This window comes from Nostoc parmelioides FACHB-3921, from assembly GCF_014696625.1.
Classification (GTDB): domain Bacteria; phylum Cyanobacteriota; class Cyanobacteriia; order Cyanobacteriales; family Nostocaceae; genus Trichormus; species Trichormus parmelioides.
In genome coordinates, this window is the sequence record NZ_JACJQL010000043.1 from 1 (window position 1) to 56,422 (window position 56,422).

At 41.1% G+C, this 56,422-nt stretch carries 62 protein-coding genes and 2 pseudogenes; 40 read left to right on the forward strand and 24 right to left on the reverse strand.

Annotated features, from left to right (window positions below; genetic code table 11):
• Positions 1–89: 89 nt before the first annotated feature.
• From H6G14_RS22620 to H6G14_RS22645, 7 genes are all read right to left on the reverse strand, one after another.
• The gene (locus H6G14_RS22620) at positions 90–395 is read right to left on the reverse strand and encodes a DUF2513 domain-containing protein (protein ID WP_190569842.1); all 306 of its coding nucleotides are present in this window, start codon (positions 393–395) and stop codon (positions 90–92) included.
• Between the two features lie 425 nt (positions 396–820).
• Entirely contained in the window at positions 821–1,237 is a 417-nt protein-coding gene (locus H6G14_RS22625) for a hypothetical protein (protein WP_190569844.1), read from the reverse strand.
• Positions 1,238–1,243: 6 nt separating this feature from the next.
• Positions 1,244–1,456, reverse strand: coding sequence for a hypothetical protein (locus H6G14_RS22630; RefSeq protein ID WP_190569846.1), 213 nt, complete (start codon positions 1,454–1,456; stop codon positions 1,244–1,246).
• 235 nt (positions 1,457–1,691) lie between these two features.
• Positions 1,692–2,270: a hypothetical protein gene (locus H6G14_RS22635; protein WP_190569848.1), complete on the reverse strand. Its 579-nt coding sequence runs from the start codon at positions 2,268–2,270 to the stop codon at positions 1,692–1,694.
• A gap of 335 nt (positions 2,271–2,605) precedes the next feature.
• The gene (locus H6G14_RS22640; protein WP_190569849.1) at positions 2,606–3,754 is read right to left on the reverse strand and encodes an alpha/beta hydrolase; all 1,149 of its coding nucleotides are present in this window, start codon (positions 3,752–3,754) and stop codon (positions 2,606–2,608) included.
• 142 nt (positions 3,755–3,896) lie between these two features.
• Positions 3,897–4,022, reverse strand: a complete 126-nt coding sequence (locus H6G14_RS34055) for a hypothetical protein (protein ID WP_277884322.1) — start codon at positions 4,020–4,022, stop codon at positions 3,897–3,899.
• Complete coding sequence (locus tag H6G14_RS22645; protein ID WP_190569851.1) at positions 4,019–4,684, reverse strand: hypothetical protein; 666 nt, start codon at positions 4,682–4,684, stop codon at positions 4,019–4,021. Before H6G14_RS22645 ends, H6G14_RS34055 begins: the two co-directional genes overlap by 4 nt.
• A gap of 279 nt (positions 4,685–4,963) precedes the next feature.
• Here H6G14_RS22645 and H6G14_RS22650 point away from each other — a divergent pair, with 279 nt between their 5' ends.
• The 3 genes from H6G14_RS22650 to H6G14_RS22660 all read left to right on the forward strand — a co-directional run bounded on the left by H6G14_RS22650 (position 4,964) and on the right by H6G14_RS22660 (position 6,579).
• Positions 4,964–5,164, forward strand: coding sequence for a type II toxin-antitoxin system VapB family antitoxin (locus tag H6G14_RS22650; protein WP_190569854.1), 201 nt, complete (start codon positions 4,964–4,966; stop codon positions 5,162–5,164).
• Positions 5,161–5,469, forward strand: a complete 309-nt coding sequence (locus tag H6G14_RS22655; protein WP_242053511.1) for a PIN domain-containing protein — start codon at positions 5,161–5,163, stop codon at positions 5,467–5,469. Before H6G14_RS22650 ends, H6G14_RS22655 begins: the two co-directional genes overlap by 4 nt.
• Positions 5,470–6,027: 558 nt before the next feature.
• Positions 6,028–6,579 (forward strand): REP-associated tyrosine transposase, encoded by a 552-nt coding sequence (locus tag H6G14_RS22660; RefSeq protein WP_190569855.1) that lies wholly within the window; start codon positions 6,028–6,030, stop codon positions 6,577–6,579.
• A 106-nt stretch (positions 6,580–6,685) separates the two neighbouring features.
• Here H6G14_RS22660 and H6G14_RS22665 read toward each other — a convergent pair whose 3' ends face one another.
• The 3 genes from H6G14_RS22665 to H6G14_RS22675 all read right to left on the reverse strand — a co-directional run bounded on the left by H6G14_RS22665 (position 6,686) and on the right by H6G14_RS22675 (position 9,244).
• Complete coding sequence (locus H6G14_RS22665) at positions 6,686–7,231, reverse strand: hypothetical protein (protein ID WP_190569857.1); 546 nt, start codon at positions 7,229–7,231, stop codon at positions 6,686–6,688.
• Positions 7,231–7,671, reverse strand: coding sequence for a DUF6173 family protein (locus tag H6G14_RS22670; protein WP_190569859.1), 441 nt, complete (start codon positions 7,669–7,671; stop codon positions 7,231–7,233). The genes H6G14_RS22665 and H6G14_RS22670 overlap by 1 nt, the downstream gene beginning before the upstream one ends.
• A 154-nt stretch (positions 7,672–7,825) precedes the next feature.
• A complete protein-coding gene (locus tag H6G14_RS22675) occupies positions 7,826–9,244 on the reverse strand; it encodes a site-specific integrase (RefSeq protein ID WP_190569939.1) in 1,419 nt (472 codons plus the stop codon).
• Between the two features lie 110 nt (positions 9,245–9,354).
• Here H6G14_RS22675 and H6G14_RS33680 point away from each other — a divergent pair.
• From H6G14_RS33680 to H6G14_RS22740, 13 genes and pseudogenes are all read left to right on the forward strand, one after another.
• Positions 9,355–9,504, forward strand: a pseudogene (locus H6G14_RS33680) (nitrogenase molybdenum-iron protein subunit alpha); the annotation flags it as partial.
• Positions 9,505–9,703: 199 nt separating this feature from the next.
• Positions 9,704–11,242, forward strand: a complete 1,539-nt coding sequence (gene nifK, locus H6G14_RS22685) for a nitrogenase molybdenum-iron protein subunit beta (protein WP_190569863.1) — start codon at positions 9,704–9,706, stop codon at positions 11,240–11,242.
• A 145-nt stretch (positions 11,243–11,387) separates the two neighbouring features.
• Positions 11,388–11,714 (forward strand): Mo-dependent nitrogenase C-terminal domain-containing protein, encoded by a 327-nt coding sequence (locus tag H6G14_RS22690; RefSeq protein WP_190569865.1) that lies wholly within the window; start codon positions 11,388–11,390, stop codon positions 11,712–11,714.
• Positions 11,715–12,023: 309 nt separating this feature from the next.
• Entirely contained in the window at positions 12,024–13,466 is a 1,443-nt protein-coding gene (gene nifE, locus H6G14_RS22695; protein WP_190569867.1) for a nitrogenase iron-molybdenum cofactor biosynthesis protein NifE, read from the forward strand.
• Positions 13,466–14,800, forward strand: a complete 1,335-nt coding sequence (gene nifN / locus H6G14_RS22700; RefSeq protein ID WP_190569869.1) for a nitrogenase iron-molybdenum cofactor biosynthesis protein NifN — start codon at positions 13,466–13,468, stop codon at positions 14,798–14,800. The genes nifE and nifN overlap by 1 nt, the downstream gene beginning before the upstream one ends.
• Before the next feature lie 177 nt (positions 14,801–14,977).
• Positions 14,978–15,391, forward strand: coding sequence for a nitrogen fixation protein NifX (gene nifX / locus H6G14_RS22705; protein WP_190569871.1), 414 nt, complete (start codon positions 14,978–14,980; stop codon positions 15,389–15,391).
• The gene (locus H6G14_RS22710; RefSeq protein WP_190569873.1) at positions 15,388–15,864 is read left to right on the forward strand and encodes a NifX-associated nitrogen fixation protein; all 477 of its coding nucleotides are present in this window, start codon (positions 15,388–15,390) and stop codon (positions 15,862–15,864) included. Before nifX ends, H6G14_RS22710 begins: the two co-directional genes overlap by 4 nt.
• Positions 15,865–15,986: 122 nt before the next feature.
• Positions 15,987–16,202 (forward strand): CCE_0567 family metalloprotein, encoded by a 216-nt coding sequence (locus H6G14_RS22715; protein ID WP_190569875.1) that lies wholly within the window; start codon positions 15,987–15,989, stop codon positions 16,200–16,202.
• Positions 16,199–16,516, forward strand: coding sequence for a nitrogenase-stabilizing/protective protein NifW (gene nifW / locus H6G14_RS22720; RefSeq protein WP_190569877.1), 318 nt, complete (start codon positions 16,199–16,201; stop codon positions 16,514–16,516). The genes H6G14_RS22715 and nifW overlap by 4 nt, the downstream gene beginning before the upstream one ends.
• Positions 16,517–16,526: 10 nt before the next feature.
• On the forward strand, positions 16,527–17,330 hold the full coding sequence (locus tag H6G14_RS22725) for a ThiF family adenylyltransferase (RefSeq protein WP_190569880.1): 804 nt from the start codon (positions 16,527–16,529) through the stop codon (positions 17,328–17,330).
• Between the two features lie 262 nt (positions 17,331–17,592).
• Positions 17,593–17,964 carry a HesB/IscA family protein gene (locus H6G14_RS22730; RefSeq protein WP_011320632.1) on the forward strand — a complete coding sequence of 124 codons (372 nt, stop codon included), beginning with the start codon at positions 17,593–17,595 and terminating at the stop codon, positions 17,962–17,964.
• Between the two features lie 191 nt (positions 17,965–18,155).
• Positions 18,156–18,455 carry a 2Fe-2S iron-sulfur cluster-binding protein gene (locus H6G14_RS22735; protein WP_190569881.1) on the forward strand — a complete coding sequence of 100 codons (300 nt, stop codon included), beginning with the start codon at positions 18,156–18,158 and terminating at the stop codon, positions 18,453–18,455.
• A gap of 226 nt (positions 18,456–18,681) precedes the next feature.
• Positions 18,682–18,933, forward strand: coding sequence for a FeoA family protein (locus H6G14_RS22740; RefSeq protein ID WP_190569883.1), 252 nt, complete (start codon positions 18,682–18,684; stop codon positions 18,931–18,933).
• A gap of 154 nt (positions 18,934–19,087) precedes the next feature.
• Here the strand turns inward: H6G14_RS22740 and H6G14_RS22745 are convergent, their stop codons facing one another.
• Positions 19,088–19,297: a TOBE domain-containing protein gene (locus H6G14_RS22745; RefSeq protein ID WP_010995600.1), complete on the reverse strand. Its 210-nt coding sequence runs from the start codon at positions 19,295–19,297 to the stop codon at positions 19,088–19,090.
• 652 nt (positions 19,298–19,949) lie between these two features.
• Between H6G14_RS22745 and H6G14_RS22750 the strand changes: the two genes are divergently transcribed.
• The 4 genes from H6G14_RS22750 to H6G14_RS22765 all read left to right on the forward strand — a co-directional run bounded on the left by H6G14_RS22750 (position 19,950) and on the right by H6G14_RS22765 (position 22,788).
• Complete coding sequence (locus tag H6G14_RS22750) at positions 19,950–20,543, forward strand: CBS domain-containing protein (RefSeq protein ID WP_010995599.1); 594 nt, start codon at positions 19,950–19,952, stop codon at positions 20,541–20,543.
• A gap of 115 nt (positions 20,544–20,658) precedes the next feature.
• Positions 20,659–21,123: an ankyrin repeat domain-containing protein gene (locus tag H6G14_RS22755; RefSeq protein WP_190569941.1), complete on the forward strand. Its 465-nt coding sequence runs from the start codon at positions 20,659–20,661 to the stop codon at positions 21,121–21,123.
• Positions 21,110–22,396, forward strand: coding sequence for a nitroreductase family protein (locus H6G14_RS22760; RefSeq protein ID WP_190569885.1), 1,287 nt, complete (start codon positions 21,110–21,112; stop codon positions 22,394–22,396). The genes H6G14_RS22755 and H6G14_RS22760 overlap by 14 nt, the downstream gene beginning before the upstream one ends.
• A gap of 17 nt (positions 22,397–22,413) precedes the next feature.
• Complete coding sequence (locus tag H6G14_RS22765) at positions 22,414–22,788, forward strand: hypothetical protein (RefSeq protein WP_190569887.1); 375 nt, start codon at positions 22,414–22,416, stop codon at positions 22,786–22,788.
• A gap of 175 nt (positions 22,789–22,963) precedes the next feature.
• On the opposite strand, the gene H6G14_RS22770 is transcribed toward H6G14_RS22765, so the two are convergent.
• The 4 genes and pseudogenes from H6G14_RS22770 to H6G14_RS22780 form a co-directional block, all read right to left on the reverse strand.
• The gene (locus tag H6G14_RS22770; protein WP_190569889.1) at positions 22,964–23,425 is read right to left on the reverse strand and encodes a hydrogenase maturation protease; all 462 of its coding nucleotides are present in this window, start codon (positions 23,423–23,425) and stop codon (positions 22,964–22,966) included.
• An 11-nt stretch (positions 23,426–23,436) separates the two neighbouring features.
• Positions 23,437–23,910, reverse strand: coding sequence for a C40 family peptidase (locus H6G14_RS22775; protein WP_190569890.1), 474 nt, complete (start codon positions 23,908–23,910; stop codon positions 23,437–23,439).
• Positions 23,911–23,935: 25 nt separating this feature from the next.
• Positions 23,936–24,058: a hypothetical protein gene (locus H6G14_RS34060; RefSeq protein WP_277884323.1), complete on the reverse strand. Its 123-nt coding sequence runs from the start codon at positions 24,056–24,058 to the stop codon at positions 23,936–23,938.
• Positions 24,059–24,631 (reverse strand): annotated as a pseudogene (locus H6G14_RS22780) (Uma2 family endonuclease).
• A gap of 321 nt (positions 24,632–24,952) precedes the next feature.
• Here H6G14_RS22780 and H6G14_RS22785 point away from each other — a divergent pair.
• Positions 24,953–25,945 carry a metallophosphoesterase gene (locus tag H6G14_RS22785; protein WP_190569892.1) on the forward strand — a complete coding sequence of 331 codons (993 nt, stop codon included), beginning with the start codon at positions 24,953–24,955 and terminating at the stop codon, positions 25,943–25,945.
• A gap of 57 nt (positions 25,946–26,002) precedes the next feature.
• On the opposite strand, the gene H6G14_RS22790 is transcribed toward H6G14_RS22785, so the two are convergent.
• The gene (locus H6G14_RS22790; protein WP_190569894.1) at positions 26,003–26,425 is read right to left on the reverse strand and encodes a hypothetical protein; all 423 of its coding nucleotides are present in this window, start codon (positions 26,423–26,425) and stop codon (positions 26,003–26,005) included.
• Between the two features lie 616 nt (positions 26,426–27,041).
• Between H6G14_RS22790 and gatB the strand changes: the two genes are divergently transcribed.
• The 15 genes from gatB to H6G14_RS22865 all read left to right on the forward strand — a co-directional run bounded on the left by gatB (position 27,042) and on the right by H6G14_RS22865 (position 42,565).
• The gene (gene gatB / locus H6G14_RS22795) at positions 27,042–28,517 is read left to right on the forward strand and encodes an Asp-tRNA(Asn)/Glu-tRNA(Gln) amidotransferase subunit GatB (RefSeq protein ID WP_190569896.1); all 1,476 of its coding nucleotides are present in this window, start codon (positions 27,042–27,044) and stop codon (positions 28,515–28,517) included.
• Between the two features lie 292 nt (positions 28,518–28,809).
• A complete protein-coding gene (locus H6G14_RS22800) occupies positions 28,810–31,476 on the forward strand; it encodes a two-partner secretion domain-containing protein (protein WP_190569898.1) in 2,667 nt (888 codons plus the stop codon).
• Between the two features lie 90 nt (positions 31,477–31,566).
• Positions 31,567–34,101, forward strand: a complete 2,535-nt coding sequence (locus H6G14_RS22805) for a CHAT domain-containing protein (protein WP_190569900.1) — start codon at positions 31,567–31,569, stop codon at positions 34,099–34,101.
• Positions 34,076–34,393, forward strand: a complete 318-nt coding sequence (locus tag H6G14_RS22810; protein ID WP_190569902.1) for a type I restriction enzyme HsdR N-terminal domain-containing protein — start codon at positions 34,076–34,078, stop codon at positions 34,391–34,393. Before H6G14_RS22805 ends, H6G14_RS22810 begins: the two co-directional genes overlap by 26 nt.
• Before the next feature lie 114 nt (positions 34,394–34,507).
• Positions 34,508–35,086: a Uma2 family endonuclease gene (locus H6G14_RS22815; protein WP_199326256.1), complete on the forward strand. Its 579-nt coding sequence runs from the start codon at positions 34,508–34,510 to the stop codon at positions 35,084–35,086.
• A 71-nt stretch (positions 35,087–35,157) separates the two neighbouring features.
• Positions 35,158–35,367, forward strand: a complete 210-nt coding sequence (locus H6G14_RS22820) for a hypothetical protein (RefSeq protein ID WP_086691464.1) — start codon at positions 35,158–35,160, stop codon at positions 35,365–35,367.
• On the forward strand, positions 35,364–35,630 hold the full coding sequence (locus H6G14_RS22825) for a type II toxin-antitoxin system mRNA interferase toxin, RelE/StbE family (protein ID WP_190569904.1): 267 nt from the start codon (positions 35,364–35,366) through the stop codon (positions 35,628–35,630). Before H6G14_RS22820 ends, H6G14_RS22825 begins: the two co-directional genes overlap by 4 nt.
• Before the next feature lie 288 nt (positions 35,631–35,918).
• On the forward strand, positions 35,919–38,009 hold the full coding sequence (locus H6G14_RS22830; RefSeq protein WP_190569907.1) for a calcium-binding protein: 2,091 nt from the start codon (positions 35,919–35,921) through the stop codon (positions 38,007–38,009).
• Between the two features lie 485 nt (positions 38,010–38,494).
• Positions 38,495–39,247: a serine O-acetyltransferase gene (cysE, locus tag H6G14_RS22835; protein WP_190569909.1), complete on the forward strand. Its 753-nt coding sequence runs from the start codon at positions 38,495–38,497 to the stop codon at positions 39,245–39,247.
• 2 nt (positions 39,248–39,249) lie between these two features.
• The gene (locus tag H6G14_RS22840) at positions 39,250–39,489 is read left to right on the forward strand and encodes an Asr1405/Asl0597 family protein (protein ID WP_190569911.1); all 240 of its coding nucleotides are present in this window, start codon (positions 39,250–39,252) and stop codon (positions 39,487–39,489) included.
• Positions 39,490–39,685: 196 nt separating this feature from the next.
• On the forward strand, positions 39,686–39,889 hold the full coding sequence (locus tag H6G14_RS22845) for a DUF2949 domain-containing protein (protein WP_190569913.1): 204 nt from the start codon (positions 39,686–39,688) through the stop codon (positions 39,887–39,889).
• Between the two features lie 414 nt (positions 39,890–40,303).
• Positions 40,304–41,437 carry a homocitrate synthase gene (gene nifV, locus H6G14_RS22850; RefSeq protein WP_190569915.1) on the forward strand — a complete coding sequence of 378 codons (1,134 nt, stop codon included), beginning with the start codon at positions 40,304–40,306 and terminating at the stop codon, positions 41,435–41,437.
• Positions 41,424–41,711, forward strand: a complete 288-nt coding sequence (locus H6G14_RS22855) for a nitrogen fixation protein NifZ (protein WP_010995580.1) — start codon at positions 41,424–41,426, stop codon at positions 41,709–41,711. The genes nifV and H6G14_RS22855 overlap by 14 nt, the downstream gene beginning before the upstream one ends.
• The gene (gene nifT / locus H6G14_RS22860) at positions 41,686–41,889 is read left to right on the forward strand and encodes a putative nitrogen fixation protein NifT (protein ID WP_010995581.1); all 204 of its coding nucleotides are present in this window, start codon (positions 41,686–41,688) and stop codon (positions 41,887–41,889) included. Before H6G14_RS22855 ends, nifT begins: the two co-directional genes overlap by 26 nt.
• Before the next feature lie 109 nt (positions 41,890–41,998).
• Positions 41,999–42,565: a (2Fe-2S) ferredoxin domain-containing protein gene (locus H6G14_RS22865; protein ID WP_190569917.1), complete on the forward strand. Its 567-nt coding sequence runs from the start codon at positions 41,999–42,001 to the stop codon at positions 42,563–42,565.
• 52 nt (positions 42,566–42,617) lie between these two features.
• Here the strand turns inward: H6G14_RS22865 and H6G14_RS22870 are convergent, their stop codons facing one another.
• The 3 genes from H6G14_RS22870 to H6G14_RS22880 form a co-directional block, all read right to left on the reverse strand.
• Positions 42,618–42,989 (reverse strand): hypothetical protein, encoded by a 372-nt coding sequence (locus H6G14_RS22870; RefSeq protein ID WP_190569919.1) that lies wholly within the window; start codon positions 42,987–42,989, stop codon positions 42,618–42,620.
• Between the two features lie 201 nt (positions 42,990–43,190).
• Positions 43,191–43,454, reverse strand: a complete 264-nt coding sequence (locus H6G14_RS22875) for a hypothetical protein (RefSeq protein ID WP_190569920.1) — start codon at positions 43,452–43,454, stop codon at positions 43,191–43,193.
• 184 nt (positions 43,455–43,638) lie between these two features.
• Positions 43,639–45,249: a mechanosensitive ion channel family protein gene (locus H6G14_RS22880; protein WP_190569922.1), complete on the reverse strand. Its 1,611-nt coding sequence runs from the start codon at positions 45,247–45,249 to the stop codon at positions 43,639–43,641.
• Between the two features lie 389 nt (positions 45,250–45,638).
• On the opposite strand from H6G14_RS22880, the gene ahcY reads away from it, so the two are divergent.
• Positions 45,639–46,916 (forward strand): adenosylhomocysteinase, encoded by a 1,278-nt coding sequence (gene ahcY / locus H6G14_RS22885; RefSeq protein WP_190569924.1) that lies wholly within the window; start codon positions 45,639–45,641, stop codon positions 46,914–46,916.
• A gap of 120 nt (positions 46,917–47,036) precedes the next feature.
• On the opposite strand, the gene H6G14_RS22890 is transcribed toward ahcY, so the two are convergent.
• The 4 genes from H6G14_RS22890 to H6G14_RS22905 all read right to left on the reverse strand — a co-directional run bounded on the left by H6G14_RS22890 (position 47,037) and on the right by H6G14_RS22905 (position 51,390).
• Entirely contained in the window at positions 47,037–47,768 is a 732-nt protein-coding gene (locus H6G14_RS22890; RefSeq protein WP_190569926.1) for a hypothetical protein, read from the reverse strand.
• Positions 47,769–48,005: 237 nt separating this feature from the next.
• A complete protein-coding gene (gene leuD / locus H6G14_RS22895) occupies positions 48,006–48,614 on the reverse strand; it encodes a 3-isopropylmalate dehydratase small subunit (RefSeq protein WP_190569928.1) in 609 nt (202 codons plus the stop codon).
• A 389-nt stretch (positions 48,615–49,003) separates the two neighbouring features.
• The gene (leuC, locus tag H6G14_RS22900; RefSeq protein ID WP_190569929.1) at positions 49,004–50,407 is read right to left on the reverse strand and encodes a 3-isopropylmalate dehydratase large subunit; all 1,404 of its coding nucleotides are present in this window, start codon (positions 50,405–50,407) and stop codon (positions 49,004–49,006) included.
• Positions 50,408–50,580: 173 nt separating this feature from the next.
• A complete protein-coding gene (locus H6G14_RS22905) occupies positions 50,581–51,390 on the reverse strand; it encodes an SDR family oxidoreductase (RefSeq protein WP_190569931.1) in 810 nt (269 codons plus the stop codon).
• 162 nt (positions 51,391–51,552) lie between these two features.
• Here H6G14_RS22905 and H6G14_RS22910 point away from each other — a divergent pair, with 162 nt between their 5' ends.
• Entirely contained in the window at positions 51,553–52,521 is a 969-nt protein-coding gene (locus H6G14_RS22910) for a 50S ribosomal protein L11 methyltransferase (RefSeq protein WP_190569933.1), read from the forward strand.
• Positions 52,522–52,940: 419 nt separating this feature from the next.
• On the opposite strand, the gene H6G14_RS22915 is transcribed toward H6G14_RS22910, so the two are convergent.
• Positions 52,941–53,351 (reverse strand): heavy metal-responsive transcriptional regulator, encoded by a 411-nt coding sequence (locus tag H6G14_RS22915; RefSeq protein ID WP_190569935.1) that lies wholly within the window; start codon positions 53,349–53,351, stop codon positions 52,941–52,943.
• A gap of 573 nt (positions 53,352–53,924) precedes the next feature.
• Here H6G14_RS22915 and H6G14_RS22920 point away from each other — a divergent pair.
• Both H6G14_RS22920 and H6G14_RS22925 read left to right on the forward strand, forming a co-directional pair.
• Positions 53,925–55,406 carry a calcium-binding protein gene (locus H6G14_RS22920; protein ID WP_190569937.1) on the forward strand — a complete coding sequence of 494 codons (1,482 nt, stop codon included), beginning with the start codon at positions 53,925–53,927 and terminating at the stop codon, positions 55,404–55,406.
• A 409-nt stretch (positions 55,407–55,815) separates the two neighbouring features.
• A complete protein-coding gene (locus H6G14_RS22925; RefSeq protein WP_242053512.1) occupies positions 55,816–56,352 on the forward strand; it encodes a hypothetical protein in 537 nt (178 codons plus the stop codon).
• The last annotated feature ends 70 nt before the right edge of the window (positions 56,353–56,422 follow it).

A 56,422-nucleotide genomic window follows, 5' to 3' on the forward strand; every position in this document is an offset into this window, starting at 1 on the left:
CTACTTATCCTCTATACCACCTACTTAGACAGAACCTTGCCGTTAGATATGCCTGCCTTTATCCCTTGCTTAGTATTCTTGTACTATATTTAGATGCGTTTGCCCTGATTTTCATCTCGTGCTACTTCTATAAAGCCATGACCTGAAATTGTTAGACGATCAATAGCAACCCCAGCTACACTCAAGTGATTGCCACCAAGAACTCTAACTTTAGCTAGACCAGCATCATCAAGTAGACGTATATGTTGACATACTTTAAAAAAATCTCTTTCACCAATATCAAGTTTGTGGTGAGAGCCGTTATAAATTCCTTGCGTAAGAATTATTGGATAGCCACTATCACATAATTCTGCTTCATTCAAAATCCAACGAAGTAAGTCCCAGTCTTCTTTCATGCTTTACTACCAAAAACGAATTATAGTACAGATAATAGTACACAAAACATAGAAACGCCACTCTTGGTATACCATTTGTGTCAATACGCGAATAAACGCAGATTTTAACAGGATTCTGAATTAGTAAGATTCTAGCAATGACACCAAGCAACTATCGTAGGCGATCACACTTAATACTCAAAATGTTAATAAAACTAATTTACGGGATAGAGCGATCGCATTCATAGCTAAAGTTAGTGATCGCTACAGTAAGCTACGCCAAGGCACAAAATACACGTTGTAGGCGATACCTGCGGTAAACTACGCTAACGCACCCCACAAATATGATTGAATTAGCTTAATAGGCTGGCGATACCTACAGTAAGCTCCGCTAACGCACTAATGGCTAAAGTTAGCGATCGCCATCACTTCAAAACAAAGCCTTATTAACTTGCTGTTGAGGATTTTGGTTTGACTTCAAACTCAAGCTGGGAACGATAAAAGCAAACATCGAACTCAAGAAAAAAGTTGGTTTGACCGAGAATTAGCGGTACATTTGGACTACGCACCCATACAAACACTAATTTGACTGCTGGAAAATCTGCAATTTCAGTAGATGCAGATAAAGGTATAGCTGTCTGGTTGCTAAGGTTTCCGGCTAATTGAATGATAGCTTGGCGATCTTCCCAAGCAAATCCCAATTGAAGACCCAACTCATAGGGTAAAACATTAACTGTAGCCCCACTATCTACTAACCCAATTGTTTCAACACTCTGATCGTCTCGCCGTAATACCAGTGGAATTCTTGGTAAACTATCAAACTCGTTTTGGGTCGGGCTAAGAGTTGAATACTTAAATCGCATATGTCATTAATGATCTACATTGGATTGCTTGAGTGCATCCATCAAAATTGCACCAGCCCCAAAGCTATTATATGGAGTTGCTAGGTCATAAGTTTTGAAAGGTTCTAATGGTGAGATATCCTCAGCTACCTCCAAATCTTCTGCTAAAATCCGAATCAATTTGAGTTTTTCTGTTGCGGAAAGTCTCCGAACAGCAGGAAGTATCTCAGATAGAGTCATAAGTTATTTCACCTCTATGCTCAATAATTAGTATTCTAAGGCTTAATCAATACTAACTTGATTAGCCTCAAAGCTTATGAATACGCCTGTCTAAATTTTAGTGATGCCTACAGGACACCACGAAGATCATGTTAAAACTGGTAGACATTGCAGATTACTTGCGTATTTACGCTTCAAGGTTTAATTTAAGTAGTTTCGTCTAACTGAGGAATATGGATAAAATTTTTGCTGTGGCTTAGTCGGGGAAAGCTAAACCAGTCCTTGGGTCACGGATGTATAAACCTAGTGTAAGACTACGCATGACTTCATCCCAAACAGGGGTCATTTGCGCTGCTTGATCTGCCCAAAACTCGAATGTAATCAAACATTGCACATTTGACCCCAAACCAATACAAATCCGCGAAAAGGCTTCCCGTGGTTCTTCCTGAGTATCGATAAATTTGAGTTCCGTCCAGACAATTTTGGCAGTTTGGCGCTTGAGGCTAATGATTTCTCCTTTCTCAATCACATCACGGCCGTCGTCTTCTACTACTTTCCTCAAGGTGGATTTGAGGGGAAACAGGCTCCAGTCGTTGGGTGGAAGTTGATTAAAAGACACTTCCAGCGCACAGTCATCTTTGGGTGGTTTTTTATCGCTGAACTTGAAGGATTTTTCTTGTGGCTCAAAAAACCAATCTTGGGGGACATTGAAGCGAACAGCACCGCGATTAGCTACAAATATTCTGTAGCCATCTGGCGCTTCCCAGCGATGGTCTGGTTTTAAGTCGAGAGTTTCTTTAATCCACTGGAGATTGCTTTTCTTGCGCTTTGCCATAGTGTTTTTGCAAATCTGCTATTCTGGCGATGGTCTCCGATCAGAGTTTATTGCCTAATTTGGATTGTAGGCAATTCTCGATTTTTTTTATAGTAGCAAATTGGATCTTTAGGCTTAGCTAAGTTTCTTGACGTGTTTGAAATGGCCAGTAAATGAAGGCGATCGCATAAAATAAAAACTCTATCCCCTTGTGGGTAGAGTTTTGTCAGTGGTCAGTTCTCAAACTTTACTCTACTATAGCTGTTGACTGCTGATTGTTGACTGTTGACAGACTTGAAAGGCTTTTATTGCCAGGGTTTTATCTTAGCTTGATGTCCTAATATATCTGGCTACAGCTATAAAGGGCGATCGCTGGACTCAGAAAAACTCCAGGGAATGTCAGGGATAATACTAGTATTTGCTTCAGCGATGATACTGGCAATCTGGTCTATGATGGCGGGAGCATCAAAATAGTCTCCGTGGTCGATTTGTCGATTAGTCAGTACAGTTGCATTATGACCGTAGACATTATTGGGGGCTAAGGCTGGTAAGGGATTTAGACCAAGGCTACTCTCCCAACGTTTTTGCAAGTCTGGGCCAGCAAATAACTCGAATCCTTTCTGCAATGACTCACGGATGGCATCTTTTTCCACTACGGAGGCTTTGAGAGCATTATCGTAGCGAGAGTAGAACACATGACTTTCTTGAACTAAATGCTCTAGACCAGAGTAAAACGGGCCTGTATATTCTGATCCTCCTAGATCGCACTTGGTCACTTCCCGACGTTCCACATCAGGAGCTAACATGAAATAGCGATCGACAAAAAAGGCATTTTCTCCACCTCTATCTTTTCGTTTTAATTCGTTTTTAATCTCCTCATTCAATTCGGTTGGCTCAAAGGCTTGGTTAACTAGCTGTTCCAACATATGGCAAACAAGGTAATTACCCATACTATGAGCAATAACATAAATTTTAATGTCTGCTTTCTTTTTGCGAATATAACTGATCAGGTTAGCTAAAGCAGGTGCAGATTGCACACATTCAGTACGATCAGAATTGTAATCTAAAACCTTGCCATTGGAAGGCCAGGAAAATCCGACAAAGGCAATCAGGTTTTGGCTAGCATCATCTAGGTTTACCTTTTCTTCTGGATCAGCAATCAAAGTAAAATTGTGTTTTTTTAAGGCTCCTTTAAGGGTGTCTGCCAAAATCGAAAAAGAAGTTAATGCTCCATGAAAGGGAACATTGTAACCATGAGTGCCAATGATAATGTGTTTTACGGCTTCTTTTTGGAGAAACTTGTTAAATACAGTCTCATCAGAATCTTCAATAATCACTCCGGGTGGCATAGTTGAAGGATCAGTAGTCGCCAAATAGTGAGCCATATATTTTTTCATATCAACCCAGTGATAACCAAGTTTAAGTAATTTAATGCGTGTATCACGGTCAACATTGAGACCTAGATTTTGGCGATCGCGGTTGGTAGCAAAGAAGCGTATTTGCATATTGTTAAATTAAAGGCGTTTTTGCCAGTATAAATGCTTGATTTTGTAACAAATAATAAATTTTGCAAGTAATTATTACGGTAATTACATAATATTAGTAGCTTTTCTGATACTTGTATAAGAATAAAGACTACCAAAATTCCTAAAGACACGAGTTAGGCAATGACATCTGGTTGGTTGTAGGCGATCGCGCTATGAACCATGCCACTGACAAAAACTCCACCCACAAGGGAATATAGTTTTTATTTTGAATTTTGAATTGATTCATTTCTTGAGTTCTCCAAATTTAATATTCTTAAGATACTCATACCTATTCTGCAATTCCCGAAAGTTATTTTCAATCATGGGAAAAAGCTTATCAGGAAAAGGCTCATTTAAATCAACTGGATTAATTGTTTGCATTTCTTTGACAGAACGAATTGTTTTGTATACCGCGACGTGCTTGATATATTTCAATAGTTCATTAATCAAGTCTTTGCTATTATTCGCATTTTCCGCTAAATGAATTTTCGACTCTATAATTTCCACCATTTCTTGATGATTTTTCAGGATAAATTCTTTTTCTATAGCGTCACTCGCCGCTTCCGGTAAAACATTTTGTTCAGGACTTAAAGACTTGATCCGCTTCCACATGACATTATCTTTCTCTAGCCTCAAGAATATAGGCCAGTAAAACTCAGATATTTGTCTTTCTATAAACTCAATCTCTGCGTTATACCGAGCTATAGCAATTTGATTTTCTAGCTCAGAAACTTGTTGCTTCTGTTGATTTTCTAGTTCAGCAATTAGCTGCCTTTGGTAGTACTTCTCATTAGTTTCATTCTTAAATATCTCAAACCTTTTGTTAAGCCAGTGGCCTGCTACCAAAACAATGCCACCAAGCAAAACTTTATCAAGGACTAATTCAATAATCTTTTCCGTAAGAGCCATTTAACAGTTTTCTCCCTTGTCCAATATAAAAAGATAAATAATCTCACAATTGTAATCAGGAGAACGGAAAACGCACCTACGTAATATCACAGTATTCTTAATATTGAGAGGAATATGATAGCTATAGCTACTTTCTTTTGTACTGCCGCATTTTATTTTCAGCGTAAAATAGCAACTCAATTTGTGACAAAATGTTATTTTTGTCCTAGAGCCAATATAAGCGTAAATTAATATAATAGGTATAGGATTTACCTCAAGAGGCAACCGAAATTGAAGTGTATGACAGTTAATCTCCAAATTGACGAAGTATTAATTCAAGAAGCCCTAGCTCTTAGTAATCAACAAACCGAACATGATGTAGTCGAACAAGCCTTACGTGAATATGTACAACGTCGTCAGCAAATGAAAATATTGGACTTGTTTGGGACAATTGACTACGACGATGATTACAATTACAAACAGCAGCGACACAAGCAATGAAAGTTGTTATAGACACATCTGTATGGTCGTTAGCATTGCGACGCAGTACTTCAGAACAAGCTTTACCTGTTGTCAATCAGTTACGTGAGTTAATTGCCAATGATCGAGTCGTCTTGCTAGGGCCTGTCAGGCAAGAAGTGCTTTCCGGTATTCGTACTACTGAACAGTTTACTCGACTTCGAGACTCCCTCCGTGCTTTTCCTGATTTGGAGCTAACTATTAAAGACTACGAATTAGCTGCTGAATTTTACAATACTTGTCGCAGCAAGGGGATACAAGGAGCTAACACTGATTTTTTACTCTGATCAGTGGCTCATAGTCGTGGTTGGTACATTTTGACAACCGATCAAGATTTTAAGAATTTTCAAACATATATTTCTGTAAATTTATACCCTGAAGTTTAACCTAAAAAAAATGCACTGCGACAAAATTATCCAACCCTACCTTACCATTCATTAATATCTACCTGCTCAAACTCTTAGGCGATCGCCTGCTGTAATTCTTTAGCTTCAGCATCACTCAAGATTCCAGCAAACTTCGCTAAAGGATGTTCACCTTGAGCTACTAAATCCGGTTCTGGTAATTCACGTATTTTTAAACTCTTTCATTGTAGCCAGACTACTGTGCGGTATGAGTTGAATGAGATGCGATCGCCTCTCCATCCACCTGCAATTTTATCCTTATCATGTATAACTACGGCAAGCTATGCTAACGCTCTTTTCCCAAAAATTATACTGTAGGGTGCGTTAGCATTAATTGATATTCGTGATGAAATAGTATACCCAGGCTGACGCACCCTAAATTTGTGGAAGTTAAAATTTTTGCGCTTAAAATGAAATAATACTGAGATAATATACTGAACTATGTCTAATTATCGCAGAGTTATAGCCTCTGGGGGTACTTTCTTTTTTACACAGGTAACTTACCAAAGAATCCCTTGGTTATGTAGCGATATAGGAAGAGAAAATTTGAGAAATGCCATTAGGCGAGTTCAGCAACTTTATCCTTTCTCTCTGGATGCGATCGCTCTTCTGCCAGAACATATTCATTGTATCTGGACTTTACCAGAAAATCATAGTAATTATGCAATCCGTTGGCGATTGATTAAAAGCTTTGTTACCCAAACTTGTGCAGAACAGTTAAATATAACAGCAGAGATTAGTGAATCTCGCCAAAAACGCCAAGAAAGTAATTTATGGCAAAGGCGATATTGGGAACATTTAATTAGAGATGAAAAAGATTTTGCTAACCATTGCGATTATATTCATTACAATCCTGTCAAACATGGTTTATGTCAATCTCCCAAAGAATGGCAATATTCAAGTTTTCACCGTTTTGTTAAACAAGGGATTTATCCAGAAGATTGGGGGACAGTTCAAACCCCAAATATCCCTGGCAACATTGGTCGAGAATAACCCATATATTGTAGGGTGCGTCAGCTTGAGTGGATAATTTCATCACGAAAATGAATCTATGCTGACGCACCCTACCTACTGACTTGCTGACGCAGCCTACTTGCTACTAAGGTAAAAATTGTTCACACAGCTTTTTTGCGAGACTAGGGCAAATTTTAGGGAACGTATCTTGGATTCTACTTATATTCAAGGTATTTAATGCGCCAATTTTTGCCCTGATCTTTTTCGCAGATATGAATGGGTTATTAGGTAGAGATCGGACAAGTTGCAGTGCTTCTAAATAAGCCCCAGTTTGCGGTTGGTATGACGGTAATTTAAATAAGGACTGTGCATATATGGAGAATTCCACAGCAACACCTTCTTCAAACCAATTGGTGTGACCAACTGTTGGATTAAGCAAATGTACGGTTTCATGAGCCAGTTCATACACAACTGTTGGCCAATAATCCCTTGCGTTAAAACTCATCTGTGCAAACGCACCATCTAAATTTGGTGTGTTTCGCAGAAATGGCCCATTTGGGTGAAATGTGGGTCGATAAATTATCTTCGTTGGATCACGACTCCCAAGTAATTGTTCTGCTTCAGTTAGCAAATACTGCTGCATATTCCAGAGAGAAACCGGATCATCTACAGGCCTAGTGTTGGGTAACATTATAACTCATCACCCTCTGCAATACTGAATCCAAAGCGTCTTGGCTCTCGGTTTTCTTCAGGCATCACTTTTATGGGGACAAACAGAATGCTGGTTTGTGTGACGTGCTGCACAAGTTTTGCTTTATCACCCTGATCAGTAATTCCTGTAAAAACTATATAGTAAGGATCTCGATATGTAATCGATTCAATACGTAAACGTATTCCACCAGCAGTCGAGATGAAGTATGCACCTATTTCTTCATTAGAGTTTAGACTGCTTTCAAATTCACCAATTTCTTCTTTAAGACTCTGTAACATGACGCTGGCATAGCCAAATCGCGTATTCATACCTTTTTTGATATTTTCCGAAATATCGCCCAGGTTTATACTTGGTTGGACTTTCCGCAAATAAAACTCATTCATGTTGAATAGAACAAAGGTTTTCGTATAATTTAGCACGTTTGTAGAAGCTCACTCTCGAAGATTGCAATTCATATTGGTGTGGATGACCGTACAAGTTTGTCTTGATAACCATAGCCAAAAATTCTGCCTTATGGAGTATTTTTCAACTTTTATTCTAGTGCATACAATTATTATTATTCATGCAATAAATTTAACTACGCTTATAAACCAACTCCATCTTCAATTTCTCAATCTCCAACTTCAACTTCTCATTTTCCATCTTCAACCTAGCATTCTCTTCTCTAACCACCTCAAACTCATTCCTCTTAGTCAACGCCTGATTAATAGCTAACTTCCGCATATCTAGCGAAAACCAACGCTGATAGGTTTGGGTGTGAACTTGCACACTATGCCCTAAATTATCCGCCGCCGCTTTGATTGGTATGCCTAAAATATGCGCTCGAATTGCCCAGGCGTGACGTAAATCATAGGGTTTAAAATCTAATTCGACTTTCCGAAACCACCAACTAATACGCTGAGTTAAGGCTGTTATTTCAGCATGATTTGTTTTATCTTTTTTACTAATTGCTGTCGCCAGCATTTCTAAATATTTAGGGTTTCTTAAATCAAATTCATCAATCCATTCTTTATGTAAAGGTAATGCTTGTCTTTCCCCAGTTTTACATTCTTTGTCTACCTTCCATGTCAAGTCTATATTCTCTTTGCTTAACCACCAATTAATATTAGGGTTAATGAAAATTTCCCTGGGGCGTAAACCAAATACAGCTAACATTCCATACGTCCAACGCCACAGTTGCCAGCTATCTTTTACATCTTGATTAACTTGATTACCTCTAGTAGTTAAATAATCTTCAAACCTGGTAATTCCTGATAATATTTCTGCATCCGTGGGGATGTTGCGAGAACTGCGATCGGGCATTTTGGAATACTGAGACAAATCAATTTCTATATTGAATGTTTGGCAAAATGCAGATATGGCTCTGGCTGCATTATATCTCGCCCATTCTTTATCAATTTGTTCAATTGAATTGATGAAATTTTCCGCCGTTGCTAAATCTTTGGGGTTGGTGTATCGCTGGGTGCGGGAAAAATAGTAAAAAAAAGTATGTTCGCTTTTGGTGGTGCGTTTATGGGTTTTAAAATATTCTTCGGCGAATTTTTCTAGTAAATCACCTATGGTTTGTGAATCTTTTTTAGTGGCTTCTTTGCCTAAATATTTATCGTTCCATTCAAAGGTTTTGCGAGCAATTAACTTACCTAATTCGTAAGCTTCTTCCTCAGCCGTCTTCAGTCCGTCCAAGTTTGCAGGAATATTCAAGCTGAGATTGTATTGCTTTCTGCCTGTACCGTTGGTGTCCTTGTCTCCTGGTTTAATTGGTAAGGTTGCTCGTAATTGCAGACTTCCGTTAGATTCTCGAATGGAGACTTTGGTTTTTGCAGACTTCAAACGCAGATTTACCTTGTCTAGGTCTTGTAGTACTTTTGTTCTCATGTGTTCTCTTTGCTGCTGTGCTTGCAGACTTGAGCCGAGAAAACTGCCGTCGGTAGATGAAAGTGGCTCTAAGTCTGCAAAGGCTTGTTGATATTTGTCTTCACCCTGATTTTGCATCACTGTGGTATTAGCCTATATTTAGCCTAAAAATTAATGTGTTATCAGCAAACAATGTTCATCACTAACACTGCTCAGTGCAAACATTAAGCTGTCAAAAGCTATTAAACCACAAAAAGGATTACTCCGGCCCTTATCACGGTTATGACGGATTCGCTATCTTCGCCCGTGACATGGATTTAGCCCTCAACAGCCCAACTTGGAGCTTGATTGGCGCTCCTTGGAAGAAAGCTGCTACAAAGGCTAAGGCTGCTGCCTAATTCCAGGTAAATAGAGGGATAGCCTGGGGTTGTTGCCCCAGGAACCCAGGGAAGAATGGTGAATGCTGAATGCTGGATGAAGATTTTTATTCATTATTCATGATTCATCACTCGTTACTACCTTGAGGGGGAGTGAACCCCCCAGGCTATCCTCACTCATCACTTACAAACCAACCAGCAAGCGTAGAGAGATACAACAATGCCTCAGAATCCAGAAAGAATTGTAGACCACGTTGATCTGTTCAAACAGCCAGAATACACCGAGCTATTTGAAAACAAGAGAAAGAACTTTGAAGGCGCTCACTCTCCTGAAGAAGTTGAAAGAGTGTCTGAATGGACAAAATCTTGGGACTACCGGGAAAAGAACTTCGCTCGTGAAGCTTTAACCGTTAACCCTGCTAAAGGTTGCCAACCTGTAGGCGCGATGTTCGCTGCTTTGGGTTTTGAAGGTACTCTTCCCTTCGTACAAGGTTCTCAAGGTTGCGTTGCTTACTTCCGTACACACCTCAGCCGTCACTACAAAGAGCCTTGCTCCGCAGTATCTTCTTCCATGACAGAAGACGCAGCAGTATTCGGTGGTTTGAACAACATGATCGAAGGTATGCAGGTTTCATACCAACTGTACAAGCCTAAGATGATTGCTGTTTGCACCACCTGTATGGCGGAAGTTATCGGTGACGACTTAGGCGCGTTCATCACTAACTCCAAGAACGCTGGTTCTATTCCTCAAGATTTCCCCGTACCTTTTGCTCACACACCTAGCTTTGTTGGTTCCCACATCACTGGCTACGACAATATGATGAAGGGTATTCTGTCTAACTTGACAGAAGGTAAGAAGAAAGCTACCAGCAACGGCAAAATTAACTTCATTCCTGGTTTTGATACCTATGTAGGTAACAATCGCGAATTGAAGCGGATGATGGGTGTAATGGGTGTTGACTACACCATCCTGTCTGACAGCAGCGACTACTTTGATTCACCAAACACTGGTGAGTACGAAATGTACCCAGGTGGTACCAAGTTGGAAGATGCGGCTGATTCTATCAACGCTAAAGCAACTGTTGCTCTCCAAGCTTACACCACACCTAAGACCCGCGAATACATCAAAACCCAGTGGAAGCAAGAAACACAAGTATTGCGCCCCTTCGGTGTTAAGGGTACTGACGAGTTCTTGACTGCTGTTTCTGAATTGACCGGTAAGGCTATTCCTGAAGAATTGGAAATCGAACGCGGTCGTTTAGTTGATGCTATCACTGACTCCTACGCTTGGATTCATGGTAAGAAGTTCGCTATCTACGGCGACCCCGATTTGATCATCTCCATCACCAGCTTCTTGCTAGAAATGGGTGCTGAACCAGTACACATCCTCTGCAACAACGGTGACGATACCTTCAAGAAAGAAATGGAAGCTATCCTCGCCGCTAGCCCATTTGGTAAAGAAGCTAAAGTTTGGATTCAAAAAGACTTGTGGCACTTCCGCAGTTTGTTGTTCACCGAGCCTGTAGACTTCTTCATCGGTAACTCCTACGGTAAGTACCTGTGGCGCGATACCAAGATCCCAATGGTGCGGATTGGTTATCCTCTCTTCGATCGCCACCACTTACACCGTTATTCTACCCTTGGCTACCAAGGTGGTCTAAATATCCTCAACTGGGTTGTTAACACCCTGTTGGATGAAATGGATCGCAGCACCAACATCACTGGTAAGACCGATATCTCCTTCGACTTGATTCGCTAGAAATTAATGCAGCGTGCCATTGAAAGGTAGAACTTAGGGACTGGGGATTGGGTTATTGGGTACTAGGAATATTATCTTCCCAGTCCCGTGTTCCCAGTCCCCAGTACCCAATATCTAATACTCTATTCACCTCAAGTTCCTTAGTATGTCATCAACTCACACTCATCAGCATCATCCTAATTTCCATCCACCAAACTATAAGAAACCAGGTGCATTTGATGTGCTTCGTCCTTTGCGTGGTTGGGTTGATAATTTTCCGGTTAAAAATGCTCGTTTCGCTCATCTTGTTTGTCAGGTAATTCCTTGCTGTTGTCCTTTTGAGCGAGACATTAATTTATTTGGGCGGACTATCCATATTCCAGCATTGTGTAAACTCAATCCTTTGTATGACGAATTTGTCGGGTTGCGTTTTCGCGCTTTATCTTACCTGGCTGATGAATGTGGAGAGGATGTAACGAAGTACATTTGCTAGAGGTTAGAAGTTAGGAACTAGGGGCTAGGGAAAGAATTTTCTCTTGCTTTTTGTGTTACCTAATTGACCGTATTTCTTGCAAAGGTCTGTTTATGAAAATGCTACCGTTGATGATTTTGTCAGTTTTTTAAACGCAAAGTATCGCGGAGTTTAACGCGGAGTAGGCGGAGGAATTTTTGTGTATTTCGCGTGATGAAAGAAGATTTTTGCAAGAAGTTTATTAAAAACAGTTATCGGTGAATTGGCTGATTATTTCACTATTTACTGATAACTGACAATTAACAACGTCGATCGCGTGCGAGAAGAGAGATGAAGAACACCCAAGGCAAAATCAACGAGCTACTGAATGAGTCGGGATGTGAGCATAACCAGCACAAGCATGGTGAGAAGAAGAATAAGTCTTGTTCACAACAAGCGCAACCTGGGGCGGCTCAAGGGGGCTGTGCATTTGATGGGGCGATGATTTCCCTGGTTCCGATTGTGGATGCGGCTCATTTGGTGCATGGCCCCATCGCCTGTGCTGGTAATTCTTGGGGTAGTCGTGGTAGTCTCTCTTCCGGCCCCCAGCTTTACAAAATGGGCTTTACTACCGATATGTCAGAAAATGATGTAATTTTCGGTGGTGAGAAGAAACTCTATAAGGCAATTCTAGAAATTCACAAACGTTACAATCCATCGGCGGTATTTGTCTATGCTACTTGTGTGACGGCGTTGATTGGTGATGATATTGATGCTGTCTGCAAAACTGCGGCGGAGAAAATTGGCACTCCTGTAATCCCAGTAATCGCTCCTGGTTTCATCGGCAGTAAGAACTTAGGCAACCGTTTTGGTGGTGAATCTTTATTAGATTATGTTGTCGGTACAGCAGAACCGGAGTACACCACACCCTATGATATAAACTTAATCGGCGAATATAACATCGCCGGGGAAATGTGGGGAGTCCTGCCGTTACTAGAAAAATTGGGTATTCGCGTCCTATCGAAAATCACAGGCGATGCTCGGTTTGAAGAAATCCGCTATGCACACCGCGCCAAGCTGAATGTGATGATCTGTTCACGGGCGTTGCTCAATATGGCGAGAAAGATGGAGGAAAAATACGGCATCCCCTACATTGAAGAATCTTTTTATGGCATCGATGATATGAATCGGTGTTTGCGGAATATTGCCGCCAAATTGGGCGATCCTGATTTGCAAGCGCGCACAGAAAAGCTGATTGCAGAGGAAACGGCGGCTCTAGATTTGGCACTGGCTCCCTATCGCGCTCGTCTTAAAGGTAAGCGAGTCGTACTCTATACCGGTGGTGTCAAGAGTTGGTCGATTATCTCGGCGGCGAAGGACTTGGGTATTGAAGTAGTGGCTACCAGTACCCGCAAGAGTACAGAAGAAGATAAGGCTAAAATCAAACGGTTGTTGGGTGCTGATGGCATCATGCTCGAAAAAGGCAACGCCAAAGAACTCCTGCAACTGGTAAAAGATACACAAGCTGATATGTTAATTGCTGGTGGTCGTAACCAATACACCGCCCTCAAAGCCCGGATTCCTTTCCTTGATATCAACCAAGAACGCCATCATCCTTATGCTGGTTATGTGGGCATGATTGAGATGGCGCGGGAATTGTACGAAGCCCTCTACAGCCCGATTTGGGAACAAATTCGTAAGCCTGCGCCTTGGGATGAAGATATGGGGATATTGGCTCATGAATATACAAGTAATCACGATCATATCTTGGCATCTATAGAGGAGTTAATCTGATGGCGATCGTTACGCTCCCCAATAAATCAGTAGCAGTCAATCCTCTCAAGCAAAGTCAAGCTTTGGGCGCTTCTCTAGCCTTTTTAGGATTGAAGGGGATGATTCCTCTGTTTCACGGTTCCCAAGGTTGTACAGCTTTTGCCAAAGTGGTGTTAGTCCGGCATTTTCGGGAAGCCATACCCTTGGCGACAACGGCGATGACGGAAGTAACTACTATTTTGGGTGGTGAAGATAACATTGAGCAAGCAATTCTCACTTTGGTGGAGAAGTCCAGCCCAGAAATTATTGGTCTGTGTAGCACTGGACTAACGGAAACCAGAGGCGATGATATTGAACGCTTTCTTAAGGATATCCGCGATCGCCATCCGGAAATATCTCACCTACCAATTGTATTCGCGCCTACACCAGATTTTAAAGGGGCGTTGCAAGATGGATTTGCGGCGGCTGTGGAAAGCATCGTCAAAGAAATTCCTCAACCCGGAACCACCAGAAGCGAACAAGTCACAATTTTGGCTGGTTCTGCTTTCACCCCTGGAGATTTGCAAGAAATCAAAGAGATTGTCACCGCTTTTGGTTTAGTACCTATCTTCGTTCCTGATATTGGTGCTTCCTTGGATGGACACCTAGATGAGGAATATAGTTCGGTGACAACCAGTGGAACAACCGTCACACAACTAAAAGAAGTCGGTTGTTCCGCTTTCACCATCGCCTTGGGTGAGAGTATGCGCGGTGCGGCGAGGATTCTAGAAGACAGATTTAACATCCCCTACGAAGTCTTTAGCGAACTCACTGGCTTAGAACCCGTAGACGAATTTATCCAAGCCTTAGCAATTCTCAGCAGCAACCCAGTACCAGAAAAGTATTGCCGTCAACGTCGCCAGTTGCAAGATGCGATGTTAGACACACACTTTTACTTCGGTGCAAAACGCATCTCCTTGGCACTAGAACCAGACCTGCTGTGGTCAATGGTCAAATTTCTGCAATCGATGGGGACACAAATTCACGCCGCCGTCACCACCACACGCTCACCCCTGCTAGAACAACTCCCCATAAAGAGCGTAACCATCGGTGATTTAGAAGACTTTGAACAACTGGCAGTAGAATCTGACCTGTTAATTGGTAATTCTAACTTGGCAGCGATCGCCAAACGTCTTTCAATTCCTCATTATCGTCTCGGTATCCCCATTTATGACCGCTTAGGTAATGGTCATTTCACTAAAGTCGGCTATCGCGGCTCAATGGAAGTCTTGTTTGGCATCGGTAATCTATTTATAGATGCAGAAGAAGCGAGAGTTAAGAACTTTGATGAGAATTTTGTAACTGGTCATGGGTAATAGGTAATGGGTAATGGGCAATAAGTAATAAAAGAGAATTTAATTTGTCCCCATTACCCCTTATCCCCAATCCAAGGCAACAGTCAAAAGGCAAAAGTCAAAAGAAAAAATCTTTTACCTTTTTACTTTTTACCTTTTACTTTTTTGTCCCCAATCCCCAATTCAGGAGCAATCAGAATGAAAATTGCCTTTACGACTAGTGACCGAATTCATATTAATTCGCATTTCGGTTCTGCCAAAGAAATTGATGTCTACGAAATTAACGCCGAAGGATATCAATTTTTAGAAACATTGAACTTTGAAGGCGAACTCAAAGAAGATGGCAACGAGGATAAAGTTGCACCAAAACTAGCAGCATTAGCTGACTGTGCCATTGTGTATGTCGTCGCTATTGGTGGGACTGCTGCTGCCAAATTAATCAAAAAAGGTGTCACTCCTGTAAAGGCGCGATCGGAAGAAGAAAAAATCAGCGAACTCCTGAATAAATTAGTCGAAACCCTTAAAGGTAATCCTCCACCTTGGTTGCGGAAAGCATTGCAACCAAAAACCAAAAATTTTGCTGATGAAATTGAAGACGAAGCAACAGTATGACCCCAGAAAATAACGTCAACGGCACTGCTACTAGTGTCGTCTCTACCTCCCCATTTTTGAAAGCATTAGTCTTACAAATTCGCGGACAAGATGCTTACGGAGTTTATCGTAGCTGGTCTGATGATTTACTCCTCAAAGGCTTTGTTGTCACCAAACAAAAGAAACGGGAAATTTCCGTGCAAGGAGAAGTTGACCCCGTAACCATATCACGGATTATGTCCTTCTTCAAGGCGATCGCTGCCAGAATTGAACAAGAAACAGGCTTAATCTCCCAAGTTGTACTTGACTTAAGCCACGAAGGTTTTGGCTGGGCGTTAGTTTTTTCTGGTCGTCTAATACTCACAGTTAAAACCTTAAGAGATGCTCATCGTTTTGGTTTTGACTCCTTGGAGAAACTGGCGGAAGAAGGCGATAGATATGTCGAAAGAGGAGTTGATTTAGCTAATCGCTATAAAGAAGTAAGTAAGTTGTAAGAGGAATTTTAAACGCGGAGGAGCGCTGAGGTTTACGCAAAGGAACGCAAAGTGTTACTCTCTTTCCCTCCTCTCTGCGTCTCTGCGCCTCTGCGTGAGACATTCAAAAACTATTCAACATCATGCAAATAGAAGAAACAACCATCGAGGAAATACAAACTAAAATTAAACGCCTCAATAGTAAAGCCGGGCAAATGAAAATGGATCTGCACGACTTAGCAGAAGGTTTGCCAACGGATTACACCCAACTGATGGACGTTGCGGCTGCGACTTATGAAATTTATCGTCAGCTAGATGAACTCAAGCAAGAGTTGAAGAAATTGGAGAACGCGAAATGACTAAGAGCCTAGAAGAATTTAAGAAGCTCGTAGATGCCGAAGAATATTTTAAATTCTTTGAGCTAGATTACGATGCAAAAATTGTCAATGTTAATCGTTTGCATATTTTGAAAAAATTCTCACAACTCATCAGCGAAATTGATACTAATTATCCCGACATAAGTGCAGAAGAAAAGTTAAATCAATATTCATTAGCTTTGCAATCAGCTTATCAAGTATTCCTCGGCTCATCCCCACAACAAGAAAAGTTGTTCAAAGTGTTTAAGGATAAGCCAAAAAATGTAATCACGCTGACAGAACTATCGTCTGATTAGGAGGTATAAAGTGATCAACCTAACGCCTACCGAGTTAGAACGTTACAGCCGCCAAATGATGCTCCCTAATTTTGGCGAAGCGGCTCAAAAACGCCTGAAGTCAGCGACAGTTTTAGTGACAGGTGTGGGGGGATTAGGCGGTACGGCGGCGCTTTACCTAGCAGTAGCGGGCGTTGGGCGACTAATCCTCGTCCGGGGCGGTGATTTGCGACTGGATGATATGAATCGTCAGGTTCTGATGACGGATGATTGGGTTGGTAAACCAAGGGTATTCAAAGCCAAAGAAACCCTACAAGCAATTAATCCTGATATCCAGATAGAAACAATTCACGACTATATCACCTCGGAAAACGTAGATTCATTGGTACAGTCTGCTGATATGGCGCTGGACTGCGCGCACAATTTTACTGAGCGTGATTTGTTGAACTCAGCTTGTGTGCGCTGGCGTAAGCCAATGGTGGAAGCAGCGATGGACGGGATGGAAGCTTATCTGACGACAATTATCCCTGGTGTGACTCCTTGTTTGTCCTGCATATTCCCCGAAAAACCAGACTGGGATCGCCGTGGCTTTTCTGTTTTAGGCGCTGTCTCTGGGACACTAGCTTGTCTAACAGCGTTGGAAGCAATTAAGTTGATCACTGGTTTTAGCCAGCCGCTATTGTCGCAATTACTCACAATTGACTTGAATCGGATGGAATTTGCCAAGCGGCGTTTGTACCGCGATCGCTCTTGTGCAGTGTGCGGTAATGATGCGCCTTGGAGATATGCACAATCCAATTCAATGGAAACCAGCAGTAATTGCACACATAGTTGACACAAATGCAATCTAACAGGTGATGGCTTGTATCAATTCCTAATTCCTAATTCCTAATTAAGAAAGTTTCATTTTATTTTCTACTCTTAATTTTGAATTTTGAATTTTGAATTTTGAATTGATATTACTTGTATTCCCTGAACCAATCAAACTACTGATTGTGTAGATGCAAGGTAGCTTGTCAGGAGACATGGCTTTGCTCATCACTACAAAAACCACACCTGAAAACACAACAACTATTCGCTACTAATCAGGAGATTTGATGACCGTTACTTTAACAGAAAAGGCCGAATTTCGTCTACGAGCATTCCTGCGAGGTTCTGCGAAGGACGCTAACGAAACCACAAAAGGTATTCGCATCTCTGTCAAAGATGGTGGTTGCAGTGGCTATGAGTATCTGATGGATGTCACCAGTCAGCCGCAACCAGATGATTTAGTAAGTCAACAAGGTAGTGTGTTGGTTTACGTCGATGCTAAAAGCGCACCTTTGTTAGAAGGAATTGTCATCGATTTTGTTGAAGGTCTTGTCGAAAGTGGCTTTAAGTTCACTAACCCCAACGCTACTAGTACTTGCGGTTGTGGAAAGTCTTTCAAAGCAGGTGACTGCTCACCTGAAGGTGTACCTTGCAGCTAAAGAATTTGTCATTATTGCCTAGTACATCAGTTAACAGTTAACTGTTAACCGCATCAAGTCTTCCTGTAAACAAAATGGATAATTGCTTCCCATCAAATGCAGTTTCCAACTCCGGCTTAATTCTCGAAGAATTCAGGGAGATTTAACTTCGAGAAATCTATCGATCCTATAAATTTGAGGAGAATCAGAAAATGGCTACCTATCAAGTTAGATTGATTAGCAAGAAAGAAAATATCGATACCACCATCGAAATTGATGAAGAAACCACAATTTTAGATGGTGCAGAAGAAAACGGTATTGAGTTACCTTTCTCTTGTCATTCTGGTTCTTGTTCTAGCTGTGTAGGCAAAGTTGTTGAAGGTGAAGTTGACCAATCTGATCAAATCTTCTTAGATGATGAACAAATGGGTAAAGGCTTCGCTTTACTTTGTGTTACTTACCCTCGTTCCAACTGCACAATTAAGACCCACCAAGAACCATACCTTGCTTAATTTAAGCTAATGCACGCCCAAATTGCATAACTATTAATAAGGGCTGTTGACTGTTGACTGTTAACGGTCAACAGGCCTCACGATGGATTATGCAACTTAAAAGCAGAATAGCTTATTGCTGTAGTCGCTACTATTTACAGCTTATGCAAGCGTAGTTTGAATCAGGATGAAAGATATCGTTCATCCTGATTTCTTATATAAATCCAATCAGAATTTATTAATACCAATGTTTACTCCATTTACTGTAAATGGCAGTTCTTTACAATTGCTAAAAGTAGGCGATCGCGGAATAGTCAAGTTCTGCAATATTCCAGATAAAAATATTCTCAAAAAACTTCAGTCTCTGGGCTTAAATACCGGAGTCACTATCACCATAGAGCAAGAATTTCCTACTTTAATGATTCAAGTAGGAAGCATTCTCTTAGAGATAGATAAAGAACTTGCCCGTAATATCTACGTTCGTGTAATTAATAATTGATTGAATTGAGAAAAATTTTCATTGATCAGTACTCTATCTTACAGTATTAGAGTACTTGAAATCATTAAAATATTAGAAAATAAAATAAATAGAGACTTTAATATATAACGTCTCTATTTAGAGAATAAAGGTAAGCCACTGAATTAGTTTTGGTTTAATCAACAGCAACTATCACATCTGAGGATTTAATTAAAGCGTATGCTTGCTTACCCTCAGCAAGTTGGAGTTTATCTGCTGATGATTTGGTGATTATCGAAACTATCTCTACCCCAGGAGCTAGTTCTAATGTTACTTCGGTGTTAACTGTACCAGGCACAACTTTTTTGACAGTTGTTTTCAGAAAATTACGTGCGCTAACTTCCATATATTATAATCTTACCTGTTTACAGGAAACAGAATACCAACATTTACGGTAAATAAAATCACCCCTTTAGACTTTTTTAATTATTTCAATAGATATAAATATAAATTTAAACCAAAACCAAAAACCAGATACCCGACTTCTTTAAGAAGTCGGGTATCTATGGGGATTTTGATAGCTGACATCATACAAGATAACTGTCAAAATAGCTGCTGTTGTAGTATTTTTTAAGCGGATTTAATCAATGTACACGGCGATCGTTATAAACATTCATAATCTAAGCTTATCAGAGTGATAATATATAAGTAAGCTAAATTGTTGCTAGTGAACCTAGACCTCAGCAAAAAGCGATTACAGGGTTATCTCAGACATTCCTACCTTAATACTGGTCAATCTTAGAAATTGGGTAGATGGTCATATATCTTCAAGATGATACTCTCGGAACGCTGCGGAAATCTTTAAACAAAAACAACCAGATTTATTAGGGTTTGTCATAAGTCTCATACTTATCATTAGGTGTGTCTAATTACCTTAAACGTTTTTCTGCCAGCATCTTTTATTACTCTAATTATGCAGGCTTTGCAAAAGCAGTTTGGGCAAAATTACAGCAGTTTAGAAATAATTTCCTTCCTTGCAAACATAAGGAGCAGTAATTATGAGAGCTAAACAAATTATGACTCAAGACGTAGCTACTATTCGCGGTTCTGCGAGTGTAGCAGAAGCAGTCAGACTTATGAGGCTCAAAGGACTGCGTGCTTTGATTGTCGAACCTCGTCATAGTGCTGATGCTTACGGTATTGTCACTGTGGCTGATATTGCAGGTAAGGTTATTGCTTATGGAAAAGACTCAGAAAATGTCCGTGTCTATGAAATTATGAGCAAACCCTGCATCACTGTCGATCCTGATCTTGATGTAGAATATGTAGCTCGTTTATTGTCAACTACAAATCTGTGGTGTGCGCCTGTAATTAAAGGTGAATTACTTGGCGTAATTTCCATTACAGATATTGTCAGCAAAGGCGACTGTATTCCTAAACCAAAATTAACTTTCTTACGCAAAGAATTACACAAAGCTATCTCCGATGCGCGAGGAATTTCTGCTAACTATGGCTCAGATTCCAAACGAGCTATTGAAGCTTGGGATTTAGTGGATGAACTGGAAGTAGAAGCCTGCTTTTATGGCTTACCAAAACCAGACAAATCTGCTAGAGAACTATTTGCTGATAAACCAGAGCTAGTTACAGTTTAGAGTATGATTTTACAACTCTAATAACTAGGATTCTATAGCATTGTGTTCAGTAATGGTGGGCATTGTCCACCATTACCTTTTCCATGTAAATTCTTCCGAGTTACAACAATAAATGATGAACCGTAAAAGTCATTTCAATTTGAGTGCAGCCACTCAAGAATGGTTAATAGGAAAAGGATACAATCCTGAAGATTTAGAACAACCTGGTGAAAATGGCGATACTGCTTTGATGAAAGCTACACGAGAAGGGGTTGGTGCTATCGTCAAAGAATTAATTGATTTAGGTGTAGATATCAACGCTAGAAACAACGACAATAATAATGCTTTGTGGTTTGCTTGTTTTGGCAATCATTATGATTTAATTCATCTGTTACTGGCAGCTAAAATTAATATCGATAACCAAAATGATAACGGTGCTACTGTTTTAATGTATGCCGCATCAGCAGGTAAGACAGAAATAGTGAAGTTGCTCTTACAATACCATCCTAACTTATATTTAAAAAATTTGGATGATTTTCAGGCAATAGATTTTGCTAGCAATGTAGAAGTTCTAAGGTTACTGAAAAATGCCACAAAGTGATGTTTTCGGTAAAGCCTACCATGAGGCTACTAAGCATTCCTACTTGTCGGTGCAGCTTGATCCAAATTATTTAGATGCCTCAACTCAACCATCGGCATTTAAATTTTATCCAAAGTTTTATCGTCGAGTGAAATTAAATCTCGATAATCCGATTCACTCTTTTATCTGGTTAACCAGTGCTGTCACCTTTGAGAAGGTATATAATAATGTATCTTACAAACTCCGGGTAAATCCGTCAGCAGGCGCACTGTACCCCACTGAGGTGTACGTACAGATTCGGGGAATGCCGGAAATAGTAGATGGGATATATCATTTAGAAGTTGAGAATAATTGTCTAACACTCATCTATGAATTAATTGATGATGGTTTAGAGAGTTATGTTATACCGACTAAATGTATCACTGGATTCATTTTTTTAATTAGTTCTGTTTATTATAGGTCTAGCTGGAAATATAAACAAAGGAGCTTGAGATATTGCTTATTAGATAGCGGACACCATTTAGGTGCTGTTGCTGCTTCAGCGTATCTCCATAACCGCGATATTCAGCTAGTTTTTGATTTTGATAAACTCACTCTCAATACAGATTTAGGGTTTGAGAATAAGGAGTTTATTACTGGTTGTGCGATATCTGGCGAAATACACGAGAAACAGATTAGAAAATTAAGGCTGAAAGTTCCTTTTGTTTGTGGCACAGATTACTTTGAAGCTAATCAATTTATTGAAGATAGCTACAAATCAACATCTGTGCAACCAAGTCACCAGCAACAATTACAACAGCCTTGCTTTGATTTTAAGCAGGATAAATTCTACCAAACTGTCTGGAGTAGACGTTCAATTAGACGTTTCCGGAAAGAGTTCATTTCGCAAGAACATTACTTATATGTCTTGCAACTACTAGAGCAGCCAATCCCAACAGAAAGCGGTGAGGAGATAGAAACTTACTCGGTGATACATCGAGTCGAGGGGATGAAATCAGGGTTATATAGAGGCGCGAATTTGGTTAAAGCAGGTGACTTTAGTGAACACACTGGTTACTTGTGTGTGAATCAAGCTCTTGCCAAAGATTGTGCTGTGGTTTTGTTTTTTGTGTCCGAATACACCAGTTATCAAACTGCAATGCAAATAGCTGGTTTTTTAGGACAAAGAATTTATTTGGGTAGTAATTATGTAGGCATTCAATGTAGTGGTATTGGTGCTTTTTATGATGATGAAACCCAGGAATTCTTAGAAACACATAAAGATGTGCTTTATGCAACGGCAATTGGAACCTGAATAGGATTGTAACAGAGATGAATCGGCACAGATTTGATTTTAGCGGAGATGATTCCCATCCCATGCAGCCAACTTCGGCTGACATTATCTTGAGACAGCAATTAGAGTATTCCCTAAGTAAATACTTTTATGAAGGATGCGATCGCACCTTACAGAATCTCCTCTCTAATTGTCGTTGGTATGTCACAACTCAAGCCAATGCAATGACGTTGGTAATTGAATGTCCAGATCAGGTTACCAACTGGCGGGTTTTGCAAAAACTCGTCCCAATGGGTAAATTAATCAATCAAATGGTCAGTAGCGCCAAAATTCGTGTCTGTCCGCCAGAAAGCGAAGGCGTACCTTTTGAAATGAGAGTAGACGAACTCTCCGTGTATCGAGATATGGCGTGATGGACAGTAGGGACGAAGAGAGGAGTAGACGCGCAGGGGGAGCAGGTGATGCAGGGGGAGCAAAAATTACTTAGTTCCCCAGTCCCCAATCCCCAATCCCCAATTCAAGGCAAAAGTCAAAAGAACAAATCTTTTAGCTTTTTACTTTTTACTTTTTACTTTTTTGTCCCCAATCCTAATTACGAATTATTTCCACGATTTTCTCAAAAACCAAATCAGCAGATTTTTCAACAACAGGACTTAACTCTAGTCCAAAATCAAGATTCGCCGCCTCAATTAAATAAACTGTCACGTCTTGCGGAAAATCATCTGGAAAGATTTTCTTCCCGGCGGCTAAAGCATGATCCCAACGAAAATCGTGTAAGTTATAACTAGGTTCGGGTAAGGCCGCTAATTCTTCACCAGGGACTTTGAATACTGCACCGGGTTCTGAACCAGTGGAACCTGCATCAATAATTACTAACTGTTTACTACCTCTAGCCTGAAACATTACCTCCATCCCTGCGGTTCCGCAGTCATATACTTGCACGTTGGGATGAGGATTTTCGGCTAGATATTTTTGTAAGCGTTGAGCGATGATTACGCCTACAGCATCGTCACTGCGATTGAGATTTCCGCAACCGATAATAGTCAGCATAGTTGAATTAATTATGATAACCCTGCATCTCGACGTTTCCAAAAATCGTCTCGTGCAGCTTGATCCTCTAAAAGTTTAGTTCGTTTTACTTCATCCAAATTTGCCTGAAGATTAGCAATAATAGCTTTTTCAATCTCAAGATATTTTATGCTACGAACAGTATGAACAGGCTGTACAAGAGATACTAAAGCCGCACCAAATTTAGTTACTCGGATTTCTTCTGTCTGACCTGAATATTGCTTACCAGTTTTGATATACCAAGCAAACATTTCACAGTTATTAGAATGAATATTGTAAGCGCCAAATTTATCAGTATATTCGTTGATACGGTTTAGTTCTTCTTCTGTTAAGTTAACTTTTCCATGCCATTCCACACCAGCAGGGCCCCAACCCACAGAATTATTGAAGTTACCATCATGACTGAGGTAATAGTGACGTGCGATCCCTAATGTAGAATTAATAGGTATGCTATAAATACTGACCATAGGTATTTATTAATGATTTTTCAAATCAATCTAAGTGTGTCTCAGTAGTATTATATGCGTCAGTAGTATTATATGCGATCGCAGTCTTCACAGGATTGATATGATCGCCATTCGCGGCGCGTTCCGTAGGAAAGGCGTGGCGTATCACCTAAATAATTCTTGCCTGTTGAAAGATTTCCTGTGGTGTAATTTGTAGCCCAACAAATAGGGAATCTTCTAAACTATCATTACCCCGTTTAGTTTGAGGTAGAGCATCAGCATAAAAAATAGTCACAGTTTTTGCTCTAGGGTCAATAATCCAAACTCACTTCACTTTGGCATTCAGATAATCTGTTGCTTTTTCGATCATTTCTCCGAAGGTTTGAGCAGGAGAAATAATTTCAATTGCTAATTCCGGTGCTATAGGACAAGCTTCATCTTGCAACCAATTAGCAGCAAGAATGTTATAAGAAACATAGACCAAATCTGCTACAGGAACCCAGTCTTGTTGATTTCGTGTTAGTTTAATAGCCCATTCAATGACAACTCGCCCCTGTCCTTGCGCCCATGCAGATAAGAGTATAAATAATGCACCTGTTATGGAACTATGAAAAAATTTTGGCGACATTTCATCATTTTTAAGTTTGGGGACAGCCTCTCCGTCAATTAATTCATAAATAATATCTGTTTCGGGGAGTGCAAGAAATTCTTCTAGGGTGAGTTTGTTTTTGAGTTGAGTCATGGTTGATATGAGGTTGGTGATGACTCTATGTTGATGGAATTGTATATATTAGCATACACAAAAGTTTAGATACCCAAATTTTGTTATAGCGTTTCTTAATGAAGATGTGCTTTATTCTGGACTGTAGAGACGTTGCATACAACCTCTCTATATCATTTATTTGGTGCAACTTCAGAGAGAATTGGTATCAGTAGTATTATGTGCGATCGCTTGATATTACTACACAATTTAATTTACCAGTTATCATACATTCTCTTAATTTACTCTTAATATTAAAATCTTAAGCTCCTAGCGATTTGTAATTACAACAAACTGCACAATATGAAATTCACAAAATTGCTGGGAGTCTTAGCTCCATTTTGCTTACTTGGTATTTCTGCAACCTTTATCTCTTCCAGTACTGCACAGCCATCATTTAATGGTCGTGGCCCCAAAGGTTTCGACTTTGCACTCATTGGTGATATTCCCTATGATGCTAGACAAGAAACAGAGACTCAAAAGTTAATTCAAGATATAAATAATTCCTGGGTTCGCTTTGTTATTCATGATGGCGATTTTAAGAGTGGTTCTAGTCCATGTTCTAATGAGCTATTCTTGCAAAGATTCCAGTTATTACAGCAATTTAGACATCCCCTCGTCTATGTATTTGGTGATAACGAATGGACAGATTGTCATCGTCCCGCAGCTGGTGGATATGATTCCCTTGAGCGTTTAGCAAAATTACGTGAAATTTTTACTCAAGGAGATAGAAGTTTAGGACAAAGAACAATTGAGCTAAATCGTCAAAGTGATAAGTCTCAATATAGTAAGTTCCGGGAGAATGTTTACTGGACGGAAGGGGATGTTTTATTTACTGGTATTCACGTTGTTGGTAGTAACAACAACCTTGGCAGAAACGCAGTAAATGATGCTGAATATGCTGAACGTAATGCTGCTAATATTGTCTGGCTAAAAGAAGCCTTTGCTCGTGCTAAAGCTAAAAGAAGCCTTGGTGTGGTAATTGTTATTCACGGCAATCCAGATGATTTTAATATTCCAGCCAATGCACAACAAAATGGCTTTCGTGATTTTGTGAATGTGCTGAAAAGTGAATTGAAAAATTATAGTAAGCCAGTAATGCTGGTTCATGGAGATAGCCATTACTTCCGCATTGACAAACCTTTAAATATAGATGAAGCACCTGGTACAGTGATTACAAATTTCACACGGGTTGAAACCTTTGGTTCTCCCAATGTGCATTGGTTACGAGTCACGGTTAATCCTAGAAATCCCAATCTCTTTGAAATAAATCAAGAGATTATACCTGCAAAATAGTAAGAGAGATGGGGAGATAGGAAAAAATATTACTTCCTTTTCTCCCTTTTTTGTATATCAGAACTGGACATTATATTTATCAGCAAGCTCAGAAAGCTTTTCATACTGCTGAATAGCAGCTTCCAAAATTAACTGTTTCGCTTCTTCTGGTGTATTGCCATTTTCTGGAATTAAATACTTAACATAAAGGGATATGAAGTCAGCCATAATTGCTGAACCTACCAAACCATGACTATCGGCTTCTTGTCCCGCGATCGCTGATACTAGACCTGCTTTAATTGGGTCTGGTTTCGATTTCATGAACTGGTCAATAATTTGCCAGATATACTCATTGGGTATTAATTTTTCTAACTTAGTTTTGTCGGGGATAAATTCTATACCTGCGGCTCTCGACTGCTCTACAACACACCATTCTGTAAATTCTTGTAGTGCTGTTTCGGGGAGTTTGGGGAGATATTTGTGCAGTTCTAAATCAGACACAAGCTTACCTATAAATTTCAGTTTTGTTGAAGTGCATTAAGGCAAGCCTAACTTACTGTTTCTACTAGTTTTAGTGTGTTATGCTACGACTCTCAGATAAATATTTCAACAGTTAAAGTCTGATATTTAGACTTATACCAATTTTATATGAGGTTGCACATAATATAAAATCGGTTGATTTATCCGCGTTTCTCTGTCTTGAAAAGTTTCCTACGGAGGGAAACCCTCCTACAGAACTTTTCGCTGCGTGCATCTGCGTTCAATTATTCTATGCAGCTTCATATTAATTTGGTATTACCTATTTTGTTGAAAAAATTATTGTAATAACTCTCTGACTTAGAGGAATTGTTGCTGAATTTTAGGGGATTAGGGGAACATCAAAAAATAAATTATCCGTAATGGATGGTTTGGTAGGGTGCGTCAGTATGAATAATTTCTGAGTATATTTAGGTTTTATCTCACTGACGCACCCTACATTTGGATATTTTTTTATCTGGAAGTCCCTGGTGTGGCAAAAGATTCAAGCCCAAGTTCTGGCTGACACTGGAATCAGAGAAATTGTCGATGCGAGGCTAAAATAGTAATCTACGTGTAAATTGCTTGAACTATTGATTTTATGACTTCTGCTACGACCGTAAAAACTGAGTACGAAGCGATTATCGGTCTAGAAACCCATTGTCAGCTGAGTACTAATACCAAAATTTTCTCTAGTAGCTCAACAGCGTTCGGGGCTGACCCTAATACTAACATTGACCCGGTGTGTATGGGCTTACCTGGTGTTTTGCCTGTACTTAACGAAAAAGTTCTAGAATACGCTGTTAAGGCGGGTTTGGCGTTGAATTGCCAAATTGCTAAATATAGTAAATTTGACCGTAAACAGTATTTTTATCCTGATTTACCGAAAAATTACCAAATTTCTCAATATGACTTACCTATAGCTGAACATGGCTGGTTAGAAATTGAGTTATTAGATGCTGATGGTAACCCAAAACGTAAGCGGATTGGCATTACCCGTCTGCACATGGAAGAAGACGCAGGGAAACTAGTACACGCAGGAAGCGATCGCATCTCTGGTTCTACCTATTCTCTGGTAGACTACAACCGTGCGGGTGTGCCGTTGGTAGAAATTGTCTCGGAACCAGATATCCGTACTGGGCAAGAAGCTGCTGAATATGCCCAAGAATTACGCCGGGTGATGCGTTATCTCGGTGTTAGTGATGGCAATATGCAGGAAGGTTCTCTGCGCTGTGATGTGAATATATCTGTGCGTCCTGTAGGACAAGAAAAGTTCGGCACGAAGGTAGAAATTAAAAACATGAACTCCTTCAGTGCCATTCAAAAAGCCATTGAACACGAAATTGAACGGCAAATAGAAGCGATAGAGTCCGGGGAAAAGATTATTCAAGAAACGCGGCTGTGGGAAGAAGGTTCACAACGCACAATTAGTATGCGGACTAAAGAAGGTTCTAGCGATTACCGCTACTTCCCCGAACCAGATTTAGCACCCATTGAAGTGTCGGAAGCACAACTGAGTCAATGGCGTGGCGAATTACCAGAACTCCCAGCCCAAAAACGCCATCGTTACGAAAGCGAGTTGGGACTGTCGGCTTACGATACTCGCGTGCTGACAGAGGATGTTATTGTATCTCAATACTTTGAAGAAGCGATCGCATCTGGCGCAAATCCCAAAGCCGCCGCTAACTGGATTACCCAAGATATCGCCGCCTATCTCAACAAACAAAAACTCAGCATTACAGAAATCGGCTTAACTCCCGCTAACTTAGCTGATGTGATTACCCGGATTGAAACTGGCAAAATTAGCAACGCCCAAGCTAAACAAAAACTACCAGAGTTACTCACAGGATTATCCCCGGAAAAAGCCTTCGCCGGTCAAGAACTCATCAGCGACCCCAGCGTTTTGGAACCCATCGTTGATGAAGTCATAGCCGCTAACCCCAAGGAACTGGAAAAGTACCGCAACGGTAACATTAATCTTAAGGGTTTCTTTGTCGGTCAAGTGCTGAAAAAGACAAATAAACGTGCTGACCCCAAACTCACCAACGAATTGGTAGAAAAGAAGCTGAATGGATAACACCAGTATTTTGCTAGTCATCTTTTCACAATAGTTTTACATAAAGTACAAAAAAAGGGGTGTCGATAATCACAATCAAGCGGTTATTATGAATGTGTTATATGCACCCTAATAACCAGGAGAGTTACGCAAGTGGCTCTCCTTATTTCTTGTCTAAATCCCCGACTTCAGATACCCGACTTCTTCAAGAAGTCGGGTATCTAAATACAGCTAAGTAATTTTTGTTAACACTATCAGGCGATCGCTATAGATAAGGTACGCTAACCTCTAGCCCCTAGCTAGCCTCACCAAGATGTACCCCACTACAACGAGACACACCATTAGATTAGCCATTTTGGTAATTGGTTCGGTGATTTTTACCGAAAGCTATGTTCTTGCAGAAATAAAAACTGACACCACCTTGGGAAGGGAAACCTCAAGACTAAATCAAGGCGTTAGAGTTAAAGGTGCGATGGGGGATATTATCGATGGTGGTGCAGTCAGGGGAACAAACCTCTTCCATAGCTTTCAAGAATTTACTATTGGTGAAGGGCAGAGGGTTTACTTCTCCAACCCAGGCGGAATCGAAAACATCCTCACACGCGTCGCAGGGAACAATCGTTCTGATATTTTGGGAACCTTGGGGGTTTTAGGTAATGCCAATTTGTTTTTGTTGAATCCCAAGGGCATTGTATTGGGAAAAAATGCCCGATTAGATATAGCAGGTTCCTTTGTAGCCAGTACAGCAGATAGTGTTGTGTTTAGCAATGGTTTCACATTTAGTGCTGGTAACCCTCAAGCCCCGCCTCTGCTAAATATTAATGTGCCGCTAGGTTTGCAATATCATGGCAATCAAGCAGATATTCAAGTACAAGGTACAAGTATTTTCAACGCGAATGGTAAAACCATTGCTCTTGTAGGTGGCAATGTCAGCTTAAATGAGTCCAGTTTGAGAGTTCCCGCAGGTAGAGTGGAGTTAGGAGGAGTTCTTGGCGAGGGAACAGTAGAGTTTCAGGATAATAGTGGCAATTTGAGCTTGAGTTTTCCTGAAAATCTGGCAAAAGCAGATATTTTATTGAATGGTACGATAATCAACGTTATTGCGGGTAATGGCGGCAGTGTAGCCATCAATGCTCGGAATATTGACATGATTTCCGATAGTATTATCTTTGCTGGTATCGGCACTGGTTTAGGGTCAACCAACAGTAGGGCAGGCAACATAACTCTCAATGCTGTAGAGGAAATCAAAATAGACGGCATTAGTGCCATTCTGCAATACCTGTTTCCCAGAGCCGTAGGTAAAACAGGAGATATAAATATTACAGCTAAATCTGTGGTGGCAACAAATGGCGCTGCCATCAATAGTGTTACCCTCGGTAATGGCGATGCCGGAAATATCACAATTACTGCCCGCGATCGCATATTGTTAGATGGTGAGGGTATAGATGGTTTCGCCACAGCAGTGGGTAATTCCATTGTTCGGGGAGCAGTAGGTAAAATTGGGAACGTCAACATCACAACTCGCGTTTTAACTTTGACTAAAGGCGCTAGCGTAGTCAATCAAGTATCTGGACAAGGAAATGCAGGTAATATCGTGATTTCTGCACGGGATATTGTCTCGTTGGATGGTGAAGATAGTAGCGGCAGTTCTAGTAGTATTAGTAGCCAAGTCACGCGGGGCGCATTTGGCAATGGCGGAAACATCGATATTACAACTGGTTCCTTAGTAGTTACCAATGGTGGTCAAATATCTACTAACTTATTTGGCCGGGGAAACGCAGGTAATGTGATGATTACTGCTGATGATACAGCTTCTTTTGCGGGTACAGGCAGCAGAGCGCCTAGTGGGGTATCTAGTGGGGTGGCAGATGTTGGCGTTGGTAAAGCAGGGAATATCAACATTACTAGTAAGTTTTTATCTCTAACTAATCAGGCGGAATTTAATAGCCGCACAGACGGCAAGGCGGATGCAGGCCAGATTAATTTAAGAGTAAGCGATCGCCTAACCATTTCCGATAATAGTGGCATTCTGGCTAACACCAGTACCAGCGCGACTGGCAACAGTGGGAGCATTTTCATCGACACCAACAAAATGATCATGCAAAATCGTGCCAGAGTTATTGTTAATAACCGAAGTACAGGCACAGGCGGTAACATTGATATTCAAGCAAGTACATTAACTCTTGATACAGGTGCTATCGTTGCAGAAACAAACAGTAATACCGGTGGTGATATTCGCCTCCAACTCGAAGATTTATTGCTACTCAGACGCAATAGCCTCATTTCCACTACTGCGGGAACTACTCAAGCTGGTGGTAACGGAGGCAACATCAATATTAGTACTCCCTTAATGATTACTGCCCCTTTAGAAAATAACGACATCATCGCCAACGCCTTTAGTGGCAGTGGTGGGGTAATAAATATTACAACTCAAAGTATATTGGGCTTTACATCCCGTACCCGTGCAGACTTAGAGGCATTACTCGCAACTAAAGACCCCAGCCAATTAAATCCGCGATCGCTCCCCACAAGCGATATCACAGCCATTTCCCAAGCTAACCCCTCCTTGGATGGACGGGTAACAATCGACACCCCCGATGTAGACCCCGATAGCGGACTGGTCGCACTACCCACCAATGTAGTTGATGCCTCCCGACTCATTGCCCAAACCTGTAGAAGTGGTGGGGAAGCAACCGCTAGCCAACAAAGTGAATTTGTCATCACTGGACGAGGAGGTTTACCACCTAAACCCGGCGATTCCCTAAGTAGTGATGCCATCTGGCAAGACTTACAATCTTACCCCTCACTCAATGAAAAAGCAGGGGAGCAGGAAGCAAGAGAGCAGGGGGAAACATCACCCACACCCATACTTGAAGCCCAAGGCTGGGTAACTAGTACGGATGGTAAGATTACCCTGGTAGCTCAAGCATCCACAACAACCCCTCATAATTCCTCACTCACACCAGTTAGTTGTTCTTAAGTAGGGGTTTAGGGGAAAGACTTAATTTATTTTGAATTTTGTAGCTTTAGCTTACCGTAGGGTATTTTGAATTTTGAATTGTCAACATTTATGCGGCGAGTTTTTACTTTTCTGCTTTGTGCCTTACTAGGTATGGGCTTTACTCTTATACCCCAATGGCATCAAGTCCAAGCTTCAATTTCTCAATCATCCCCACTCTCCACTCCCCAACTAATTCAACAAGGCAGAGAACTATACCAAGCAGAACAATATACCCAAGCTGTGGATGTTTGGCGAGCTGCACTGAAAGCCGAAACCAATATATTGTCCCAGGCAATGTTGTTAAATTACCTTTCCCTGGCTTATCAAGAATTGGGACAGTGGCAACAGGCAAATGAGACAATTAACTCTAGCCTTAATCTCATACAACAATCAAAACAGACAACTCCACAAGCCAAACTCATCCTCGCTCAAGCTCTTAATACTCAAGGAAGTTGGCAACTAGCTCAAGGTAAAGCCGAACAAGCCCTCAACACTTGGCAACAGGCGACAGCAATATATACTACAGCAGGAAATGTACAGGGTAAAATTGGCAGCTTAATTAATCAAGCCCAGGCCCAACAAGCTTTAGGGCTTTACCTCCAAGCTCGTAAAACTCTAGCTGGAGTGGAACAAGGACTACAACAACAGCCAAATCAACAATTGCAAATTACAGGGCTGCGTAGTCTGGGAAATATCTTCAGATTGGTAGGCGCTCTAGACGATTCTCGCAGGGTTTTGCAGCAAAGTTTGGAGATGATTAGTAAAGGTAGCGTATCAAAATCAGAACTAAGTCCAACCTTACTCAGCTTGGGTAATACAGCTGATGCCCAAGGCGATAAAAAAGCGGCATTAACATATTATGAACAAGCGGCGGCAAATACGACTGTTACCTTAACGCAGATTCAAGCACAAATCAATCAACTGAACATATTAATAGCAACTGGACAAGGCAAGGAAGCTGAAAATCTAGGGAAACAAATTCAGCCCAAGTTGACTAACTTATCTCCCAGTCGTCAAACGATTTACGCCAGCATTAACTTGGCAAAAAGTTTGATGAAATTGACTAGTGAGGGAGTAGACGAATCTGCTAAACTACTAGCCACAGCCATTAAACAAGCCCAAAACTTGAGCGATCGCCAAGCTGAATCCTATGCTTTAGGTTATCTCGCTGGACTCTATGAACAAACTCAACAGTGGTCAAACGCTCAAGAATTAACTCAACAGGCTTTGCAACTGGCGCAAGCCATTAATGCCCCAGAAATAGCCTATCAGTGGCAATGGCAATTAGGACGTATATTAAAAGCCCAAGGCGCAATCAAGCCTGCAACATCCGCCTATGAGGTAGCCTTCACCACCTTGAAATCTCTGCGGAGTGATTTGGTAGCAATTAACAGTGATATTCAATTTTCTTTTCGTGAAACTGTCGAGCCTGTATATCGTGAATATGTAGAATTACTATTGAATCCTGGTGAAAACTCAGAACCTAGTCAGCAGCAACTCAAACAAGCTAGGCAAGTCATCGAATCACTACAACTAGCCGAACTTGACAACTTTTTTCGCTCTGCTTGTCTCCAAGGTCAAATAGTCCCAATTGAGCAGATTCAACAGTCAGAAGCCGCAATCATTTATCCAATTATTCTGCCAGACAGGTTAGAAGTAATTGTCAGTTTACCCCAGCAGACCCTACGCCACTACGCCACCAAAATAAGTCAACGTGAAATCGAAGAAGTTCTAGACCAACTCAGACAAAATTTAGAAAAGCCTTTCACCACACCAGAGGGAAAAGTTTTATCTGCAAAAGTTTATGACTGGTTGATTCGGCCACTAGAAACACAACTGTCTCAAACTCAAGTACAAACATTAGTGTTTGTCTTAGATGGTTCTTTGCGGAACGTGCCAATGGCAGCTTTATTTGACGGCAAACAGTATTTAATTGAAAAATACAGTGTGGCACTCACACCTGGATTGGAGTTATTAGGCCCCCGGCCTTTGCGCCAAAGTCAACTCAAAACCTTAGTTGCAGGACTGACAGAAGCACGCCACGGATTTAATTCCCTCCCCAATGTGGGTGATGAATTAAAAGCAATTGAATCAGAAGTACCTAGTCAAGTCCTCCTGAATCAAACCTTTACCAGTGCAGCCTTACAACAGCAGATAGACTCTCTACCGTTTTCCATCGTGCATTTAGCAACACACGGTCAATTTAGTTCCAATGTTGATGAAACTTTTGTCCTGGCTTGGGATAAACCAGTCAAAGTTAATGAATTAAAAGACTTACTGTATAACAGAAACCAAAATAGACCTGAGCCGATAGAATTACTTGTTCTCAGTGCTTGTGAAACCGCCGACGGAGACAAACGAGCCGCTTTAGGACTAGCTGGGGTAGCCATTCAAGCAGGCGCGCGCAGTACCCTAGCTTCCCTTTGGAGTTTAGACGATGAATCTGGCGCTCGTCTCATTGGTCAATTTTATAAAGAGTTAGCAACTAAGCAGGTAACAAAGGCAGAAGCACTGCGCCAAGCCCAACTCTTCCTATTAAAAGACCCCGATTATAGGCATCCTATACATTGGGCATCTTATGTATTATTGGGAAATTGGCTTTAAGGCTTTAAGTGCGATCGCTATTAGACAATTAAAAAAAATTTATACCGTTTGTTTGGTGCGCCAAAAGGCGATTAAGCTAACGCCAGAGGAGGCAATTCGGCAACTATATTTGCGGGTTTTGCGCGATCGTTTACACTATCCCCTCAGTCGTATTCAGGTTGAGTATGGGGTGAACTTTAGGCGAGAAGTGAAACGGGCAGACATCGTGGTGATGGACAAAGACCGTCCTAACACAGTCTACATACTTGTAGAGCTAAAAAAGCCAAAACTCAACATTAAAACTAAAATCTAAACAACTGCTAGAAATTGCAAAAACAGGAGTAGAACGGGCGATTGAAAATGATGAAGCAACAGCAACGACTTGTATAAACCAGCAACTTGAAGCCTTGGGGGTAAGACTAACGTGATGATGCAGGCTGAAGCAAAGAAAATCCATACAACCGAAGAGTATCTCGATTTCGAGGTAAATTCAGATATTCGGCATGAGTATATCAATGGAGAAATAATCCCTATGACTGGCGGTACTCCCGAACATAATGAAATTGCCAGTATTCTTAATGCCGCCTTAAGAGTCAGTTTGAAAGGTAAACCCTACAGTATTTTTGTAGCGGATCAACGGCTTTGGATTCCTGAACGCAAGCTTTATACCTACCCGGATGTCATGGTTGTCCCCCGCCCACTTGAACGTCAACCGGGACGAACTGATACGATTACTAACCCAGTGATGATCGCCGAAGTGCTTTCAAAATCAACCAAAAGCTACGATAGGGATGAAAAATTTTCAGCGTATCGTACCATTCCCACATTTCAAGAATATTTATTAATTGATCAATATACTGCTCATGTTGAGCAATACTCTAAAACAGACTCTCACAAATGGATCTTTACTGAATATGACGATCCAGAATCGTATATTTCACTCTCATCGATTCCCTTTGAAATTCGTTTAGCAGATATCTATGAAAGTGTTGAATTTGAGCCATAGTAGAAATTGCTAAAACAGCAGTATAACGGGCGATAGAGACTGATGAAGTGACTTAATTTAATGGAGGCATAATGTCTGAGATTACCCTAAACCCAGAACAACTCAAGGAAATATTGAAAAGCGCGATCGTCGAATTGATTCGTGATAACCGTGAGGAAGTCTCGGAATTTTTGGCAGAAATTATTGAAGATATAGCAATGGAACGTGCGATCGCAGAAGGTGAAACCACGGAACTAGTTAGCCGCGACTCCATCTTTCAACTTTTGGAGCCGAAATCGTGAAGGTCGAGTTTAGAAAAAGCTTTGAAAAGGATCTGGGTAAGATTCAAGATGCAGACTTACTCCTGAAAATTAAAACTGTCATAGAACAAGTGGAAACGGCTGAAAGTCTCTCGGAAATCAGCAACATCAAAAAACTTAAAGCAGATGGGAATTACTACCGTATTCGAGTTGGTGACTATCGAATTGGCTTTGCTGAAGACGAAAATATGATTACCTTTGTTCGTGTATTACATCGCAAGGAAATATATCGATATTTTCCATAGTGAATGAATAATACTGGAAGTTGCTAAAACAGCAGTAGAACGGGCAGCAGAAACCGATGAAGCGATCGCCTTAACTTGGATGAACCAGCAACTTGACTGTAGGTGCGGCTGAACCAGGAAATTTTTTCTCTTTTATTTTTCAAAACACTGCATAAACCCAAAAACCTCAACGTGTAACTCAGCAAGGAGTTCAAAAGCTAACGCCAAACTCCATTACACATTGACAACGAGGCTGATTACCTCGCTTGGGTTATCAGTTGAATTTGAAAAATTACAGGAGAAATGACAATGCCTAACTACACTGGCGACAATAACAAAAATATCTTCGCAGCACCTAATGACGGTCTAGCCTGGACAATCTCCGGCATGGGAGGAGATGACATCCTAACTGGTGGAAGTCAAAACGACACAATTGAAGGTAACGAAGGTAAAGATACCATCAATGGTGGGGCTGGTTTCGATATCCTCAAAGGCGGTGATGGTGATGATATTTTAATTGATACAGAGGGTAATATCGATGGCGGTGCGGGTACTGATACTCTCCGGGCAGACTACAGCAGGTATGACAATGGTGCTGGTGTTCATGTCGGTTATTTAGGACAAGCTCAGATTTTCAGTCGCTTGACTGGTACTGGCATACTTGGTTACAGCAATATTGAAAAGTTTGAGATTACCGGGACAAAATACGCAGATATTCTCCAAGGCGGTATTAGCAATGACATCCTTAGAGGTGGAGCTGGTAATGATGAACTGAGTGGTGGTGCTGGTAATGATACCCTTGATGGCGGCACTGGTTTCGATATCCTCAAAGGCGGTGATGGTGATGATATTTTGATCGATACAGAGGGTAATATCGATGGCGGTGCAGGTACTGATACTCTCCGGGCAGACTATAGTCAGTTAGATAATGGTGCTGGTGTTCACGTCGGTTATTTAGGACAAACTCAGATTTTCAGCCGCTTGACTGGTAATGGCATACTTGGTTACAGCAATATTGAAAAGTTTGAGATTACCGGGACAAAATACGCAGATGTTCTCCAAGGCGGCGTTGGCAATGACGTTCTCAGAGGTGGTGCTGGCAATGATGAACTGAGTGGTGGTGCTGGCAACGATACCCTTGATGGTGGCACTGGTTACGATACCCTCAATGGTGGTGATGGTGACGATATTTTGATCGATACAGAGGGTAATATTAATGGTGGCGCAGGTACTGACACTCTGCGGGCAGACTACAGCAAGTATGACAATGGTGCTGGTATTCATGTCAGTCCTTTTGGAGTAAATCAGATTTTCAGTCGCTTGACTGGCACGGGCATACTTAATTACACCAATATTGAAAAATTTGAAATCACCGGGACGAATTACGCAGATATTCTCCAAGGCGTTACTGGTAATGACATTCTCAAAGGTGGAGGCGGTAATGATGGCTTTTATGGTGGCGCTGGTAACGATACTCTCGATGGTGGTCTTGGCTATGACAACGTTGTTTATAACGGTAATTATGCAGATTATGGTATCTCTTTCCTGAGCAATGGTGATTTGCAAGTCATTGACAATAACCTCACCAATGGTAATGAAGGTACTGACATCCTCCGGGGTGTAGAAGTCATCGACTTTCTACAAAATGGGACTTCTGTCGCAGTGGTCACGGGTACTGCTGGTAATGATGTATTGACTGCACCAAACAACTCGTCATTCATCTTTGGTGGTGGCGGTAACGACACTATAAATGGTGCAACCGGTAATGATACCCTGGATGGTAGCACTGGGGATGATAGATTAATTGGTGGCGCTGGCAACGATACTTTGATTGGTGGTGCTGGTGTTGATACTGCCATTTATGGGGGAAATTATGCGGATTATGGTATCTCTTTCCTGAGTAATGGTGATTTGCAAATCATTGACAAGAACTTTACCAATGGAAATGACGGTACTGATATTCTCAGGGGTGTAGAAGTCATCAACTTTGCACAAGGCGAAACTTATGCAGTTGTCACAGGTACTACTGCTAATAATGTACTGACTGCATCAAGCAATTCGTCATTCATCTTCGGCGGTGGCGGTAACGACACGATTACTGGTGGCGCTGGCAATGATACTTTAGTCGGCGGGCTTGGTGCTGACACCCTCACAGGTGGACTTGGGGCTGATAAATTTGTCTTTAACTCTCTTTCTGAAGGAATTGATGTGATCAAAGACTTTTCTTGGCAACAAGGAGATAAGATTCAAATTCTCGGCTCTAGTTTTGGTGCAACTTCGACTGATCAGTTCAGCTTTGACCAGAATACAGGTGGTTTATTCTTTAACGCCCAGCAATTTGCAACTCTTGAGAACAAACCTGCTGGTTTCTTGACAAATGCTGACATCCAAATTGTTTAGAACTTTTTACCCGACTTGAGATCCCCTCTTTAGATCCCCGACTTCTTAGAGAAGTCGGGGATCTATAAATAAAATGAAGAATTTGGTTTTTTAAGTGCCAAAATTATAAGATAGTTATAGTGACTGGGAATACAGAAAATTTATTTATAGTCCTGTCTACTGTATATTCCAGGGTAGCTGAGTACAGCTTAATATATTGCAAAATATCAGGCTCAAATCGTATCAAAGTCTTACATATTAAGTTATTTGTAGCGAGTACAAAAATTCTGAACCCCTCGTCTAAAAATACTAGTACCCTGCACACAAAATACTAGTACCTATATCCCAAGAGAATTTTTAAGTTTATTGAAATTCCGGTTTGTAGCGGTTGAGTACAAGCTTAATTAATCCAATAAATCCAATCGGCATTTAATGTACTGTCTGCTTTGGAGCAATCTGATATAAGCAGGAAAATAGCACACGGCTCTTTTAACCAGATAGTACTGATGCAACAATCCTTAGACGGTATCGAGAATCCACCTGATTCAACACATACATCCTTGGTGAAAAATCTACTCTCTGGCGTTTTTCTAGAGCCATTGTTGAGTGATTTTCTGATTATTTTTGAACGCGACCCGGCGGCGCGTAATTGGTTGGAGGTAATATTCTGTTACCCTGGACTGCACGCGATTTGTTTGCACCGTTTTGCTCATTGGTTGCACCGTCGTGGGGTGGTTTTCTTCCCACGCTTAATTTCTCACTTGGCTAGGTTTCTCACAGGAATTGAGATTCACCCAGGTGCAGTGATTGGTAAAGGTGTGTTTATCGACCACGGGATGGGCGTTGTCATTGGTGAAACGGCGATTGTGGGAGATTATGCCCTAATTTATCAAGGGGTGACTCTGGGCGGTACTGGGAAGGAAAGTGGTAAGCGTCATCCCACCGTTGGAAATCATGTGGTTGTGGGTTCGGGGGCGAAGGTGTTGGGGAATATTCAAATTGGCGATCGCGTGCGGATTGGCGCTGGTTCGGTTGTGTTGCGCGATGTTCCTGATGATTGCACAGTTGTGGGCATTCCTGGGCGGATTATCACCCACAAGCCTAAGACTAATCTCTCGCCCCTGGAACATGGAAAGTTACCTGATGTGGAAGCAGATGTGATTCGTTCTTTGCTGACACGCATCGAACAACTGGAACAAAAACTGCAAACCCTGGCAAATCAGGCAAAGGAATCAGAACTGTTGACGAAAGATAAGTAATTATGTTACCACCTTGTAGTTCTCAAGTGTTGCAGATACCGTTGTGCGATCGCTGGCAGATTTATCACCGATTGCAAGAGTTGATGATCCCTTGTTCCTGTCATACCGACGGTTCGTTACGGGTGCAAATAAATAGTTGGCTGACTGCAATTTTAGTCCGCAGTACTGTGATGCAATTTCTAGCTCCTCGTCAAGAATTAATAGACTGGCTAGAGCGTTGCTGGCATTGCAACCATCATTAGCAAAAGTCATATGTTTTTTCATCTATTCTCAAATATTTAATCAATTGAGTCTCAGGACTAAATTATGATGCAACGATGATTTTCACGAATATACATCAGTTAATTGTCCTGACACCATTGATTATGAAAAAAATCAGTTCACCAAAAACCACAATTTCATGATTTCCCAAATTTTCTCCATTATCTATTTGCATATATGATGATCACTACTGACAACAAAGATATAGAATTATTCAATTTTTTATATAATGAACTTGAGCTATCCGAGAAAGATATGGCTTTGGCATTGAAATACAGAGAGTTTGATAATGGGCCTCTACCGATGCTCCTCTGGCAATATGGGCTAGTCAACTTAGAGCAGCTAGAGCAAATTTTAGATTGGTTATATAACGAAATTTAGATATATTTTCTTCTAGAAAGTAATATAGTTATCAACTTTAAATGATATTTAATAGTATTTATCTATAGATATAAAATGCCGAAAAGATTTTTTATGTATCAGGGAGTATTGTAGATTATTTCGCTTATTTGCTAATATCTATGTCTCTTGATTATTAATTATGAAGATTCGCGTATTTTTTACAAAATTATTCTTAAATGATACATAAATTTAGTTCTCTGTCATACAGATATATTGTTATTGTTTAGTTAATATTTAGAAATCATGAAGATGAATTATTAAAGACGAGAGTTTATAGCATTTACCATTCTTCCTGCAAGGTGAAAAACAGGGATTTATCACTACTAGTGATTGCAGAAAAAAACTCTCAACCTAAAAAGAATATTAAGAAAATTCCTAAGAGGGACGCTTGAGATGAATAAAGTTCTCATTAATGACACTACATTACGTGATGGCGAACAAGCCGCAGGTGTTGTTTTTACCTTAGAAGAGAAAGTGGCGATCGCTAAATTTCTCGATACCATCGGCGTACCCGAATTAGAAGTGGGGATTCCGGCGATGGGTGAGGAAGAAATGCGGGCAATTTGCGCCATTTCTAACTTGGGTTTAAAAGCTAAACTCCTGGCGTGGAACCGCGCCGTAATCTCAGATATCAAAGCTTCTGTTGCTTGCGGGATGGAGCGGGTGCATATTGCAATCCCCGTTTCCGGGATTCAAATCGCCGCAAAATTCCACGGACAATGGCGGGTAAGTCTGCAAAGACTCAAAGATTGTATCAGCTTCGCAGTTGATCAAGGTCTTTGGGTAGCAGTCGGGGGGGAAGATTCCTCTAGAGCTGATGAAAACTTCCTCTTGGATGTAGCACTATACGCTCAAGAATGGGGTGCATCTCGATTCCGCTTCTGTGACACCGTAGGAGTCCTCGATCCTTTCACCACCTACGGAAAAGTGAAGCTACTTGTCTCAGCTTTAACAATTCCCGTAGAAGTCCATACTCACAATGATTTTGGTATGGCGACAGCTAACGCTCTCGCAGGAATTAAAGCTGGAGCTACATCTGTCAATACTACCGTGATTGGGTTGGGTGAAAGAGCAGGTAACGCCGCCTTAGAAGAAGTCGTCATGGCTATCAAACGCATCTATGGCGTAGATATGGGGATTGACACGCCCCGTTTGTTGGAATTGTCCCAACTGGTAGCAGCCGCCTCTGGTGCTAACGTACCACCTTGGAAGGCGATCGTTGGTGAAAATACCTTTGCTCACGAATCAGGTATTCATGCACATGGTGTACTGCAAAATCCTGATACCTATGAACCATTCGCACCTGAAGAGGTCGGTTGGGAACGCCGCTTAGTCGTAGGTAAGCATTCTGGCAGACATTCAGTCTCCAACTTGCTAGAACAGCACGGGATTTTTTTGAACCCAGAAGAAACCCAGTCTGTTTTAGATGCAGTGCGCCAACAGTCAGTTAAGAAAAAACGCAGTTTGACTACAGAAGAACTGTTGAACTTGGTCAAAGAACAGAGGTATTCTCATGCAGCGCGATGAAAACGAGTTAGAGTCAGAACCCGTTTATGAGATCGGCGAAAAAGTCAGACTTCGTAAACAAATTAAAAACGATGGCACATTTCCAGGCAGAGACCTTGGGGAAATCTTAGCGAAAAAAGGAGAAATTGGTTACGTATCTAGTATAGGTACTTTCTTACAACGTTCCTATATTTATGCCGTGCATTTTTTGGAAAAAGGAATCATCGTTGGTTGTCGAGAAAAAGAACTAGAATCTGCCGAGGAAAACCATGAAAGTGATGTTAAGAGTGAATGATGCCGGTAACTTAACGGTCTATGTTCCTAAAAAAGATTTAGAAGAAGTAGTAGTCAAACAAACAGATGGTGCTGGAGGTAAAATTCTGACTCTGGCTAATGGTTGGGAATTAGAATTTCGGGAAATACCAGATGTAGCTAATTTACCCAAAACATTAGAAGCTAAAAAACTAGAATAAATAGTTCGTGATTTTTTCAGCCACATGAAAATCTAGATTCCCGATTTCTTTGAAAATTCGGGAATCTATAACTCAACCATGCTCGTAATTTTATTTTGAGTAACTAATCATGGGTGACAAATTTCTGACGTTATCAGAGTTTAATCTTGAGGGTAATTTTTTGGGCTTTGCTGGTAAGAAACCCAGAAAAATTAAATATTTAAGTTTGGCAGTTCCCTCCGGTGATGTGTTAGTTAAACTACCGAAAAAATTACGTGGTTGTTTGAGTTCATCTTTAGAAATAGGTGAACCGATTAATATTTATGGAACCTGTAAGTTAAACAGATATACAGGCACAATTAAACTGAAAGCTTATCAAGTAATACCATTTACTTCTAACCCGGATCAAAGTTTACCATCACCACCACCAGCTAAAATTATGGTGTGCCAAAAATCTGGTTGTGTTAAACGCGGTGGTGATGGATTATTGTCGGAATTAGAAAAAACTTTGTGCGATCGCGGTTTACTCGACAAGGTGACTATAGAACACACTGGTTGTCAAAAACGCTGTAGCAGCGCCCCTAACTGTGTTCTCATGTTGGGTAAGAAAAAATACAAGAAAATCCATCCAGAGGCGATCGCTTCTCTGCTAGAAAATTATTTAACTGGTGATCATCCCTGTCACGCAGAGGATTAGTAGTCTACAACTATTGACTGTTGACTGTTGACTGTTGACTGTTGACTGTTGACTACAAGCCTACCAATTCTCGTGACTCAAAATCTGTGAGTTGTTGGGCAATTTTCAATCTGGCTTCTAGTTTAGCTACACTGAATTGGTTACGCAGATATTCTAAGTGAGCGATCGCATTGGCTTTCTCTCCAGTTAGCTGCATGAGTGTGTCCATCGCCTTTTGATATTCCTGATTCACCAGCAGGACTTCAAAACGACGCGCCCGGCGTTGAGCATCGTTTTTTAAGTCCATCTCAAAAGCAGCGACACGATCTGCGTTACCTTCAAAGCGGTTAATTTGTTGCTGTACAGCCATCAACTGTGAGTCTACTTCATTCACTCTTTGGGCTGCTTGAGCGATCGCCGATGGATAATGATTTAATGGCATCATCAAAAAAATCTTCCTCAAAAAATACTTTTCCCTAGATACCCGACTTCTTTAAGAAGTCGGGTATCTGTGTACTAGTCCGTCAAGCTAACTTTGCAAGTTTAATTAGAAACAAAAAATCTCCTTCTCCCCCTGCTTCCCCTGCTCCTCTGCTTCCCTGCTCCCCTGCTTACCTTAGCCTAGCAATTTTGGGTTGGTGAACTACTAAGCCGCCTCTCTCATGGATGTTGAAATAGTTACCTCTGGAAACGGTAGCGAGAGTTGTTCAGCTTGAGGTACAGCAGCTTCTTCTAAAACCTGAATTTCAATATTTACACTCACCAAATAACTACCTGTATCAGCACCAACTGCTTCGGCGATTAATTTGGCAAATTCTGGACGTTTCGCAGTCAGTGGATCACGTAAAATGCAACGATCCCATTCGTGCTTGGCAGTTGGATTTAAGTTAAGAATGTAGTGCTTGATCATATTACACTGCACTAGGCTTTTTGGACGCTACATATCTATTATAGTACTATTGTACTATGATGACAAGTTTTAGGGTTGGGTTGAGGAACGTAGGCGCAGCCTTCTCGTAGAGTAACCCAACATTCTTGCCACTTTGTTGGGTTTCGCTATCGCTCAACCCAATCCCAGTCCCCAGTCCTCATTATTAGCTAGCCTTACCGTTCTCCTGAGGATGCGGTAGCTGATTTTCGTTTACCCAGATGGCTTGTTGAGGTACAGGAATAAAAATACCGGCTTTGTCGAAGGCAATTTTCAGGCGGCGGCGGTATTCTCTGGCTACATCCCATTGTTTGAGGGGTTGTGTTTTAATCCAGACGCGAATAATCAAACCGCGATCGCCAAAGTTATCGATTCCCAATACTTGCGGTGTTTCGATAATTTGTCTTTGCCAAAGGGGGTCTTGATCCATTTTTAAAGCTACATCCCTAATCAACTTTAAGGCTTGGTCAATATCAGCCTGATAATCTACAGGAATGGTTAAATCGGCTCTTGACCAGCGACTAGAGAGATTGGCGACAATTTTAATTTCACTGTTGGGAATTGTAATTAAGCGCCCTTCGGAGTCGCGTACCTGAGTCATTCGCAAATTGAGATTTTCGACCAAGCCGCCAACATTGCCGACATTAATCACGTCACCCAAAGCATACTGGTCTTCTAGGATAATCAAAAAGCCATTAATCGCATCTTTAATTAAGTTTTGGGAAGCCAAGGACACAGCCACACCGATTAAACTTGCACCAGCTAGTAAAGGCACAATATCTATACCCAAGGCTACCAGCGCCATCAAAATTCCCACTCCCACACAGACGATAGTGGCAATACTTTTGGTAACACCGGAAAATGTAGAAACACGCAGTTGCATCCGTTCTGAGGCTTCAGGCGTTAGTAAAGCACCACTACTGATGAGAGTGGTAGTAAAGCGGTCAATTAGCGCATAGGTCAAACGAATCGCTACATAAGTTCCTACTCCTACCACAGCTAATCGTAAAGGAATCTGGGCTGCTGTGAGAATAGCTACTTGAAAGCTGCGGGTGTAGGGAAATAAACCCAAGATGATCAAATTTCCACTTCCCCAAATTCCCGCCTGGGTGAATTGAAACAGCCGTCTTTTGACTTCTTGCAGATGTTGATGTTGCTGTTGATTTAATTGAGTTGTAATCTGTTTGGCAACTGGTGGTGAGGGAACATTCGATTGTACACCATGCCTCAAGGCGCGGCGTTGCCAGTGTGTTGTACCCCAACTGGCGATAATCATAGCCAAGGCGATCGCTCCTGCAATTTTCGCTTGGTCGATAATAAATTGAGTTTGCCGTTCTCGTCTGGCTCGTTGTAAGTCTTGCTTTAACGACTCTTTAATACTTTCGGCTAATGTAAACGCATCTCCCTCTCCCAAATTAGCATCCTGGGAAGTAATGGTCATTAAGTAGCGATCATTGACGTAAATTACTGGTAATCCGTTGAGTGTGCGGACTTGGATATCTGCTTCTGTGGCAGATGAACGCACATAATCTTGAGTGATTTCTTGCAAATTCTGCTCAATATTGTCTCTACGTTCTGCAAGATTGGTTTTGGTTGCTGCTATCTGAAATAAACGGCGACCATCCAAATACACCCAGTCCGATACAATTCTACTATCTGATTCGTTGCTGATACTACTTGGTAGTTGTGGTAAAAACGGTATCTGGGCTGTAGCTTTTGGCATAGAGACAACGGTGATAGCCATTGACCCAGCGATCGCCAAAATGTGAAATAGCACTCCAACACCTCCTGATAATTCGTAATTTTGACAGTTTCCTTAGCTATCCTCCACAATGAGCATCAGTAATTGTACCTATCTAAAGTTGAGTTTCTGCTTTTAAGCGTTCTGAAAATTTGGATTTTTTATATCTTTAGATGGATGACAATTAAGTTCATCTACTCATGGATCTAATTAAGCAAAGCATTGATAATACTTTTACCAAAAATAAAGTTAAAAGGAAAAAGCTGGACATAACGTTGACATTAAGCATGGTAAACGTCAAGCTAGTCCAGAGAACCATTGACTAGGTTTTTGGTAATTACCCCCAAAAATTATTAGTCGTGGAATAATTGAATAAAGTGCGTAAAGTATGTACGTAGCTTTTTTTACTTTTTGAGGAACTTTTGATGACCGCAACTTCTCCCCGATTAAAGCACGAGGTTAAAGACCTCGCCCTCGCTCCCTTGGGAAGACAGCGTATTGAATGGGCTGGACGGGAAATGCCGGTATTGCGGCAAATCCGCGATCGCTTTGCCCAAGAAAAACCCTTTGCTGGACTTCGCCTTGTGGCTTGCGCCCACATCACCACAGAAACAGCACATTTGGCGATCGCCTTAAAAGCTGGTGGTGCAGACGCTGTATTGATTGCTAGTAACCCTTTATCAACTCAAGATGACGTAGCTGCTAGCCTCGTCTTGGATCACGAAATCCCAGTATTTGCTCAAAAAGGCGAAGATAACGCCACCTACAATCGCCACGTCCAAATAGCTTTAGATCATCGCCCCAATATCATCATTGATGATGGTAGTGATGTAGTGGCAACTTTGGTACAAGAACGCCAACATCAAATCGCTGATTTGATTGGTACCACTGAAGAAACTACCACCGGTATTGTCCGTTTACGCGCCATGTTCAAAGATGGCGTTCTCACCTTCCCCGCCGTCAACGTTAACGACGCAGACACCAAGCACTTCTTTGATAACCGCTATGGTACTGGTCAATCTACCTTAGACGGGATTATCCGCGCTACAAATATTTTGTTAGCTGGTAAGAACGTTGTTGTTGTCGGTTACGGCTGGTGTGGTAAAGGTACAGCCCTGCGCGCCCGTGGTATGGGTGCAAACGTCATCGTTACCGAAATCGACCCCATCAAGGCAATTGAAGCCGTTATGGATGGTTTCCGCGTCCTACCAATGGCGGAAGCTGCACCCCAAGGTGATATCTTTATCACTGTGACTGGTAACAAGCACGTCGTTCGGGGTGAACACTTCGATGTAATGAAAGACGGTGCGATCGTTTGTAACTCTGGTCACTTTGATTTGGAACTTGATTTAAAATACTTGGCTGCTAACGCTAAGGAAATCAAGGAAGTTCGTCCTTTCACCGAAGAATATAAATTGACAAACGGTAAATCCGTCGTCGTTCTCGGACAAGGACGTTTGATTAACCTAGCTGCGGCTGAAGGACACCCAAGCGCAGTTATGGATATGAGTTTTGCTAACCAAGCTTTAGCTTGTGAATACCTGGTAAAAAATAAAGGTAAGTTAGCACCTGGTTTACACTCGATTCCTGTTGAAGTTGATCAAGAAATTGCTCGCTTGAAGTTGCAAGCAATGGGTATTTACATCGATACTTTGACTCCTGAGCAAATTGAATACATCAATTCTTGGACTAGTGGAACTTGATGTTAGTTAATTAAGTGTTTTTTTGGGATAAGCAGTTTTGCTTATCCTTTTTTTTACTTTATAAATAACCTCTTACACAAATATTGAATATATCTATTGGGAAACCCCTTAAGTTTGAACCTACTTTTCAGATATATGAATTTTTAGATTAATAGTTTCTTGCAAACTGCCTAAGTAAGTTAGCAACCCATAGATAAAAGTTACAATTCCAGTCATTTCTAGGAATTCCTCAATCACTATGCCAATTATGGTTATTGTACCAAGCCGACCAAAATATTCTCTTAAAAGCCCTCCTACCATTTCCATACCCAAGGTTCCGCTTATATAAAAAGTTGCAGCAAGGAGAAATAAATATTGAGTTTTTTTGGGTAAATTCAGGAAAAAATTAAAATATTTAAATATAAAAAATATAACCGCAGGTATTCCAAATATAACCCAGGTCTGAAAAAATATTGGGCTGAAATTGAATGCTTCTCGTAGTGATGGAATAATCAATATTTCGTGAAAGCTAAATGCTTCATCTAGACTGAGAAAGAGAAATATTAAAGATAGATTTTTCCAATAAATAGAATATTTATCTATCTTTTTGCTAGTAGCAATTACAGCCAACAATCCCGAAGAAAATAATAACATGAATGATGAATACCAAGCAGGAATATTTAACTCCTCATCAAGGCTAAAGAGTTTGTAAAACCATTTTGAGCTTGGAAATGGGAAATTGGAAACTAGAAAATAAGCGCTGATAGTGCCAGTTAGGGCAAGACATAAAATAATAATAATTAAACGTTGCGTAATTTTTTTAGCAGAGAAATCAATTGTTAAATCAACATCACGGGAAGATAGCTGTGGCATATAAATCTTTTAGCGATATTCTGAAAATTGACTAAAAATTTACACCCGGATAATTTTCTTAAATGAGAAATAATATCTGTATAAAGTAGCCTTCGTTCTATTTTGAAGGCTGCCTTTATTAAGGGAATATTCGTTGTAGCCTTTTCCTGCGGAGGCGATCGCACCTGATAATATGGCTGTGTTTACGCCATATTATCAGGACAATTATTTACGCCGATTTACCAAAATTTCTGGAGCCTAACCCGCAGCCAGTTTACCCCAACTCACATAAGGTAACTTAGCAGCTGTTACCCGGACTTGCTCGGTGTTCGCCACTAACTGACCGCAAGCATCCCAAGCACCAGTAATAAAGGTGCTTCTGGTTCCTTCACTAATGGAGACTGGCGCGGTGAAATCACCAACTTGCACTTGTAAGGTTTCTAAATTGATGCTGACATTTGCTTGAGGATTCGCGGCTACTAACTCTTGCAATTGTTTAACGATCGCTTCATCAGCAGTGACACAAGGTACACCTATAGCTACGCAATTACCGAAGAAAATTTCCGCAAAGCTTTCACCAATCACCGCTTGAATCCCCCATTTAGAAAGGGCTTGCGGTGCGTGTTCCCGTGAAGAACCACAGCCAAAGTTGCGGTTAACTATGAGGATATTTGCGTCTTGATACTGCGGTTGGTCAAAAGGATGCTCTCCTTTCAAAGCTGTGCGGTCATCAATAAACGCGCCTTCACGTAACCCATCAAAAGTAATGGCTTTGAGATAACGAGCCGGAATAATGCGATCGGTATCAATATCATTACCCACTAAAGGTATACCACGCCCTGTAACTTCTTTAACTTCACTGACCATGATTGTAATTTTTAACTAAGGGACTTCCAGATCAAAAAATATTCAAAATGTAGGGTGCGTCAGTATGAACAATTTCTGAGTATAGTTAGGTTCTATGGCACTGACGCACCCTACGAAACTGACCATAATTGTAATTTTTAACTAAATAACGCCGTGTGCAACTTTTTTTCAAACCTAACCCCCAACCCCTTCCCTACAAGGGAAGGGGAGCAAGAATTAAAGCCTTTCTCCTTGCAGGGGAGAGGTACTCTACGAGAAGCGCTGTACGCTCTATGGAGAGGGGTTTCAAGAATAAGTTGCACATCGCGTCAAATAATTGCCTGTAATGAGTAAGGAGTAATGAGTAATGAGCTTTTTTTTATTTTGAATTAATTCATCCCCCTACACCCCTACAACAACTCCCGCACATCCGCAACTTCACCCTGAATCGCCGCCGTAGCAACCATCGCCGGACTCATTAACAAAGTGCGACCGGAGGCTGATCCTTGTCTTCCTTTAAAGTTGCGGTTGGAGGAGGAAGCGCTAATTTGTCTACCTTCCAGCTTGTCGGGGTTCATGGCTAGACACATAGAACATCCAGGTTCGCGCCATTCAAAGCCTGCTGCTTCAAAGATTTTATCTAAACCTTCAGCTTCGGCAGCTTTTTTCACTCGTTCGGAACCAGGAACCACAAAAGCCTTAACTCCTGCGGCGACACGGCGACCTTTGGCAATTTTCGCAGCTTCTTGCAGGTCACTGAGTCGTCCGTTAGTGCAGCTACCGATAAAGCAAACATCAATTTTGGTTCCCTTAATCGGTTGACCGGGATATAGATCCATGTAACGGTATGCTTCTTCAGCTACAAAGCGGTCTTCTTCTAATAGTTCTTCTGGCTGAGGAATCAACTGATTCACACCAATACCTTGACCAGGGGTAATTCCCCAAGTAACAGTCGGGGGAATATCCGCAGCGTTGAATACTATTACATCATCGTATTCAGCATCAGCATCACTCTTGATGGATTCCCACCAAGCCACGGCTTTTTCCCAGTCAGCGCCTTGGGGGGCAAAGTCTCTACCTTGGAGATAATCGTAGGTAACTTGATCAGGATTGACATAACCGCATCTAGCACCACCCTCAATGGCCATATTGCAGACAGTCATCCGTTCTTCCATATTCATTTGCTCAAAGGTTGTACCCGCATATTCGTAGGCATAACCTACACCACCTTTCACTCCCAAGGTGCGGATGATATGCAGGATGACATCTTTGGCATAAACCCCAGGGTTGAGTGCGCCGTTAACTTCAATTTTACGGACTTTGAGTTTAGACAAAGATAGGGTTTGGGAGGCGAGAATGTCCCGCACTTGGCTAGTACCGATACCAAAAGCGATCGCCCCAAAAGCCCCATGACTTGAAGTGTGGCTATCACCACAAGCGATCGTCATTCCCGGTTGTGTCAGTCCCAGTTCTGGCGCAATCACATGAACTATACCTTGATTGCCAGAACCAATGTTATAAAAAGTAATGTTATTTTCTTGACAATTCTGCTCTAGCGCTTGGATCATTTCCTCCGCCAAGCGATCGACAAAGGGACGCGCCTGATTCTCTGTAGGTACAATGTGATCTACAGTAGCCACAGTCCTCTCAGGAAATAGTACCTTTAAACCTCGTTCCCGTAACATAGCAAAGGCTTGTGGACTAGTAACCTCATGGACTAGGTGCAACCCAATAAATAGCTGTGTTAGCCCTGAAGGAAGTGTACCAACAGTGTGTAAGTCCCAAACTTTATCAAACAGGGTGCCTTTGCTCATACGTCTATCGTTAAATAACGAGTCAGAGTTTTTATAGTATCAAAAAAAGTCTACTATTAATATTTTCGTGAATGAAAACTCCGCCTTACTTCTGCGCCTTCCTTAGCGCCCCTCAGCGTTTAAAAACACTACAAAGAGCATGGAAAACAGTGGAGTTTAGTTTGATACTACTATCAGGTGGAAGTTGTTTTGCGAATGGTGGCAGCAACAATACGATCAACAAACCCTGGTACAATCAGCTTTGCCCAAGGGATTACCTTTCCTTTCAAGGTCATAATGTGTTCTCGTTTACGCCGCTCCATCGCCCACATAATTTGACGCACACACTCGTCTACTGACATATTGCCTTGAGTTTCATCACGGGGACTTTTGCCTAATGGTTTTCCATCTGCTCCCAAGGCTCGTTGTCGGATATCAGTGGCCACAAACCCTGGTGAGACAACCAATACATCCACCCCTGTTGAGTGCAATTCAATCCGCAACGTATCAAAAAAGCCTTGCATAGCGTGTTTACTGGCAACATAACCTGTACGAGTGGGTACACCTGTTTTGCCACAAATTGAAGAAATAGCCACTAATTGTCCTTGGCTTGCTTTCAGGTAAGGTAGGGCATAATGAGTACAATACACCGCACCCAGATAGTTAACTTGCATTACCTGCTCAAAAATAGAGATATCTGTCACTTCATCAAAGCGGGTTAGCATTCCAATGCCGGCATTATTAATTAAGATATCAATCTGCCCAAACGTGGCGATCGCTCTTTCTATCAACTGTTGGCAAGCTTCTGCTTGAGTTACATCTGTCGGTACTGCAATCACTTTCCCTGAATAGTTTGTGCAAGCAGTTATTGTCTGTTCTAATGCTTCTGGATTGCGAGCAGCCAAGACTAAATTTGCACCCTGTTGGGACAACGAAGTTGCCAGCATTCGGCCAATTCCCGCCGATGCACCTGTGAGAACAATGGTTTTATTTCTAAAGCTCATAAGCGGTGTTTCCAGTCGGAACATCGCTTATTTTAGATTTTTATGTGTCAATCTGCTCTTAATAAAATGTGACAAAGAAAAAGTAAAATGTCTGAGTGGGGGATAGAAACTCTCACCGATGCAGAGGTTTAACAGTCAACAGTTACGCTAAGGGAAGACAGTATGTCTTGGATGGAATTGAGCCTAGATACAACACACGAAGGAGTTGACTGGGTTTGTACGCTAGTGGCTCAAACTATTGATATTAAGGATGTTTACATCACAGAATATACTGACCAAGCGGAATCAGTCACAGACAATGCTAGCCATCCTAGTTGGGCGTTTACGATTAACTTATACTTAGCTTGTGATGCCTATTTACGCACACGTATAGACAAAATTTTGCATCTGCTTTCCCCCTTAGAGCGTACTGGAATCGCTACAGCAATTCAAACCAATATAGTTGAGGATAAACTCACTAACGCAAATATACTCAAGCCCGTCATTCATCGCATTGGCAAACGCTTTGTCGTGCTGCCTCCTGATGTACCTTACCAATTAGAAACACCAGACCAAGTAAGTTTGAGACTGAATAAAAGCTTCTCTTTTGGTAGCGGGTTTCATCCAGCCACCATTCTTAGTCTCAAATTAATTGAGAAATATGTCCTTCCTGGGATGAATACCCTAGATTTGGGTTCAGGTTCAGGTATTCTGAGTGTGGCAATGGCGAAATTAGGTGCAACTGTTTTAGCGCTAGATAACGATAGTCTTGCTGTGCAAGCAACTCAGGATGCTGTCCTGTGTAATGACGTTGAGCAGCAAGTAACAGTCATGGCTGGGAGTCTAGGATCTGGTAGTGATTTGGGACATTGGATGAACCAGGAAACTATAGATCATGTACCAACAATTAAGCCGGCAAAAAGCTTTGACCTCATAGTTGCCAATATCCTGGCGCGAGTCCATGTTGCTCTCGCTCATGATTTCCAGAATGCTTTACGTCAAACAGATGCACATCAGGGACTATTGATTGCATCCGGCTTTACCGTTGACCATGAAGAAAATGTGACCACAGCTTTCACCCAGGCAGGCTTAGAGTTAGTTGATTGTGAGCGATTAAATGAGTGGGTTGCATTTGCCTATCGCTTGGTGTAGCTAGTTTTAGAATGTTCTGATTCCCTAAGTCCCAATTTCTTTATTTTGAATGATTCATGCACTATCGAACGTACGTAACCTCCGGTGTATCAATCAATTTAGACGACAATTCTGGATGATATTTCTGTTTTAAAATTGGCATTTCTTGCCAACATTTTCGACAAAAAAAGTAAACTTCACGACTGCGAATATGCCGTAAAAGCTGATGAGAGCAGCAAGGACAATTATTCATGATGTTTTAAATTTATAAAAAAGAAATTTTAAAAGATGTATAGTTATGTAACTAATAATTTAGTTGCATAACCATACCAAATGATTATGTCTTGGCTCAAGAATATCTTCCGTATAATCACTTAAATAAATATAAAGTTTTCTAACGCATAGGAGACTTTAAAATCTACAACGAAAAGAATCTCTAATTAATGTTCAATAATTGGGCAAATAGTCGTAGGAGAATTATCAGGCTTGATTTCCCAGCCAGACAGTAATCCTGATAGTTCTTGCCTCAAAATTAGTAATTGCTGAATTTGTTCATCAATAGCTTTTACTTTATCTTCTAGTTTAATTTTGATATGCTCGCAAGGTAACTGTCCTCTATCGTGGACATTTAGGAATTCCTTGATTTCTGACAGGCTTAGTCCTAAACTTTGAGCGCGTTTAATAAAGTGTAGTCGCGCCAAAACATCAGAGTTAAATAATCTAAATCCTCCCTCGGTTCTTCCTGATGATGTGAGTAGACCAAGTTCTTCATAGTAGCGGATAGTTTTAATTGGTACGCCGCTTTCTTTGGCAACTACGCCAATTTGTTTTGCTTCTGTTTGGGCTAACATACTTACCAAACCTGTAGTCAGATATGATTGCTGATTTTATCCTAAACTCTCCAGTCTACTAGAGAGTCAAGGGGAGCCATTTGCGTGGGCGGTGAGTGCAGCCACACGTGCGGTATGAAGCGCCAGGTGGACTTCCATAGCTGTTTAAATGCACATTAGCTTATGCGAATAATTATGAACTAAAACACGTCAAGCTTATATTTTGTCGTTTCTAAATCTGCTAAATTCTGTAACAAATGACTTGTTGCGGAATTCATTTCCAACTTGATAGCGTTACCAAATTGACACCAGAATATTTTTTTATCAGAGATAAATTGACACGATTATAGAAATTTTGATGTTAAAGTTTATAGCTCATTAATTGAGAAGAAACTGTATGAGCTATATCTAATTTTCCGTGGGAATGATGAAGCGATCGCTAGAAAATCAAAAATATAGAATATCAGAAAAACTCTGTTGCAGGGCTTTATTTTTAATGAATCCGTATTAAATTGTTAACCTAATTCTGATATTTTAAAGAAGATTTACAAATATTTGTATTTCTCAACTGAAATTTAAAGGAAAAATAGCGACGTGTATAACACCATTATTGGCACACCATCTAATGATCGGCTCGTTGGTACTGTGTTTGACGATCTAATAGTTGCTTTGCAAGGAGATGATCAAATCATTGGTAGTCTAGGCAATGATTTCATAGTTGGGGATACAGGAACTGATACTGTTGACTACAGTGAACTAGGTCAAGCTGTTACTTTACAAGCAACGGGTATTGTTCAAAAAGGCAGAGTTGGAACAGACACACTCAATGGGATTGAAACTATAATTGGTGCAAAAGGACAAGTCAATACAATAGACGCTTCCACCACCACAGGTTCTACTACATCAGTTAGCGTTGATCTTCGGGCTAACAGTCTGATAGTGAATGGAGTTCCCACCATTGGGACATTGAATTTCACGGTGCAGAAATTTGTGAATGTTATCGGTACTGCACAAAACGATAGCATTATTGGTGATGACAACAATAACCTGCTAATTGGTGGTCAAGGTAACGACGAAATTTTTGGACGCAACGGTAATGACACCGTACAAGGTGGTGCTGGTGATGATGTAATTGGTGGAGGGAGTAAAAATAATCTTGCAACTTCCCGACTGGGTGATGGTAACGATATCGTACAAGGCGAGGGTGGTAATGATACCCTGATTGGCGGTACTGGTAACGACACCCTTGATGGTGGTACTGACCTTGATACAGCCGACTATAGTAATTTAGGTACTGCGATCGCCTTACAAGCGGTTGGTATTATCAATAAAGGTGCAGCAGGTACAGATCAAATCCTCAATATTGAAACTATCATCGGTGCAAGAGGTCAAGCTAACACCATTGACGGTTCTACCGGTACTAGTACAACCACATCATTTAACGTCAATCTCTCTACTAATAGTCTCATCGTTAACGGTGTTCCAGTCTTAGGAACACTGAACTTTAATGTTCAAAACTTTGTTAACGTCACTGGTACTTCCCAAGCTGACACCATAGTTGGTAATAACCAAAGCAACTTATTGATTGGTGGTAGAGGCAATGATCAAATCTCTGGTCTTGGTGGTAAAGATACCATCATCGGCGTTGATCCTAACAGTCTCCAACCAGGTATTAATGAAGTAGACACCCTAACCGGGGGTGCAGATCCTGATAAATTCGTCTTAGGAGATGCGAAAAATCCTTACTATGTAGGTGGTGGAGGTTTTGCAGGTTTGAATGACTTTGCTTTGATTACTGATTTTCAAACTGGTCAGGATCAAATCCAACTCAAAAAGCTAGACGGTTATATCTTCGGCAGTAATTATATTGCGATCGCCAGTCCATTCCTATTAGACAGCAGCAAAGCCTTCGATGATTCTCTATTAGTTGCGACTGCAAATCAGATTGTGAAAGCCAATGGTGTCTACGATGCTTCTAGTCAGAGTGATTTGACATCCTCTTCTATATTTGCTCGTTTTGATATCATTTCCATCTTTTCCACTAGCTACAGCCTCAGCGACATCCATTTTGTCTAGAAAGACAACAGACAAAAAAATTGCCATCATTACTAATTCGTAATTAACGTGAGTCTCCAATGGAGGCGCACGTTAATTAGAGACTCAAGAGCGATAAGATTTGGAAACAAAATATATATTTCAGTAATTGCAATCATATTTGTATGATGATTGATGGAGATTGATACTCCCCACCACATCGGCGGATGGGGAGTATCAACCTTAGAGATATAGCCTTAAAATGCTCAGAAAAAATGCCATTTTAGGCTTACCAATATTTCAGCCTTTAATGCGATCGCTAATCTGATATTAGTGAGCAAGTGAGTAAGAACTACAGTCTCAACTATACTAAGGTGCAATCCGAGCTTAAAGAAACTTCTCAGCATTGTGGCTCAAATTCACCTTATGCTAAAGCCCGAAGGAGAAAAATATGATGAAAAGCCGTATGTACCGCCTTGGGTTGTTAAAAGCTCTGACTCTAACTTTATTATTGTTGTCATCTGCCTTCGTCCCGAATGTTCTAGCAAACCAAAGCAGAAAGCCTGCTAATTGGGATGGCACAACAACACTCCAAACTATACTGTCAAGCTCTCATCGCCAGAGCGAAAATCGACAAAGGGATCAGTACCGTCATCCTGCACAAACTTTGTCATTCTTTGGCTTACGACCAGACATGACAGTAGTTGAATTATGGCCGGGAAGTGGTTGGTATACTGAGATATTAGCTCCATATCTGGCAGCTAAAGGAAAACTAATCGTGACTAACTTCGCCCCAAACGACAGTAAAATACCAACAGCAGTTTTCCAGCAGAAGTTAGCTACAGCTTTTCAACAGAAGTTAGAAGCTAACAAAGAAGTGTTTGGCAAGGTGAAAGTTGCCCTAATTAATCCACCACAGGAACTAACTTTAGCTCCAGATAACTCTAGGACTTACGCATTGACAAAAAATTTCATTCATGTGTACTAAGCAACACAAGTATGGGTAAGATTTTCTACAATGTAATCACGCAAAACTAAAGTGAATAAGTTCCTTTGCA

Bases quoted from the DNA above. Each gene is read 5' to 3' on its own strand.
- H6G14_RS22620 (WP_190569842.1), bottom strand. From the start codon at position 395: ATGAAAGAAGACTGGGACTTACTTCGTTGGATTTTGAATGAAGCAGAA.
- H6G14_RS22625 (WP_190569844.1), bottom strand. From the start codon at position 1,237: ATGCGATTTAAGTATTCAACTCTTAGCCCGACCCAAAACGAGTTTGAT.
- H6G14_RS22630 (WP_190569846.1), bottom strand. From the start codon at position 1,456: ATGACTCTATCTGAGATACTTCCTGCTGTTCGGAGACTTTCCGCAACA.
- H6G14_RS22635 (WP_190569848.1), bottom strand. From the start codon at position 2,270: ATGGCAAAGCGCAAGAAAAGCAATCTCCAGTGGATTAAAGAAACTCTC.
- H6G14_RS22640 (WP_190569849.1), bottom strand. From the start codon at position 3,754: ATGCAAATACGCTTCTTTGCTACCAACCGCGATCGCCAAAATCTAGGT.
- H6G14_RS34055 (WP_277884322.1), bottom strand. From the start codon at position 4,022: ATGAATCAATTCAAAATTCAAAATAAAAACTATATTCCCTTGTGGGTG.
- H6G14_RS22645 (WP_190569851.1), bottom strand. From the start codon at position 4,684: ATGGCTCTTACGGAAAAGATTATTGAATTAGTCCTTGATAAAGTTTTG.
- H6G14_RS22650 (WP_190569854.1), top strand. From the start codon at position 4,964: ATGACAGTTAATCTCCAAATTGACGAAGTATTAATTCAAGAAGCCCTA.
- H6G14_RS22655 (WP_242053511.1), top strand. From the start codon at position 5,161: ATGAAAGTTGTTATAGACACATCTGTATGGTCGTTAGCATTGCGACGC.
- H6G14_RS22660 (WP_190569855.1), top strand. From the start codon at position 6,028: ATGTCTAATTATCGCAGAGTTATAGCCTCTGGGGGTACTTTCTTTTTT.
- H6G14_RS22665 (WP_190569857.1), bottom strand. From the start codon at position 7,231: ATGTTACCCAACACTAGGCCTGTAGATGATCCGGTTTCTCTCTGGAAT.
- H6G14_RS22675 (WP_190569939.1), bottom strand. From the start codon at position 9,244: ATGCAAAATCAGGGTGAAGACAAATATCAACAAGCCTTTGCAGACTTA.
- nifK (WP_190569863.1), top strand. From the start codon at position 9,704: ATGCCTCAGAATCCAGAAAGAATTGTAGACCACGTTGATCTGTTCAAA.
- H6G14_RS22690 (WP_190569865.1), top strand. From the start codon at position 11,388: ATGTCATCAACTCACACTCATCAGCATCATCCTAATTTCCATCCACCA.
- nifE (WP_190569867.1), top strand. From the start codon at position 12,024: ATGAAGAACACCCAAGGCAAAATCAACGAGCTACTGAATGAGTCGGGA.
- nifN (WP_190569869.1), top strand. From the start codon at position 13,466: ATGGCGATCGTTACGCTCCCCAATAAATCAGTAGCAGTCAATCCTCTC.
- nifX (WP_190569871.1), top strand. From the start codon at position 14,978: ATGAAAATTGCCTTTACGACTAGTGACCGAATTCATATTAATTCGCAT.
- H6G14_RS22710 (WP_190569873.1), top strand. From the start codon at position 15,388: ATGACCCCAGAAAATAACGTCAACGGCACTGCTACTAGTGTCGTCTCT.
- H6G14_RS22715 (WP_190569875.1), top strand. From the start codon at position 15,987: ATGCAAATAGAAGAAACAACCATCGAGGAAATACAAACTAAAATTAAA.
- nifW (WP_190569877.1), top strand. From the start codon at position 16,199: ATGACTAAGAGCCTAGAAGAATTTAAGAAGCTCGTAGATGCCGAAGAA.
- H6G14_RS22730 (WP_011320632.1), top strand. From the start codon at position 17,593: ATGACCGTTACTTTAACAGAAAAGGCCGAATTTCGTCTACGAGCATTC.
- H6G14_RS22735 (WP_190569881.1), top strand. From the start codon at position 18,156: ATGGCTACCTATCAAGTTAGATTGATTAGCAAGAAAGAAAATATCGAT.
- H6G14_RS22740 (WP_190569883.1), top strand. From the start codon at position 18,682: ATGTTTACTCCATTTACTGTAAATGGCAGTTCTTTACAATTGCTAAAA.
- H6G14_RS22745 (WP_010995600.1), bottom strand. From the start codon at position 19,297: ATGGAAGTTAGCGCACGTAATTTTCTGAAAACAACTGTCAAAAAAGTT.
- H6G14_RS22750 (WP_010995599.1), top strand. From the start codon at position 19,950: ATGAGAGCTAAACAAATTATGACTCAAGACGTAGCTACTATTCGCGGT.
- H6G14_RS22755 (WP_190569941.1), top strand. From the start codon at position 20,659: ATGAACCGTAAAAGTCATTTCAATTTGAGTGCAGCCACTCAAGAATGG.
- H6G14_RS22760 (WP_190569885.1), top strand. From the start codon at position 21,110: ATGCCACAAAGTGATGTTTTCGGTAAAGCCTACCATGAGGCTACTAAG.
- H6G14_RS22765 (WP_190569887.1), top strand. From the start codon at position 22,414: ATGAATCGGCACAGATTTGATTTTAGCGGAGATGATTCCCATCCCATG.
- H6G14_RS22770 (WP_190569889.1), bottom strand. From the start codon at position 23,425: ATGCTGACTATTATCGGTTGCGGAAATCTCAATCGCAGTGACGATGCT.
- H6G14_RS22775 (WP_190569890.1), bottom strand. From the start codon at position 23,910: ATGGTCAGTATTTATAGCATACCTATTAATTCTACATTAGGGATCGCA.
- H6G14_RS22785 (WP_190569892.1), top strand. From the start codon at position 24,953: ATGAAATTCACAAAATTGCTGGGAGTCTTAGCTCCATTTTGCTTACTT.
- gatB (WP_190569896.1), top strand. From the start codon at position 27,042: ATGACTTCTGCTACGACCGTAAAAACTGAGTACGAAGCGATTATCGGT.
- H6G14_RS22800 (WP_190569898.1), top strand. From the start codon at position 28,810: ATGTACCCCACTACAACGAGACACACCATTAGATTAGCCATTTTGGTA.
- H6G14_RS22805 (WP_190569900.1), top strand. From the start codon at position 31,567: ATGCGGCGAGTTTTTACTTTTCTGCTTTGTGCCTTACTAGGTATGGGC.
- H6G14_RS22810 (WP_190569902.1), top strand. From the start codon at position 34,076: ATGTATTATTGGGAAATTGGCTTTAAGGCTTTAAGTGCGATCGCTATT.
- H6G14_RS22815 (WP_199326256.1), top strand. From the start codon at position 34,508: ATGATGCAGGCTGAAGCAAAGAAAATCCATACAACCGAAGAGTATCTC.
- H6G14_RS22820 (WP_086691464.1), top strand. From the start codon at position 35,158: ATGTCTGAGATTACCCTAAACCCAGAACAACTCAAGGAAATATTGAAA.
- H6G14_RS22830 (WP_190569907.1), top strand. From the start codon at position 35,919: ATGCCTAACTACACTGGCGACAATAACAAAAATATCTTCGCAGCACCT.
- cysE (WP_190569909.1), top strand. From the start codon at position 38,495: ATGCAACAATCCTTAGACGGTATCGAGAATCCACCTGATTCAACACAT.
- H6G14_RS22840 (WP_190569911.1), top strand. From the start codon at position 39,250: ATGTTACCACCTTGTAGTTCTCAAGTGTTGCAGATACCGTTGTGCGAT.
- H6G14_RS22845 (WP_190569913.1), top strand. From the start codon at position 39,686: ATGATGATCACTACTGACAACAAAGATATAGAATTATTCAATTTTTTA.
- nifV (WP_190569915.1), top strand. From the start codon at position 40,304: ATGAATAAAGTTCTCATTAATGACACTACATTACGTGATGGCGAACAA.
- H6G14_RS22855 (WP_010995580.1), top strand. From the start codon at position 41,424: ATGCAGCGCGATGAAAACGAGTTAGAGTCAGAACCCGTTTATGAGATC.
- nifT (WP_010995581.1), top strand. From the start codon at position 41,686: ATGAAAGTGATGTTAAGAGTGAATGATGCCGGTAACTTAACGGTCTAT.
- H6G14_RS22865 (WP_190569917.1), top strand. From the start codon at position 41,999: ATGGGTGACAAATTTCTGACGTTATCAGAGTTTAATCTTGAGGGTAAT.
- H6G14_RS22870 (WP_190569919.1), bottom strand. From the start codon at position 42,989: ATGATGCCATTAAATCATTATCCATCGGCGATCGCTCAAGCAGCCCAA.
- H6G14_RS22875 (WP_190569920.1), bottom strand. From the start codon at position 43,454: ATGATCAAGCACTACATTCTTAACTTAAATCCAACTGCCAAGCACGAA.
- ahcY (WP_190569924.1), top strand. From the start codon at position 45,639: ATGACCGCAACTTCTCCCCGATTAAAGCACGAGGTTAAAGACCTCGCC.
- H6G14_RS22890 (WP_190569926.1), bottom strand. From the start codon at position 47,768: ATGCCACAGCTATCTTCCCGTGATGTTGATTTAACAATTGATTTCTCT.
- leuD (WP_190569928.1), bottom strand. From the start codon at position 48,614: ATGGTCAGTGAAGTTAAAGAAGTTACAGGGCGTGGTATACCTTTAGTG.
- leuC (WP_190569929.1), bottom strand. From the start codon at position 50,407: ATGAGCAAAGGCACCCTGTTTGATAAAGTTTGGGACTTACACACTGTT.
- H6G14_RS22905 (WP_190569931.1), bottom strand. From the start codon at position 51,390: ATGAGCTTTAGAAATAAAACCATTGTTCTCACAGGTGCATCGGCGGGA.
- H6G14_RS22910 (WP_190569933.1), top strand. From the start codon at position 51,553: ATGTCTTGGATGGAATTGAGCCTAGATACAACACACGAAGGAGTTGAC.
- H6G14_RS22915 (WP_190569935.1), bottom strand. From the start codon at position 53,351: ATGTTAGCCCAAACAGAAGCAAAACAAATTGGCGTAGTTGCCAAAGAA.
- H6G14_RS22925 (WP_242053512.1), top strand. From the start codon at position 55,816: ATGATGAAAAGCCGTATGTACCGCCTTGGGTTGTTAAAAGCTCTGACT.